The organism is Veillonella sp. VA139 (assembly GCF_003992005.1).
In the GTDB taxonomy this organism is placed as follows: domain Bacteria; phylum Bacillota; class Negativicutes; order Veillonellales; family Veillonellaceae; genus F0422.
This window is the reverse complement of record NZ_RQVL01000011.1, coordinates 1-57,671: the sequence shown is the minus strand read 5'-3', so window position 1 is coordinate 57,671 and position 57,671 is coordinate 1. Positions and strand designations below refer to the sequence as shown.

Annotated in this window: 50 protein-coding genes and 1 pseudogene (1 of these 51 running past the window's edge); 4 read left to right on the top strand and 47 right to left on the bottom strand. The window is 39.3% G+C overall.

Translation table 11 applies throughout. The features are described 5' to 3' along the window. The 21 genes from EO125_RS05380 to polA all read right to left on the bottom strand — a co-directional run. Window positions 1–111: the 5' end (the start) of an ANTAR domain-containing response regulator gene (locus tag EO125_RS05380; protein ID WP_127148011.1), read on the bottom strand. It extends 462 nt beyond the left edge of the window; only the first 111 of its 573 coding nucleotides appear in the window; its start codon is at window positions 109–111; its stop codon lies beyond the left edge, outside the window. Then, window positions 89–1,549 carry a sensor histidine kinase gene (locus tag EO125_RS05375; RefSeq protein ID WP_164726447.1) on the bottom strand — a complete coding sequence of 487 codons (1,461 nt, stop codon included), beginning with the start codon at window positions 1,547–1,549 and terminating at the stop codon, window positions 89–91. Before EO125_RS05375 ends, EO125_RS05380 begins: the two co-directional genes overlap by 23 nt. Next, on the bottom strand, window positions 1,542–2,582 hold the full coding sequence (tsaD, locus tag EO125_RS05370) for a tRNA (adenosine(37)-N6)-threonylcarbamoyltransferase complex transferase subunit TsaD (RefSeq protein ID WP_127148009.1): 1,041 nt from the start codon (window positions 2,580–2,582) through the stop codon (window positions 1,542–1,544). Before tsaD ends, EO125_RS05375 begins: the two co-directional genes overlap by 8 nt. Then, the gene (gene rimI / locus EO125_RS05365; protein ID WP_127148008.1) at window positions 2,579–3,031 is read right to left on the bottom strand and encodes a ribosomal protein S18-alanine N-acetyltransferase; all 453 of its coding nucleotides are present in this window, start codon (window positions 3,029–3,031) and stop codon (window positions 2,579–2,581) included. Before rimI ends, tsaD begins: the two co-directional genes overlap by 4 nt. Beyond that, on the bottom strand, window positions 3,031–3,819 hold the full coding sequence (tsaB, locus tag EO125_RS05360) for a tRNA (adenosine(37)-N6)-threonylcarbamoyltransferase complex dimerization subunit type 1 TsaB (RefSeq protein ID WP_164726446.1): 789 nt from the start codon (window positions 3,817–3,819) through the stop codon (window positions 3,031–3,033). The genes rimI and tsaB overlap by 1 nt, the downstream gene beginning before the upstream one ends. Next, window positions 3,816–4,289, bottom strand: coding sequence for a tRNA (adenosine(37)-N6)-threonylcarbamoyltransferase complex ATPase subunit type 1 TsaE (tsaE, locus tag EO125_RS05355; RefSeq protein WP_127148006.1), 474 nt, complete (start codon window positions 4,287–4,289; stop codon window positions 3,816–3,818). The genes tsaB and tsaE overlap by 4 nt, the downstream gene beginning before the upstream one ends. A 144-nt stretch (window positions 4,290–4,433) precedes the next feature. Continuing rightward, window positions 4,434–5,423, bottom strand: a complete 990-nt coding sequence (gene thiL / locus EO125_RS05350) for a thiamine-phosphate kinase (protein WP_127148005.1) — start codon at window positions 5,421–5,423, stop codon at window positions 4,434–4,436. Between the two features lie 213 nt (window positions 5,424–5,636). Then, entirely contained in the window at window positions 5,637–6,365 is a 729-nt protein-coding gene (locus EO125_RS05345) for an ABC transporter ATP-binding protein (protein ID WP_127148004.1), read from the bottom strand. Next, window positions 6,366–7,907, bottom strand: coding sequence for a glycine betaine ABC transporter substrate-binding protein (locus EO125_RS05340; protein ID WP_127148003.1), 1,542 nt, complete (start codon window positions 7,905–7,907; stop codon window positions 6,366–6,368). It abuts the gene before it with no gap. Between the two features lie 113 nt (window positions 7,908–8,020). Then, a complete protein-coding gene (locus EO125_RS05335) occupies window positions 8,021–8,575 on the bottom strand; it encodes a GerMN domain-containing protein (RefSeq protein WP_127148002.1) in 555 nt (184 codons plus the stop codon). 3 nt (window positions 8,576–8,578) lie between these two features. Beyond that, on the bottom strand, window positions 8,579–9,838 hold the full coding sequence (locus EO125_RS05330) for an N-acetylmuramoyl-L-alanine amidase (protein WP_127148001.1): 1,260 nt from the start codon (window positions 9,836–9,838) through the stop codon (window positions 8,579–8,581). A 376-nt stretch (window positions 9,839–10,214) separates the two neighbouring features. Continuing rightward, on the bottom strand, window positions 10,215–11,498 hold the full coding sequence (locus tag EO125_RS05325; protein ID WP_127148000.1) for an APC family permease: 1,284 nt from the start codon (window positions 11,496–11,498) through the stop codon (window positions 10,215–10,217). Window positions 11,499–11,682: 184 nt separating this feature from the next. Continuing rightward, a complete protein-coding gene (locus tag EO125_RS05320) occupies window positions 11,683–13,029 on the bottom strand; it encodes an anaerobic C4-dicarboxylate transporter (protein WP_127147999.1) in 1,347 nt (448 codons plus the stop codon). A gap of 134 nt (window positions 13,030–13,163) precedes the next feature. Further along, complete coding sequence (gene trxA, locus EO125_RS05315) at window positions 13,164–13,487, bottom strand: thioredoxin (RefSeq protein WP_009354160.1); 324 nt, start codon at window positions 13,485–13,487, stop codon at window positions 13,164–13,166. A gap of 12 nt (window positions 13,488–13,499) precedes the next feature. After that, on the bottom strand, window positions 13,500–13,871 hold the full coding sequence (locus EO125_RS05310; protein ID WP_127147998.1) for a CoA-binding protein: 372 nt from the start codon (window positions 13,869–13,871) through the stop codon (window positions 13,500–13,502). 24 nt (window positions 13,872–13,895) lie between these two features. Continuing rightward, the gene (gene gluQRS, locus EO125_RS05305; RefSeq protein ID WP_127147997.1) at window positions 13,896–14,822 is read right to left on the bottom strand and encodes a tRNA glutamyl-Q(34) synthetase GluQRS; all 927 of its coding nucleotides are present in this window, start codon (window positions 14,820–14,822) and stop codon (window positions 13,896–13,898) included. A 9-nt stretch (window positions 14,823–14,831) separates the two neighbouring features. Continuing rightward, window positions 14,832–16,844, bottom strand: a complete 2,013-nt coding sequence (locus EO125_RS05300; RefSeq protein WP_127147996.1) for an ABC-F family ATP-binding cassette domain-containing protein — start codon at window positions 16,842–16,844, stop codon at window positions 14,832–14,834. Between the two features lie 99 nt (window positions 16,845–16,943). Continuing rightward, window positions 16,944–17,588 carry a hypothetical protein gene (locus EO125_RS05295; protein ID WP_127147995.1) on the bottom strand — a complete coding sequence of 215 codons (645 nt, stop codon included), beginning with the start codon at window positions 17,586–17,588 and terminating at the stop codon, window positions 16,944–16,946. Between the two features lie 11 nt (window positions 17,589–17,599). After that, a complete protein-coding gene (locus tag EO125_RS05290; RefSeq protein ID WP_127147994.1) occupies window positions 17,600–18,163 on the bottom strand; it encodes a lytic transglycosylase domain-containing protein in 564 nt (187 codons plus the stop codon). Then, on the bottom strand, window positions 18,160–18,774 hold the full coding sequence (gene coaE / locus EO125_RS05285) for a dephospho-CoA kinase (RefSeq protein ID WP_127147993.1): 615 nt from the start codon (window positions 18,772–18,774) through the stop codon (window positions 18,160–18,162). Before coaE ends, EO125_RS05290 begins: the two co-directional genes overlap by 4 nt. A gap of 77 nt (window positions 18,775–18,851) precedes the next feature. Further along, window positions 18,852–21,467, bottom strand: coding sequence for a DNA polymerase I (gene polA / locus EO125_RS05280; protein WP_127147992.1), 2,616 nt, complete (start codon window positions 21,465–21,467; stop codon window positions 18,852–18,854). 210 nt (window positions 21,468–21,677) lie between these two features. Here polA and rpsT point away from each other — a divergent pair, with 210 nt between their 5' ends. Further along, a complete protein-coding gene (gene rpsT / locus EO125_RS05275) occupies window positions 21,678–21,938 on the top strand; it encodes a 30S ribosomal protein S20 (RefSeq protein ID WP_127147991.1) in 261 nt (86 codons plus the stop codon). Between the two features lie 60 nt (window positions 21,939–21,998). Here the strand turns inward: rpsT and EO125_RS05270 are convergent, their stop codons facing one another. The 19 genes and pseudogenes from EO125_RS05270 to EO125_RS05180 all read right to left on the bottom strand — a co-directional run bounded on the left by EO125_RS05270 (window position 21,999) and on the right by EO125_RS05180 (window position 43,617). Beyond that, the gene (locus EO125_RS05270; RefSeq protein WP_127147990.1) at window positions 21,999–22,535 is read right to left on the bottom strand and encodes an NYN domain-containing protein; all 537 of its coding nucleotides are present in this window, start codon (window positions 22,533–22,535) and stop codon (window positions 21,999–22,001) included. A 10-nt stretch (window positions 22,536–22,545) separates the two neighbouring features. Further along, window positions 22,546–23,265, bottom strand: coding sequence for a 23S rRNA (guanosine(2251)-2'-O)-methyltransferase RlmB (gene rlmB, locus EO125_RS05265; RefSeq protein ID WP_127147989.1), 720 nt, complete (start codon window positions 23,263–23,265; stop codon window positions 22,546–22,548). A gap of 279 nt (window positions 23,266–23,544) precedes the next feature. Then, window positions 23,545–25,800: pseudogene (locus EO125_RS05260) on the bottom strand (autotransporter outer membrane beta-barrel domain-containing protein). A 523-nt stretch (window positions 25,801–26,323) separates the two neighbouring features. Continuing rightward, a complete protein-coding gene (locus EO125_RS05255; RefSeq protein WP_164726444.1) occupies window positions 26,324–27,175 on the bottom strand; it encodes an Rpn family recombination-promoting nuclease/putative transposase in 852 nt (283 codons plus the stop codon). Between the two features lie 225 nt (window positions 27,176–27,400). Then, a complete protein-coding gene (locus EO125_RS05250; protein ID WP_127147987.1) occupies window positions 27,401–27,607 on the bottom strand; it encodes a hypothetical protein in 207 nt (68 codons plus the stop codon). Window positions 27,608–27,639: 32 nt separating this feature from the next. Continuing rightward, complete coding sequence (locus EO125_RS05245; protein WP_127147986.1) at window positions 27,640–29,241, bottom strand: type I restriction-modification system subunit M; 1,602 nt, start codon at window positions 29,239–29,241, stop codon at window positions 27,640–27,642. A 257-nt stretch (window positions 29,242–29,498) separates the two neighbouring features. Beyond that, window positions 29,499–30,743 carry a restriction endonuclease subunit S gene (locus EO125_RS05240; RefSeq protein WP_127147985.1) on the bottom strand — a complete coding sequence of 415 codons (1,245 nt, stop codon included), beginning with the start codon at window positions 30,741–30,743 and terminating at the stop codon, window positions 29,499–29,501. Between the two features lie 20 nt (window positions 30,744–30,763). Further along, window positions 30,764–34,003 carry a type I restriction endonuclease subunit R gene (locus EO125_RS05235; protein ID WP_127147984.1) on the bottom strand — a complete coding sequence of 1,080 codons (3,240 nt, stop codon included), beginning with the start codon at window positions 34,001–34,003 and terminating at the stop codon, window positions 30,764–30,766. Between the two features lie 3 nt (window positions 34,004–34,006). Beyond that, window positions 34,007–34,576, bottom strand: a complete 570-nt coding sequence (locus EO125_RS05230; RefSeq protein WP_127147983.1) for a restriction endonuclease subunit M — start codon at window positions 34,574–34,576, stop codon at window positions 34,007–34,009. 156 nt (window positions 34,577–34,732) lie between these two features. Beyond that, complete coding sequence (locus EO125_RS05225; protein ID WP_164726443.1) at window positions 34,733–35,659, bottom strand: HipA domain-containing protein; 927 nt, start codon at window positions 35,657–35,659, stop codon at window positions 34,733–34,735. After that, window positions 35,643–35,882: a hypothetical protein gene (locus EO125_RS05220; protein WP_127147981.1), complete on the bottom strand. Its 240-nt coding sequence runs from the start codon at window positions 35,880–35,882 to the stop codon at window positions 35,643–35,645. Before EO125_RS05220 ends, EO125_RS05225 begins: the two co-directional genes overlap by 17 nt. 48 nt (window positions 35,883–35,930) lie before the next feature. Further along, a complete protein-coding gene (locus tag EO125_RS05215; RefSeq protein ID WP_240630443.1) occupies window positions 35,931–36,665 on the bottom strand; it encodes a Fic family protein in 735 nt (244 codons plus the stop codon). A gap of 83 nt (window positions 36,666–36,748) precedes the next feature. Next, window positions 36,749–37,603 carry a hypothetical protein gene (locus tag EO125_RS05210; RefSeq protein ID WP_127147980.1) on the bottom strand — a complete coding sequence of 285 codons (855 nt, stop codon included), beginning with the start codon at window positions 37,601–37,603 and terminating at the stop codon, window positions 36,749–36,751. A 1-nt stretch (window position 37,604) separates the two neighbouring features. Continuing rightward, entirely contained in the window at window positions 37,605–38,000 is a 396-nt protein-coding gene (locus tag EO125_RS05205) for a hypothetical protein (RefSeq protein WP_127147979.1), read from the bottom strand. Window positions 38,001–38,125: 125 nt separating this feature from the next. Beyond that, window positions 38,126–40,255, bottom strand: coding sequence for a heavy metal translocating P-type ATPase (locus tag EO125_RS05200; RefSeq protein ID WP_127147978.1), 2,130 nt, complete (start codon window positions 40,253–40,255; stop codon window positions 38,126–38,128). A gap of 3 nt (window positions 40,256–40,258) precedes the next feature. Next, window positions 40,259–40,519 carry a DUF6110 family protein gene (locus tag EO125_RS05195; protein WP_127147977.1) on the bottom strand — a complete coding sequence of 87 codons (261 nt, stop codon included), beginning with the start codon at window positions 40,517–40,519 and terminating at the stop codon, window positions 40,259–40,261. Window positions 40,520–40,645: 126 nt separating this feature from the next. After that, window positions 40,646–40,834, bottom strand: a complete 189-nt coding sequence (locus EO125_RS09990) for a FeoB-associated Cys-rich membrane protein (RefSeq protein ID WP_127147976.1) — start codon at window positions 40,832–40,834, stop codon at window positions 40,646–40,648. A gap of 141 nt (window positions 40,835–40,975) precedes the next feature. After that, window positions 40,976–43,372, bottom strand: coding sequence for a ferrous iron transport protein B (feoB, locus tag EO125_RS05185; RefSeq protein ID WP_127147975.1), 2,397 nt, complete (start codon window positions 43,370–43,372; stop codon window positions 40,976–40,978). A gap of 14 nt (window positions 43,373–43,386) precedes the next feature. After that, the gene (locus EO125_RS05180) at window positions 43,387–43,617 is read right to left on the bottom strand and encodes a FeoA family protein (protein ID WP_127147974.1); all 231 of its coding nucleotides are present in this window, start codon (window positions 43,615–43,617) and stop codon (window positions 43,387–43,389) included. A gap of 458 nt (window positions 43,618–44,075) precedes the next feature. Here EO125_RS05180 and EO125_RS05175 point away from each other — a divergent pair, with 458 nt between their 5' ends. Next, complete coding sequence (locus EO125_RS05175; protein WP_127147973.1) at window positions 44,076–45,374, top strand: DEAD/DEAH box helicase; 1,299 nt, start codon at window positions 44,076–44,078, stop codon at window positions 45,372–45,374. A gap of 224 nt (window positions 45,375–45,598) precedes the next feature. Here EO125_RS05175 and EO125_RS05170 read toward each other — a convergent pair whose 3' ends face one another. After that, window positions 45,599–47,959: a DNA topoisomerase 3 gene (locus EO125_RS05170; protein WP_127147972.1), complete on the bottom strand. Its 2,361-nt coding sequence runs from the start codon at window positions 47,957–47,959 to the stop codon at window positions 45,599–45,601. 618 nt (window positions 47,960–48,577) lie between these two features. Here EO125_RS05170 and EO125_RS05165 point away from each other — a divergent pair. Then, entirely contained in the window at window positions 48,578–50,167 is a 1,590-nt protein-coding gene (locus EO125_RS05165; RefSeq protein WP_127147971.1) for a peptide chain release factor 3, read from the top strand. A 300-nt stretch (window positions 50,168–50,467) separates the two neighbouring features. Here the strand turns inward: EO125_RS05165 and EO125_RS05160 are convergent, their stop codons facing one another. Next, on the bottom strand, window positions 50,468–51,304 hold the full coding sequence (locus EO125_RS05160; RefSeq protein WP_127147970.1) for a polysaccharide deacetylase family protein: 837 nt from the start codon (window positions 51,302–51,304) through the stop codon (window positions 50,468–50,470). A gap of 302 nt (window positions 51,305–51,606) precedes the next feature. Between EO125_RS05160 and EO125_RS05155 the strand changes: the two genes are divergently transcribed. After that, window positions 51,607–51,921 carry a helix-turn-helix domain-containing protein gene (locus EO125_RS05155; protein ID WP_127147969.1) on the top strand — a complete coding sequence of 105 codons (315 nt, stop codon included), beginning with the start codon at window positions 51,607–51,609 and terminating at the stop codon, window positions 51,919–51,921. 15 nt (window positions 51,922–51,936) lie between these two features. Here the strand turns inward: EO125_RS05155 and dnaE are convergent, their stop codons facing one another. From dnaE to EO125_RS09835, 5 genes are all read right to left on the bottom strand, one after another. Beyond that, window positions 51,937–54,759 (bottom strand): DNA polymerase III subunit alpha, encoded by a 2,823-nt coding sequence (gene dnaE, locus EO125_RS05150; protein ID WP_240630442.1) that lies wholly within the window; start codon window positions 54,757–54,759, stop codon window positions 51,937–51,939. An 896-nt stretch (window positions 54,760–55,655) separates the two neighbouring features. Beyond that, window positions 55,656–55,883 (bottom strand): hypothetical protein, encoded by a 228-nt coding sequence (locus EO125_RS05145; RefSeq protein ID WP_127147968.1) that lies wholly within the window; start codon window positions 55,881–55,883, stop codon window positions 55,656–55,658. Window positions 55,884–56,049: 166 nt separating this feature from the next. Further along, entirely contained in the window at window positions 56,050–56,628 is a 579-nt protein-coding gene (locus tag EO125_RS05140; RefSeq protein ID WP_127147967.1) for a hypothetical protein, read from the bottom strand. Continuing rightward, window positions 56,594–57,109 carry an N-acetylmuramoyl-L-alanine amidase gene (locus EO125_RS05135; protein ID WP_127147966.1) on the bottom strand — a complete coding sequence of 172 codons (516 nt, stop codon included), beginning with the start codon at window positions 57,107–57,109 and terminating at the stop codon, window positions 56,594–56,596. The genes EO125_RS05140 and EO125_RS05135 overlap by 35 nt, the downstream gene beginning before the upstream one ends. A gap of 31 nt (window positions 57,110–57,140) precedes the next feature. Further along, on the bottom strand, window positions 57,141–57,671 hold a 531-nt coding region (locus tag EO125_RS09835; protein ID WP_164726442.1), incomplete at its 5' end, for a hypothetical protein.

The following is a 57,671-nucleotide window of genomic DNA, read 5'->3' as shown; positions in this document are numbered from 1 at the left end:
GGCTTCCACCCCATTAGCACCTTCCCCAACAACGGTATGGCCTTGGCTTTCTAATATATCTCGCAAGTCCATGCGAATCAGTGACTCATCATCGACTACTAAGACGCGCATACTCTTCTCCTTTATGAATCCAAATATCTACCATAGTCCCTGTTCCTTGGGATGTCCATGTAATCGTTCCCTCTAGTTCGTTCCGCACTAGGTTGTCGATAATTTGCAAGCCCAATTGCCGCTGTCTGGCACTTTCAAAATCATCTGGCAAACCACAGCCCGTATCTCGGATGGTAATGTGTAGCATATCACGTTGTCCGTCGTCCCTTACATCACGCACATCTACCTGCACATGACCTTCCGTTCTATCTTTGAAAGCATGTTTAAAAAGATTAGAAAAGAGCTCATTCATGACCAAGGACACATAGCTAGCCTTGTGGGATGACATAATGATATCTTCTCCTATGTATTCCATGTCGATGCGTTGATCAGAAGAGCCCAACCCTTGTCGCAACAAGCGCCATAATTCTTCGATAATACTACGCAACGCCACATAATCTTCATCAAAGTTTGACACGATTTCATGGACGAGAGCCATGCTTTCGATTCGATGGATACTATCTTGTAAGGCTTGTTTCACATCATCGGAGCCATTGCGACGGCTTTGCATGCGGAGTAAGCCTGCCACAGATTGCAAATTATTTTTCACACGATGATGTACTTCTTTAATGACAGAATTTTTTACTAGTAACTGTTGATCCCGTTTTCGAAGCTCCGTCTTATCTTGTAACACCAAAATACCACGTTTCCATCTGACTCCAAGAACAACGGGAATCATCACTTGTCGTAAAGCAATATCACCGTATAATTCTTCGTCAATCGTACCTAATCTATCTTCTAAAGCCTTTTTAATACGCCCTACTTTCAATGTGCTGCTATAGATTGATGTACCCTGTATGCGTCTGTCGATACCAAATATATCCCCTAATTTTTTCGCAGCACGGTTCGCATATAATATAGTTCCATCCTGTTCAAAGAAAATTATCCCATCTAATACGGAAATCCCTTCATATAACTCAGGTTGTTGTAGTTGTGGTACCAACATACCTTGAAACGTAGTCTGTGACACCATGGACATAAATTCATCATAACGATTGGAATACACTTCAGACACAGGATTAGTAAAGGCACAAGCACCGATGCACTTGCCCCCATTATCTACGATGGGATACACGTAAGCATGATATGATTCCGTTATGATACCAGTATCAGTCGGTTCCTCCCAGTCCATGAGACCTGCATAAGGTTTGCCACTACGTAACATCTCCTGCATAGGGTGGTTCATAGGCACTTCGTATTTCTGTACCATTCCTGTATGACCACTGTCCAGTGCGCCACTAAGTAAAAGGTGTCCGTCCTTAGCTTGCACTAAGAGGGACACCCCTTGTTCACTGATGGCTTTACCAAAGCTTAATCGCTGTGAAAATTGCAATAGTAAAGCCTGTTGTGTAGGATATAAATCTGTTTCTTTCTCTAGGATATCTTTCCAACTAGCCATGTTGGTTCCCTTTCCACAAATCACTGCCCAATGGAATGGACGGTTTTGCATTCAATGTGTAATTGCTGAATTTTCCAGATTGTGCCATATAGTATGCTCGACATCCAATCATGGCCGCATTGTCAGTAGCCAACATAGACCCTGCCGTGAGATACGTTAAGCCCTCTGCTTCACACATAGCTTGTAAATCTCGTTGCAACCCACTATTTGCCGATACACCACCCGCTAAGGCAATCTTCGTTTCTCCTAATGTATGAGCCGCTTCTTTCATTTTTTCTACTAATACGTCTGTAATGGCCTTCTGAAAGGAGGCTGCCACATCTTCATGACGGATAGATTCACCTTTTTGTTGTTTTCCATTGATGTAGTTAAGAACAGCTGACTTCAAACCACTGAAACTAAAGTCAAAATTTCCTTTTTCCAATAAAGGCCTTGGAAAATCGATAGCATCAGGATTACCTTCTTTCGCCAATGCATCAATATGTGGTCCCCCTGGGTAAGGATAGCCTAATACACGAGCAATTTTGTCGAAGGCTTCACCCGCCGCATCATCACGTGTTTGTCCTAGTACCTGAAAACTTTCATAATCTGTGACATGAACAATCATAGTATGACCACCAGATACCACTAAGCACAAGAATGGTGGCTCTAAATCAGGGTGCAACAGGAAGTTTGCAAAGATGTGCCCTTCCATATGATGAACACCTACTAAGGGAATATCTTTTGCAAAGGATAGAGCCTTCGCAGCTGATACACCTACCAAGAGAGCCCCTACTAAACCTGGCCCATAAGTGACACCAATATGATCTATGTCGTCTAATGTTACATTCGCATCTGTCAATGCTTGGTCGATAACTGGCATAATCTGTTCAATATGATGACGGGATGCTACTTCTGGCACCACACCGCCAAATTTTCTATGTATGGGAACTTGACTGGAAATCACATTAGAAATGACTGTTCTGCCATCTTGTAAGACCGCTGCCGATGTTTCATCACAGCTAGTTTCAATGGCTAGTGTGTAGATACTCATGTCAGTTCCTCCATTTCTTTCGTCATAATTAATCCATCTTCTACTGGATCTGAATAAAATTGTTTACGTACTCCTACTGCAGTAAAGCCAAGTCTACGATACATCGCTTGAGCTGCAATATTGGAGATACGCACTTCTAAAAAAATATGTTTCATACCTCGTTTATGGAGCATTTGCGTTAACTTACGAGTCATTTTAGCTCCATAACCTGCACGACGATATTCAGGATGAATAGCAATATTCGTAATCTGACCTTCATCCAAGACTAACCAAGATCCTGCATAGCCGATAATCTTACCTTCTTCAGATTCTGCCACAAGGTATAACTTATCTTCTACTTCTAAATCATCTAATAAAGCTTCCTTCGACCAAGGGGTTGAAAAACAGGCCAGTTCTATTTCGTAGATACCTTCAATATCACTTCGTAAGGCTTCTCGTAATGTGACCATTATCGCTCACCTGCTGCTTCACGAACTACCACTGTAGGCTCTATATAAGTACCTGTAGCTAACATGTCTTTATTTTTCTCATCCCAAACCACTTCTGCTTCCGATTTACGAATGTAGAATGGCTCAATAGACTGTGCATCAGGAATATTATTGCTCCCGAATTGTGGCAATGCCACTTGAATAGCATGAGATGCCCGTGGTCGTTGTTTTGATTCATGACCCAATACGAGTTTTATAGGGTCAATACGTCCTTCCTCTATGCCTAAGGCATATTCTTTTTCCAGACGTTTTAAACCATCTCCTACAATAACCACAGGACACTCTTCACATAATTTCACCAAGGATGTTAGCAATTCTGTCACTTGATGGACTTCCACAGAATCCACTGCATCCATAGTGGCACCATTCCATGCATATTGACGAGCATAGACTTGCTTTTTCTGTGCATCTACAACGGTACACACACGGTAATTAGAATACATAAACCCTTGTGCCAATACGTCCGTGGTAAGAACTCCTACCACAGGTACATTCCAGGCGTATGCCAACGCTTTCGCAGTCCCCAAACCAATACGCAATCCTGTAAAGGAGCCTGGCCCAATGGTAACAGCAATACCGGTAATATCAGATTTCTTCACTTTCCCCGTTGTCAGCACCATTTCGATATGTGGCACCAATTGTTCAGAATGAGTAAGGCCTGCCTGTACAATGAGTTCGCTTCGTATTTCTTTGTCATTTCCCACCGCCACGCTGGCAATGGCACTACTCGTTTCAATTCCCAAAATCATAGGTTCTCTCCTATGCATTGTAATGTTTCCTCTGAAAGTAAGTCCGTACGAACTGTAAACTGACGGAATCCATCATTAGCGACAGAAATCTCAATCCACACTGTCGTGTCTGGCAATTCATCCGTAAATTTACTAGCCCATTCCACAACGGACTTCGTTTCCTCTGTATATTCGTAAAAGCCAATGGTTTCCAACTCTTCTACCAAATCCATTCGATACAAATCAAAGTGATACAAATAGATTCCATCTACTTCATAGGTATTCATCAAAGCAAAGGTAGGGCTTGTCACTTCTTCTGTGACCCCAAAACCTTTCGCAATTCCTTGGGAAAAATGCGTTTTTCCTGCCCCTAATGTACCATCCAAAGCAATACAAATAGGGCTTTCATAATCTTTCATAAATCTCCCTAGACTGTGACCCAGAGCCAACGTTTCCTCTACGGAATGCGTTATATATTGTATGGTGTTCATAATATTCCTTTATATTCTATCTTTATTAATCCATATGTTGCATTTCTAACGAATCTATATCATGGTATAGGCACAATCACTATTATATTTTACCTTAATAACAGTTAAGCATTTTATGCATCTCGCCATAACTAAGCATATTGTCTATCTGCTAACTACTTCAGCCCTAGATAAATGATTATACCCTTTAGGTTCCACCGGTACCCACTGCCCATTCCGCTCTACCAAAACCAGTGCATGACCTGCTTTGACATGTCCAATGATGGTAAAGGTCTCGCTAGGCAAGCATTCTGCTTTCTCAGCAGGTATAGTTCCCACTAGCTGAAAGTCTTCGCCCCCAGTCCACATAGGCAGATAAGGGCTCATATGGTGACTTTCACAGTATGCATGCACCTCTGGATGGATAGGCAATTTCGATTCATCAATGTACATGGTCACCTGTGATGCTTTGGCTATCTCGTTGAGCTCGCTAGACAAGCCATCGCTGATATCGTTCATGGACTTGGCACCTAAGTCTCTTGCTATTATACCACATTCCACATGAGGAATGGGCCGTCGATGGACAGATTGACTCACCGGATAGTCCTCGCTGTCCTCTAGCAAACTGTGCAGTCCCACATAGGATAATCCTAAATAATTGGTGATGAATACCGCATCACCATCTTGAGCGCCACTGCGTAGGACAGATTGATTTGTTGGAACATCTCCAAACACTGTGGCTGAAATGACAAAAGGGCCTTCCGTTGACACCGTGTCGCCACCGATGATATTCACATCGTAGTCTGCACAAATGTTACGCAAACCATTGTAAACCGCTTCTACATAGGCCGTAGGTCTCCCCTTAGGCACTGCAATAGACACCACCATATGCCGTGGGGTTCCCCCCATCGCCGCTATGTCGCTTATGTTTGCTGCCCCCAATCGATAACCAACGTCGAAAGAGGTCGTGGTGCTTTCACTAAAGTGAATCCCTTCCACCATCATGTCCGTGCTGACCAGTTGATCCACATCAGGAGGCGTATCATACACAGCGCAATCATCACCGACGCCGACCTTTACGTATGTAGGATTGCTAATACTGTGTTGTGTTAACCTGTCGATAAGCGAAAATTCATCAAGCGGATCGTTATGCATCGTACCACCTCGTTTCATTACATAATAACAACCTAACGCATCTATGCCGACACGTTGCTAGAGCAAAACGATTTCAATTTAGCCATACATTTCTATATCACTTTCTCTATACATGTTGTCTATATTGTACCACACTAGGGGCTAAAGGATAGCAAAAATAAAAGGGACTCTGATAAGAGCCCCCTTCATTATGTTTCTACAAGTTCTTTCTCCCTACCTCGTCATCTCCACCAGCTGTTTCACGTACTCATTGCTGGGATGGTTCTTCACTTCTTCCGCCGTCCCGTATTGTTGTATTTTTCCTTCGTGCATGACAAGGATATGCGTGCCAAGCTTAAATGCTTCGTGCATGTCATGGGTGATGAACACAATGGTGCAGTCCGTTTGTTTGTGAATATTTTTCAAATCTTCTTGCAATTGATATCGTGTGATAGAGTCCACGGCTCCGAATGGTTCATCCATAAGCAATATCTTTGGAGAGTTAGCGTAGGCTCTGGCTATGCCCACTCGCTGTTGTTGTCCCCCAGACAATTCCTTGGGATACTTCCCCTTGCTATCCAATGGTAATCCCACCAGTGAAAGCATGCGATCCACGATAGCATCTACTACTTCTTTCGGTGTACCATCTAGTTTTGGCACATACCCAATATTATCTGCTACCGTCATATGTGGAAATAATCCATCCCCTTGAATGGCATAGCCAATCTTTCTGCGCAAAGAAATAATATCCTGATCGATGACACGAGTTCCAAAGATAGTAATATCCCCTTCATCTGGTACAATCAGTCCATTAATCATTTTTAACAGTGTCGTCTTCCCTGACCCCGACGTGCCTACAATACAAAGAAAGTCTCCTTCATTGATGGTAAGATTGAAATCTCTCACCACCCATTTACCTTGATAGGATTTTCCAATACCTTTATATTCAATACTCTGATTCATCTATTTCACCACCAATCCTTTAGATTGCAAAAATTCCTTCGCCACTTGTTTCGGGTCTTCCTTATCAATTTCTACCCTTTTGTTCAGCTGCGCCATAGTACTTTCATCTAAAACACCATCTAAACGATGCAATACAGTTTCTAGCTCAGGATGTTTCTGCAACGTTTCCTCACGAACGACCATGCCCGCCATGTAACTTGGGTAAAAGCTTCTATCATCCTCTAACACCACAACCCGTGGATCAGACAACTGACCATCTGTAGTGAATACCGTCATCACATCAATCTTTTTATCAAACAAAGCTTGGTATTTCAATCCATTGTCCATGTCCACTACGTCCTTAAAATGGTAGTTGTACGCATTGGCTAGCGCCTTATATCCATCTTCTCGTTCAAAGAAATCATACTCTGCTCCAAACTTTAGTTGCCCTGCATACTTCGCCAAATCAGTAAATGTGCGAATACCGTATTCCTTCGCTAGGTCTGCACGAATGCCAATGCTATAGGTATCATTAAAGCCGAACATCCCCTTCCACAAGAAGTGATACTTGTCCTTGTATTCCCCAGTCAACATAGAGAACTTGTCATTTTTGTACTCTTCCTTATGTTTCAACACGATTTGCCAAGATGTACCTGTGTACTCTGGATACATGTCAAAATCCCCTCGCACCATGCCAGGATGAATATTGGAAGTGCCACCACCTACACCGTGGGTATATGTAACTTTCAGATTCGTATCCGCCTCAATGAGAGTGCCTACGATTTCCGCCAAGATATATCCTTCCGACGTCGGTTTAGATGCAATATGAATGGTATCACTTTTACTATACTGTTGCATCCCCACAGCGCCTAAGATAAAAATCAACAAAGCACCCACTACATAGGCTACCTTACGATTCACTACTCTATGTATCTTGTGTTCTTCTACTAACTTACCTATGGCACTTAAGATGCCATCAACCACTAAGGCTAATCCTGCAATAAGGATACCACCAATCCAAATTAGCACTTCATTATTCGTAGTAATCCCACGATATATGGCCACACCTAGGCCACCAGCTCCTACAAAGGAGGCAATCCCCGCCAAGGCAATAGTCATTGTGACCATGTTCATGATGGCTCCGAAAATAACGGGAAATGCCAGTGGTAGCTGTATCTTCCACAAAATTTGTCGGTCTGTGCTCCCCATGGCACGGCTAGCCTCAATAATCTTCTGATCAATGGTGGAAATCCCCACATAGGTGCTGCGTACGATAGGCAACAGCCCATAGATAGTGAGGGCAATGATGGCCGTCGTATTCCCTACGCCTGTGAAAGAAATCAGAAATCCCAACAAAGCGATAGAGGGTATGGTGTAGGCAATATTCACCACAGATATAACAGAATTTGCTAGTTTCTGTTTCTGTGCGATACACACCCCAATGGCCAACCCCAGTATGGTGGCAATGACGACCGAAGTAAATGTGATTCCCATATGCTCCAATAATAAATGCAAATAAAATGGCCAATTTTTGCCTAACTCTTCTAATAGATTTTGTATCATCAAATCCTCCCTTTTTACAATATATGTATAGATTATTTTTTCATACTAAATCACCATGAATTTATGGTAAAAAATGTTGGAGGCTCTTAACTAAGAGACCCCCAACATACTACTTAATCTTTTACGATTTTGTCTTTCATTTTTTTCAATGGATGTGTTAAGTCAATATTACCGTAGGTCGGCAAGGTAACGCCTTTTACTTTCACGTAGACCTTATGGACCCCATCAAATTCCACCGCCGTATTAACGATGGCTGCGATGCGAAGTGTAGCTGTTAAGCCTGTTGCCCCCTGCAAAAAGTCATCATTCAATACCACAGTAACCGTACCATCATGCTTCGCCGTTTCTACCACTTTTGTACCTTTTGCAAAAACTGGATAATCAGCACGGCCATCTTGTTCAATCATTAAATTGATGGCATCTTTTACGGTTTTACGTTCTTTATCGATTGTAATCGATTGTGGCATAACACCTTTCCCATCTTGGCGCGGTACATAGACCACGATGTTTGTCATTTTGTCCAAGGCCTTCTTGTCTTCTGATGTAGCCGTTTGCGCTGTTGTTTGTTTTCCTAAATCTAGTTTTAAATCTTGGGAATTACAACCCGCCAAGGCTATAACACATACGCTCATGATAGCCACTAAGCCATAGCGTAATGATTGTTTCATGAATTAACCTCCAAAATATAGTTCCAATCCTTTTGCCAATTCTCTAGCAAAGGCTTTCTGTGTTTCTGATTCTTTTAAGTGTCCTTCTTCCTTAGGATTAGAAATAAAACCTAATTCTACCAAAATGGATGGCATCAAAGAATGACGTAGGACATATAAATTCCCTGGTTGAATCCCTCGGTCACCATTGAACCCGCTATGTTCCGCAATTTGCCCTTGCACAGCAGTTGCTAATTTTTTAGACTGATCAGATTCATCGAAATAATAGGTGGCAATACCTCCTACATTCGGATTCGAGAAGGAGTTAATGTGAATACTAATAAATGCATCAGCTTGGTTGCCATTCGCTACATTCACACGTGCTTGCAATTCATCTACACCACTCGCATGTGGTCCATACACATCTACGTCTGTAGTACGAGTTAAAATGACTTTAGCACCCTTTGCTTCTAGGATGGACTTTAAATATTCAGCAATAGGCAATGTCACTTGCTTTTCTTGTAAACCCGTTGGTCCAATGGCTCCTGGATCACTCCCACCATGACCAGGGTCGAGGACAATTACCTTACCCTTTATACCACCTGTTGTTCGGTAATTCACGACTTGCGGTTTCGGTTTTTCTGGCACTGTCGGTAATACCACTGGCTGTTTCGGTGTTGCTTTAGCTGGCTTCGCTGATTTTGCAACAGATTTCGCTGCCCCTTTGTCAGCCGCTTTTTGTGCCGGTTTTGCCTCGGTCACTCTCGTAGGTGTCGCTTTCGCCTCAGCTACCCTGGCTGGTGCTTTCTCAGCCACTGGGGTTGCTGGCTTTTTACCATAATAATTATCTCGTGGGGCTACTCCTTTTTTCTGAATATCCACCACCATCCGATATGGTTTGTTATTTACAGTGTCTTTTTTTAAGGTAAATACTTTCAAATCTTCCACATCAATGGCCTTCGGTGTTTCAATTTTCACCACCGTGTCCGATCCTTGCTGTGAAAGTGTAGCACTTTTCGCAATACCATCATCCATCACGATCGACGTAGGCACCCCAGTAAGAGTGGCATTTTTCAATACCAATGTGGTGGATGTGCCACTAGCACTAATAGATGCCGTTGCATGAACAGGACTAGACAAACTAAAGACCATTCTCACGAAAGGAATTGGCGCATCATTTCTCGTCACCCAATGAAGATCTGTCACATTGGCAGCCCTTGAGGCTCCAAACAGAACTGGTAACACCAATACTAACATACCCAATAGGGCAAATAACTTACGCAAATATCTCACTCCAATCTATGTTGCACTGGATAGTTTTCCTTTAGACAGTACCTTAATTATACCACATTTACCTAGTCCATATATGAAAAATCAGTGAAAATTATTCTTTTTTCTAATATCATCTAAAATCAAAGAAATCCCTTATCATTTTTTGTAAGTATCCTCTCTTATCATCTCCTAATAACGTAAGTTCACAATTATACAAAAAACATAAGCAGGTTTTATGTATCCATCAAAACTGATAACATTACCTGCTTATATTTCTTACTTTTATATACATTAGTTATGTAAAGTGGCTCAAATATTCATAACCTAGTTTTAGCCCTCTACTATTAGTAACCTGTATATATCTTATTAGGGTTACCATGTTAGACGACTAAGCCGCTTGTTTTTCGTTGCGGTTCATAATGTAGTACAATACAGCACCTACTACTAAACCACCAAGTCCCCAGAATACTTTTTCCAAGGAAGATTGTGTTAACAACCAGATACTAACTACAACTGCTAATACTGGAATGACTGGTCCCAATGGTACACGGAATGTTCTCGCCATATCTGGGCGTTTGTTTCTGAATACAATTACTGCCAAGCATGTAGGCAAGTATTGAGCAAAACGAGATACTACGGAAATAGCTGCCAATTTTTCGAAACTACCAGTCCAAGATAATGCCACTGCAAATACTACAGTAACGATGATAGCTACATAAGGAGCATCTTTTTTATTACGTTTAGACACTACTTTAGGAATTAATCCATCATCCGCCATAGCTACGCCAGAACGTGGTGCTAAGAAAGAAGAAGCTACATTAATACCACCGATAGAAATCAATGTACCAGCTGTAACGATAGCTTTTGCTAAAGGTCCCATGAATACGAACGCCGCATCTGCCACTGGAGTTTTAGATGTAACAAGGGAATCACCCATGATACCAATACAAATCGCTTGGATCAAGATATACACAATGGATACTAGCGTTAACACAAGAATAATCGCTTTCGGTACATTGCGTTCAGGGTTTTCCATATCCTCTGCTGCTACCGCAATGGATTCAAATCCTGTGAAAGCGTAGAAAATGATCAATGCTGCAGCACCAAAACTTGCTTGAGTCATATCTGGTACAGATTCCATTGGCGCGAAGTTAACGCCTTTCACATAGAAAATACCTACGAGGATGAAGAAAATCAATGGCAATAATTTACCGATGGTTACGATATTGTTGATGATTTTAGAAATCTTAACACCCATGATATTCATGATGCCAAGTACCACGATGATCAATGTAGCGATGACATTTTTACCCATCTCTGTACTAGCTGGTTCCCAAACGGCACCAAGTGCTGTGGCAAACCCTACTGCCATAGCAGACCATGCAATCGTTGCAATAGCCCATTTCATAAAACCAACTTCAAAGCCTACGAAGTTACCAAATGCTTCTTTGGCATACACATAAGGACCACCGTTCTTATTGAACATGCCGCCCATTTCAGCGAAACATAAGGCAATAGACATAACCAATAGAGCATCAAATACGATAACCCATAAACTGTTCACCCCTACCAAGGCAGCGGCTTTACCAGGAAGCAAGAAAATCCCGGTTCCAATGATTGCGTTGACCCCTAGAAGTATGATACTCAAAAGGCCCAATTTGTTAGTTGACATAGTACTTCTCCTTATACGCTTGTGCTTACTCAACTAATACTAAACAGATGCTATATACTAGCAAGGGTAACTAAACAATATAGATTCATACAATTTAGTTACCCTCGTAAAATTATAGCATTACTAGATTACCATTGCCAATAGCTATTGAATTTTAGATATTCTATTCTCAATCTATATCCCATTAAAACATAGCATGAGCGATAAAATAGCCAACTACACAGCTTGTAAATACCCCGATAATACCAGGAATAATAAAGCTATGATTAATAACAAATTTACCAATTCGTGTTGTACCAGAACGGTCAAAACCAATACATGCTAAGTCAGATGGATACGTTGGCAATACAAAGTACGCATAACATGCTGGTACAAAAGATAATACAATCAATGGATCCACACCTACACTCAAGCCCATTGGTACAACGATAGCAAGTGCTGCTGCTTGGGAATTAACCAATTTAGAAATGATAAATAATACAAGTGCATAGGTCCATGGATGCTCTACTACCACAGTAGATAAAGTCGTTTTAAATTGTGGAATATAGGCCCCGAAATAGGTTTCTGCCATCCACGCTACACCGTATACAGACACAACGGCAATCATACCAGATTTGAAGACAGAACCACTTGTTACATCGCTCACTTTTACCTTACATACAAGAAGAATTAAGGATGCCATCACAAGCATAGCAATTTGAATAGTCGGAGTCATGGATAATGGTTTCCATACACCTTTTGCATTAGGAACTAATGGCAATAATTGGTTAGGGAAACTACCAAATAAGGCGATAACTAAAATACCGAGTAAGAAAATAATCGTTGCCCAGTATGCTGTGCGAGGTAGTTCCTTCACAATACTAGCTTCTTTATTTTCTTCATAGATATAAGCCCGTTGTTCAGGATCTTGAATACGTGCTTGGAAATCTGGATCGTTCGCCAATTCCTTACCACGACGCATACTCCAGACACCAGCTACGATAACACCTACAAAGGTAGCTGGAATCGTAATGGATAAAATCGTTACCACACTAGCTGGAAAGTTGACTGCCCCCAACATAGCTACTACAGATACAACCGCAACGGATGCTGGGGACGCACATATCCCCATTTGAGACGCTACAGATGCTACCGCCATTGGGCGTTCTGGACGAATCCCTTCTTTGATAGAAATATCATAGATGATTGGGAACATCGTATATACTACGTGACCTGTTCCGCATAACACAGTTAAGAACCATGTTGTGATTGGCGCTAATATAGTAATTTGTTTTGGATTGCTACGAAGAAATTTCTCTGCGTATACAAGCATAACATCCAAACCTTTGGATGCTTGTAAGAAACCAGAACATGTGACTACTGCCATAATCGTTAGCATTACATCAATTGGTGGTTTACCTGGTACAAGACCAATTACGAATACGTAAATAGCAAGACCAATGCCCGATACAGCAGCTAATCCTAAGCCACCATGTCTGACACCAACAATTAAGCAAGCTAAAAGGAGGATAAATCCTAATAAAATAATCATACAATACTCAATCCTTTCTACTAAAAAAAATCACTTGCCATACTCATTATACGGCAAGTGACAGTATAAAAACAGTGAGAAAAGTGGGTCATAGCCTATGAAAGTTAGTTATGGTTCCCTACAGTCCCTATGTATTATAGATGAGCTTCTACAGCTGCTTTTAATTCTTCTAATGGAATAAAACCGATTTTACGATCTACGATTTCACCATTTTTGAAGATAGCAAATGTAGGAAGGATTTCAATTTTGAAGAATTGTGCCAATTCAGGTTGTTCGTCAGTGTTTACTTTTGTTAATGTCACTTTGTCACCCAATGCAGCTGCCAATTCATCATATACTGGCATCATGCGAACACAGTATCCACACCATGGTGCCCAGAAATCTACAACAGTTACTTTATCATTTGTTGCTACTACTTCTTTAAAATTTGCAGATGTTACATCAATAATTGCGCTCATGTAAGCCTCCTATTAGATTTGAATCAATACACAATCTTGAATCACTTCAAGACCTAATTCAGTTGCCTTTTTCACTACTGCCGGTTTATCCGCACCTGGTTGTAGCCAAACGGTCTTAATCCCTAACTCTTTACAACTATCTAAGGCTTCTAATCCAATTTTTTCTGGCACTACAAAGTCAACCACAGTAGGGACTACCGGCAACTCATGTAAACTTGGATAGCATTGTATGCCATCAATAGATGTAATATTAGGGTTCACTGGATACACTGTATATCCTTTATTCACAAGATGTTTGAAAATCTTATATCCGAACTTATCGGTTCTTGTTGTGGCGCCTAAGACGGCCCACGTTTTTTCTTTGATCGCTGTTTCCATTGACATGCGCATCACCTCATTACTGTACTATCATACCATAATATCGAAATTTGTCAATTTAATTGTATCTTGTTCTAATAGGTTTTTTAGAATGTCAATTGTGAGTAACTCTGAAAGTGTGACTTTCCTGCAAATTGGTAGGTCTCCCGTTGTGAGTAGTCCCGTTTCTAATGCAAACCATGCCCACAGTCTCTCTGGTGTAGCCCCTTGGTTCTGCAGATCACGTATGGTGATACTTTGTTGCCGTTTAGACAGTCGATACCCTTCTGCATCCACTAGCATAGGGGCATGACCATATTGTAATTTAGGAAATCCAAATGTCTGACCTAACGCAATTTGATGACCCGTCACAGGTAATAAATCATTGCCTCGAATGACTTCTGTGACCCCCATCTCATAATCATCAATGACCACTGCCAAATGATAGGCAATCATTCCATCCCAACGTTTTAACACAATATCATCACTACAAGATTGGATTTCATAATCTACCGCTCCTCGATATACATCCTGAAAGGACCCTCTTATATTCTCCATATGAAAGCGCCAAGAAGGAGGTCTTTCACCTATAGTCGGCTCATGGGTTAAACAATATCCATCGTACACATGATGGGCTTCACCTTGATGAGGAGCGCTACTGATTTCCTGTAAACGAGCTCGATTACAATAACATGGATATAACCGTTTTTGGCTACGCAATTCTTGTAAATATTGCTCATATAGATCCAATCGTTGGGATTGATACGTAGGTGCTTCGTCCCAAGTAAAACCAAGCCAAGATAAATCTTCTAATATATGGTCTGCATAGATTGGTTTAGACCGTTGTGTATCTACATCTTCTATGCGCACTATATATTCACCATCTTGGCGGCGTGCAGACCAATAGGACAAAAATGCTACCCACAAATTTCCTACATGCATATGTCCTGTAGGGCTGGGTGCAAAACGACCTTTCATAGAAACCTCCTAAGCCTCTTCACTAAGGTGTTCCCACCGTTCATAGAGGGTCTCTAACTGTGATGTTGTATTGGCCAACTCTTGAGATAATCGTTCATATTCTGAAATATCTCCTTGTATAGATGGGGCCTGTAGCTGTACCGTATACATTTTAACAGTCGCCTCATACCGTGCAATATCTGACTCTACTTTAGCTAATTCCTTTTCTAGCATGAAAGAATTCGTTTTCTTTTTAGGGGCTGTCACTGCTTCTGAATGGCTAGTATGTTGTTCCTCTGTTATAGCAACCTCTGATGTACCAGTATGTATATCAGCATTAGAATCAGTACTCACTGCTGTATCTCCAGCATTGTTAACCTTTCCTGCTGTATTGCTGGACATATTGTTGCACTTCATCTGCTCCGCTTCTAATCGTTGGGCTGCTAACACAGACCGTTCCAACAGTTTTTCTTTATAATACGAATAATTACCATGGAACTCTTCAATGCCACCATTATCTAAGACCACAATGCGTTTAGCCACTGCATCTAACAAATACCGGTCATGGGAGATGATTAACAAAGTTCCTTCAAACTGTTGTAAGGCTTGTTCCACTGTTTCTCGTGTAGGGATATCTAAATGATTTGTCGGTTCGTCAAGGATTAAGAAGTTACGACCTTCTAAAAATAACTGTAATAAGGCTACCCTTGCCCGTTCTCCCCCTGATAAATCGCCTACTAATTTGAACACATCATCCCCTCTAAATTGAAAGGCTCCTAATACGCTGCGGGCAGATTCTTCTGACATATCATAAGGAGCCATAATCTCTTGTAACACAGACCAAGTAGGATGTAACTCTTCATGTTCTTGCGAGAAATAGCCTGTCTGCACACGATTTCCAGTGGTAATCGATCCATCCAGTGTATTAAGTTCCCCCATAATTGTTTTTACAAGAGTCGATTTTCCAGCTCCATTCGCACCAATTAATCCTACCACATCTCCTCGACGTAGCGTTGTTGTAATATGTGTAGCCACTGGATGTTCTACATCATATCCAATAGACACATCTTCCACCATCAACACTCGGTCTGCACTCATTTCTGGTTTAGGAAAGGTAAAAGCGAACTCTCTATCTTGGTCTGGTGCCTCTAATCGCTCAAGTCTATCTAACTGTGATTGACGACCACGAGCCATTTTAGATTTTATGCCCGCTCGATATTTGTCAATATATTCTTCCGTTTTACGAATGTGTTCCTGTTGTTTTTCATAGGCACGTTGGTACGCCACTCGTTGCTGTTCTCGTTGTTTCAAGAACTGGCTATAATTACCTTTATAGGTATGCACTTTATGATGAGATAATTCCACCACTTCTGTGGCCACTTGATTTAAGAAATATCGGTCATGGCTGATGATGACAATACCACCTTTGTAGGATTTTAAATATCCCTCTAACCACTCTAACATGGGCATATCTAGATGGTTCGTAGGCTCGTCAAGAAATAAAAAGTCAGGTCGGCGCACCAAGGCTTTCGCCAAGTTAATACGCGTTTTTTGTCCCCCCGAAAATTCACTAGCTTTCTTCTTTAAATCTTCGTCACTAAATCCTAAACCATAAGCAATACGTTGGCTTTGTTTTTCATAATCATATCCACCAAGCCATTCCAATCGCTCTTGTAAATAGGATAAACGACGCAAGTCCTGTTCTGTGGCATTTCGATGTTCTAATTCTGTCGTTAACGCTTGTAACTGGGATTCTAAGTGCTGTACATCAGCCCAAGCCGTTTGAATTTCTTCTTCTAAACTAGCATCACCTAAATTGACATCTTGTTGTAAATAGCCAATGGTGATACTACTGTCTTTCACAATGATCCCCGCATCATGTTCTTCTATGCCAAGTATGCATTTCATCAACGTCGATTTACCAGCCCCATTCGGGCCAACTAAAGCGAGACGTTCTCCTTGTCGTATGGTAAAAGATACATTAGAAAAGATTTCTCGTACCCCAAAGGATTTTCCTAGTTTTTCTATTCGAATCTGTTCCAAAATACTTCCCCTATCCTATGTCTGTTCACTATACAAAAGTATTACTATTACATACTACCTAAAAATGTACCATTTATCTTAGTAAATAATATAGGCAGGTTATAAACTAAGTAATACTTCTTGCAAATGATTCGTCAAAGCTTGCTCAAATTTATCTATCGTGGTCGCATCCAAGTCATGTGTAATTCCTGGATACCCTTGTTGTCTAGTTTCACCAAAAAATTCATCTCGGAATGTATTATAAAATAAGACGACTCCTGTTTCCTCATTATCTTTGATATAGGTACCAATAATATAAGAACCATTAATCATATCTAATGCTGTATGCGGCGTCACATCTAAATGATACCCTTCGACTATTTGTGGTAATACCTCTCCATAATTCCACTGGGGTATACCCTTTTTCTTATATTCGTACACAAATCCCTTTTGAGGCTCCATGAATCGTGTCATTATAGATGCTTTATAATTGGCTTTTAAGTTCTCCAAAAATGGTGTTAAAGACTCTCGTATGAAAGCAATATCTACAAACTCTACTAAAGGCACTGTAATACGCACCATATAATCCCCTACTTCTGTATCATAGAGAACTGACCAACGCCAATTTTTGTCATTTGTATAATAAAAGAGACTATATACAGTAGATGATATGGCTTGTTGTTCCACCACTAAGTGAAAGTCTCCAATGGTGGGTTCTAACCATGATAAATCGAGGGTTTCACATTCTTTTATGATTGCATCCATGGATTCGTTCCTTATCGTAATTGACTATATAATGATTGATACTGTGCTTCATGTGCCATCACGCGTTTCACGTAATCTTTTGTTTCTGGAAATGGAATTTTGTCTACATCATCAAAATTATCATCCCAACCATAGGTCTGCATCCATTCCTCCACATGACCACGTCCTGCATTATAGGCTGCTAAGGCTAAAATTTCATTACCTTTGAACTCTTCTAATAAATATGATAAATACCAAGTCCCTAATTGTATGTTCGTGTTCGGTTCTTTAATGTCTTGGTCGGACAGGCTAGACTGATTTAATTGTTCTCCAATCCAGTGCGCTGTTTCAGGCATCAACTGCATCAATCCAATGGCTCCTGGTAAAGATTTTGCATTTGTATCAAATTTACTCTCCGTATAGATAACAGCCGCAACCATAGATGGTCGTACATGGTAGGTAGATGCATTTTTCATTACTGCGCTTTCATACACTAACGGATACGCATACTGTCTGGCTAAATAGGGTTGTCCATATTGCACATAGTAGGCCGTAAGAACAACGATTAACCAAGCAAATGCTGTGGATACCCTCATAGTTCCTCCTTCTGAAAGTGAATTTTCGCTGTTTTCCATAATTTACGTAATTGTTTTTCTAATTGTTTCATAGTCCCAGAATTATCTATGACCACTGTACTTAAATCACGTTTTTCCTCTAAACTCATTTGACTATGGATTCGGTCTAGCGCTTCTTGTTCAGAGTAAGAGTTTCGTTTCATCAAACGTTCTAGTTGTGTCACAGGGTTTACGTACACAAGCCAAATTTCATCCATCTGTGTATGCCAATCTGTTTCGAACATCAATGGTATATCATAGATAACAGCCTGTTTTCCCTTTGCTTCCCATTCTTCTGTCAATTCTTGTATACGATGTCTAATATGGGGTTGCAATATAGAATTGATGGTCTCCAATGCTTTGGAATCTGAAAATACAAGACTACCAATATAAGCACGATGTAATGTGCCGTCTTCTAGCACTGTATTAGGTCCAAAAGCCTGTACCAATTCTTGCAAACCTGGTGTTCCTGGCTCAACAACTTCTCTAGCCACTACATCTGCATCAATATAGGGAACACCTTTTTTTTGTAACCATCGTAACACTGTACTTTTACCAGACGCAATGCCTCCTGTGAGTCCGATTTTATACATATTTACACCCCACATTTGATTCTACTCATACTTAACTATTTTTACACAAACGATAGCATCGAAATTATAAAATTCTATTATTTTACATCTGCCCAGTTCTGTGCACTGTGCACATCTACCTGCAATGGCACTCGTAATGTTACTACTTGTTCCATACAATTACGCAACAGAGTTTCTACTTGCGCTTGTTCCGATTCTACTACTTCTAGCACTAGTTCATCATGTACCTGTAATAAAATACGGGATTGTAAGCCTTGCTCTTCTAGCGCTTGTTCTACTTGGTTCATGGCTAACTTAATAATGTCTGCCGCTGTCCCTTGAATTGGTGTATTCATAGCTGTACGCTCCGCAAAGGATCTACGGCTAAAGTTACGGTTATTAATATCAGGTAATGGGCGAACACGGCCAAACATAGTGCGTACAGTTCCAGTTTCATGGGCTTCTTGCACCATGCGGTCCATATAGAACTTAATTTGTGGATAGCGACTGAAATATAACTCAATATATTCTTTTGCTTCTGCTCTTGTAATACCTAAGTCACGAGACAAGCCAAAGTCACTAATACCATAAATAATACCGAAGTTAATAGCCTTTGCATGAGAACGCTCCAGTGGCGTTACCTCTTCTAAGGATTTCCCTAATACTTCTGCCGCTGTAAAACGGTGAATATCTTCACCATTTTGGAAGGCCTGAATTAAGGCTGGATCCTCTGATAAATGCGCCAAAATACGCAATTCAATTTGTGAATAATCGGCGCTGACGAACATATCAAAACCATCGTTTGGCTTGAATAAGGCACGGATTTCACGACCTTTTTCACTGCGTACTGGAATATTTTGCAAATTTGGATCCGAGCTACTCAAACGACCTGTGGCTGTTACCATTTGATTAAAAGAAGTATGAATCCGGTTAGTATGAGGATTCACAAGTCCTTCAAATCCCTCTAAGTAAGTGGATACCAATTTTACCACTGAACGATAGGCCAAGATTTGCGCCACAATTTCATGGTCATTTCTGAGCATATCTAGGACTTCCGCATCTGTAGAATAGCCTGTTTTCGTTTTCTTGATCACAGGCAGTTGCAACTTTTCAAATAAAATGACACCCAATTGTTTCGGCGAATTAATGTTGAAAGATTCCCCTGCTAAAGCATAAATTTTTTCTTGTAATTCTGAAACTTCTACTTTAAAGCGTTCCAATGTAGTGTGTAATTGGTCTACATCCATGTAAATACCATTTTTTTCTAGTACACATAGAGTACGTAATAATGGCAATTCAATATCTCTATATAGATCCCACACACCGGCTGTTTGCATCTCTTCCATAGCTTTCTCATGCATATGGTATAAAGCTTGTGCTTGTAAAGCCCACTCTGTTTCATTTTCCGTAGCAGGAATGGCAGGTTGTCCAAATCGTTCACATAAATAGGTCATACCATAGTTTGCTCGTGTAGGATCGAGTAAATACGCCATTAATGTGACATCTTTGATATGAACAGTATCTTCTTTCATAATAGAAATACGACCTGTTGTTTCAGTACCTAACACTTCAAATAACAATTTTGCATTATCTGTAACAAGTTCCTTGGCCCCTTCAAAGACTGTTTCTAAATGTGCTACATCTACAAATCCATTCACAACTAATTGGGTTTCCCCATTATATAGATATAAGGCTTCTATCGTCCTAAATGGATGTGTTCCTGCCTCTTTTAGAACAACGCTGATTATTTTATTTTCATAAAATTCTCGTGGTACTTCTGTAACATGAGTTAATTCAATTTCTTCTGCTGGTGAAGCTAAGAATTGATCGAATAATGTCCCTTCTTCTGAAACACCCATAGCCTTTAATAGTCTTGGTGTTACTGCGTGAAAGCCCAACTTTTCAAATAAAGGTGTCACTTCGCCACGATGTACAACAGGAACAAATTGCTCTAGTGTATACGGCATTTCCATATCTGTTTTGATGGTAGCTAGTTGATGGGAGATGAACGCTAAGTCTTTATTGTCTACTAATCGTTCTTTCAATTTTCCCTTTTGTTCCTCAATATGCTCATACACACCTTCTAATGTACCATATTGATTCAACAATTTAAGTGCTGTTTTCTCACCAACACCAGGCACCCCTGGGATATTATCAGAAGAATCTCCCATAAGAGATTTCATTTCAATAACCATTTGAGGACCATACCCATAGAGTTCTTCCATATTAGCCATCGTCACATGAAGCATGTCCGTGATGCCCTTTTTCGTTAAAAACACACTGGTATACTCATCGACTAATTGCAAATTATCTCTATCGCCAGTAATAATATGAACTGAAAGGTCTGAAGAGCCCCATTTTTTACTTAAAGAACCAATGATATCATCGCCTTCAAATCCTTCTTCTTCAATGACAATAATCCCTAAGGATTCCAAGACTTCGCGAATTAAACTAAATTGTGGTCGCAACTCATCAGGCGCACTTTGACGAGTTCCTTTATAGTCTTCGTAAATATCCATACGGAATGTTTGTTTACCTTTATCAAATGCCACTGCAATGTAATCGGGATTGATTTCTTCATAGAGCTTTGATAACATAGTTAAAAAACCATATACCGCATTCGTAGGAACTCCTAATGCATTTTGTAATGGTGGTAGTGCAAAAAATGCACGATATAATAAACTGCTGCCATCTATAATCATTAATTTTTTCATCGATATATCTCCTATTTACTGATGTATGTATTTTTCATTATATCATATTTCCCCTGACTACGTGGGAATAAAATCTACACATACAACTAATAAACCCTAGGTACATACAGTACTTTCACAAGAGAACCTACAAAAAAAAGTTGCAAAACTATCACCCCTATGATATACTACTTTAGTAATAATACAGTACATCACAAGGAGGTGACTCAATTGCCAAATATTAAATCCAGTATTAGAAGCGTAAAGACGGATGCTGAACGTCGTGCGAAAAACTCTGCTGTAAAATCTCAAATTCGTACAGCTACTCGTAAGACTGTAGAAGCTGTTCAAGCAGGCGCTGTAGAAGAAGCTAAAAATGCACTAGTTCATGCTACAAGCGTAATTGATAAAGCAGCCTCCAAAGGCGTTCTTCATAAAAATACTGCAGCTCGCAAAAAATCCAACTTAGCGGCTAAAGTAAATGCTCTATAATGAACTCTAAAAGAGGGTTAACAAGGAGAAATGTAGTTTCTCTTAGTTAACCCTCTTTTTTTATAGCTCCCCTCGTCTCATACGTTCTAATTTTTCAGCCACATCTCCATCAATATGGGCCCCTAGTTCATTGCGTTGTAATGTCATGGCATCTCGTCTATGATGCCCCGTATAGCGTTTACGCTCATCTTGCTTTGCCAGTTCCATTTGATGACGCAATTCACGGGCAGATATACGAAGACCTCCAAACCCTAGAATTTGACTTTGCTCTTCCCCATCGCTTGTGACTACATAGATTGTCTTATATTGACCCTTTTTACTAAATACTTCACGCTCAATATACGCATCTGCCGTTTCATGAGTGCCTGTAAAAACCTCGATGAAATCCCCAGAAATTCTCTGTTCATCAGCTGTGAAAGGAGCATGCTTTCCATCAAAAACAAGAATAATCTTATAGCCCTTATAACTACCATAATTGAGCAAACGATGACGAAGTTCCAACCGCGCATGCTCTAAAGACTCTTTACTAAGAGATTTCAAATCTTGCCAGTCAAAAATAACATTATACCCATCTACAATTAAAATATCTTTTTTCATAGTATACCTATTATCGTTGACGTCTCGCTTCATATAAAAGAATGGCTGCTGCCACAGAGGCATTCAAAGAGTTAATAGTACCAAACATGGGAATCGTTACTAATACATCACACAACTCTTTCGTCAAACGACTTAAACCTTTTCCCTCATTGCCAATGACCAACACAATAGGACCCGTCATGTTCACATCATACATCACAGTTCCATCCATATGAGCACCCATCACCCAGAATCCTTGCGCTTTCAATTGCTCAATCGTCTGCGCTACATTGCCAATTTGCACCAATGGAATCGATTCCACAGCCCCTGCAGATGTTTTACTTACAGTGGCATTAATAGGCGCATTATGACGTTTAGGAATTAGCACCGCCGTAGCACCTACACACTCAGCCGTACGAATGATAGCACCCATATTATGAGGATCTTCCACACCATCCGTTACAATTAACAACGGATGTTCTTCCGTACATGCCAGCAACACATCTTGCAATTCTTGGAACTTCACCGCATTCACCAAGGCTACCACACCTTGATTCGGCACATCACTAGGATATTTCTGTAAATCCCGTTCCTTCACACGACGAACCTCTATGCCCTTAGACTTTGCCAAACCCAATATCTCTGAAAGCGAGCCACCTTGCTTACCTTCCGCCACTAAAATACGATGAATCCCACGATCTGATTTTAGCGCCTCACGCACAGCATTACGACCCACAATAAACGTATCCATGAAAACCTCAAACCTTCCTAACAGCACTACTGCCTATATTTACTACGCTATTACTATACATAATAGCTATGTCATATCATTACAATCTATAAAAACTAGTCGCACTAGTATTAAATTATTATACCATACATACTAGACAGGGAGGTAGAAATACAAGCATCTATATTACAAAATCAAAAGCGATACAACTGGGGGAAACCTATTGTATCGCTTATTCTTAAAAGTAAGATTTTTAACTATATTACATTTTGTTACAGTCCCTATTAGTGCAAGATTTACTTAGAAGTTATAACGTACTCCCGCATCAACACGCCATGTATTGTCTATAGTAGCACCAAAGTTTTTAGTGAATGTACCATATACATATGTACTTGGACGAACGCTCCAGGATCCTCCAATTTCAGCATCAAGCCATGTATCTTTCAAATCAAGTTCTGTATGCACTGTTGGATTACCTGGTGCTGAATATCTTGTATTCACCTTACCAGAGAATTCATGAGCCAATGTGAGTTTCGCAAAGATATTGGATGTTTGTGTTTCTCTGCCAATGCCAAAGCCCAATCGACCTACAGCAGAATTAACAGCGTCCGCTTTCACATGCATAGAGCCACCACCAACAACATTAGCATCATAGGACACGCCATTCAAACGACCTACAATGAATTCTACACTAGGATCCATGTAGACACCATTTTGTTTCTTAATACGTTTACCGTACTCAGCACTGAAAGAGGTACCAAATGTATGATAATCCCCATTCAATTGATGTCCCCCTAGTGAGTGAAGTTTGTAAGTATTGGACAAGCGACTTCCACGAGCGATGATATCTAAGTAACGTCCATCATCATGTTGTTTTGTACCATATAACCCAATACCAGCGATTTTGCTGTCTCCGTTGCCAACGGCATAGGAGTTGCTAGACGTACTGTAATCTAAGACGCCACCAAAAATCCAATCATTGGATACCTTATGATCATAACCAACTTGTACACCATTATATGTCATATGAGTATCGGCACCATTTGTCATGTTAGATTTGCCACCGATGTATTTAGCCCATACACCTTGGTTCGTATTAGTCAAACGAAGATCCCCTAAACGACGTTGTAAATCGTTCGTAGTATTGTGCCAAGCTATCGCTGTAGATGTAAGAGCAGATTTCGTACCACTTACCAAGGAAGATTCACTAGCATGTGTGACAGTCGCAGTATCAGCAACAACAAGATTACCGTGTGCATCAAATGCATTTGCACCAAGTTCAGTCATAGCAGCCGGTCTTGTAATACCTTCATTAACTTGAACAGCTGCAGCTAGTTTCGTATCATTTCCCGTATATTGTAATTTAGTGGCTAAGGATTTCATTTCTTCAAGATAACTTGCATCGTCAGTCAAATTCTTAGCACTATCACCTTGTATAGTGATGTGACTATGATCAGCAGCATGTTGGATGATGATTTGGCCATTGCCCGCTTCGCTGGCTGGCACACCTGTTTTATAATCAGCATTTACAAAACCACTATAGTTTTGAATCGTAATAGGGCGAGCATCGATAGGATGAATTATGCCTGCTGCAGTTGGATTTGTACCACCTACAAGATTACGAACTTTACTGCCTTTATATAAGTATGCTACATTATCTCCTGATGGACGTGGTTTTTTTGGTGTAGGTCGATCCTTACCAATCCATTCATTATTCCAAGTAGCACCATTTTGTAAATAGATATCGGCACCAGAATTATGTGGATTATTATTACTTTCAGCATATTCATTTAACACAGCACCAGTAAGACTAGAATTAGAGGTTGTAAAAGCGAGTCCGATATTTGCTGGCGCTTCATTAGGATTTGGATTATCACCATAATCTTTATTAATTAACCCTACATTACCAACAGCCACCAAATCTTTCGTACCTGGGTGTTTACCATCGGTACCTGCATTCACATAGACATCGCCCTCTTATGCCACAACAGAATAGATATCTGACGTTGTAACAGGATGCGTTATAATACGACCACCGCCATCAACGATAATATGGCCTCGGTGATTAGCTTGTAATCCTACTCCCACAGCGTCAATATCTACATTGCCTTTCACATGAATATTGCTATCACCATAGTCTCTGTTAGGATTATCATTATGATGTGGCACCTTACCACCAAGACCAGCATAGACAGCACTCATATAATAATGTCCCAATTCTCTTTTATCTGCTGGTGCATCATTTTGTAATCGTACAATAAGATCTTTATCTATGGTCAATTGAGATCCGAATCCAATAAAAATCCCTGCTACATTTTTACTTTTACTTTTACCGTTCTCCATTTCCATCAAGCTTTTACCATGTACATTGACGGTCAACGTGTCTTCTATATGCTTAACCTCAGGTTCCATTTGCTTTTGAGAGCCCATCGATAAACCAATTAAGTTTTCTGCTTTATCACTATACTTAGTAATATCTGTAGCCATTGTGGAATAAGACATTCCTGTTACTACTAATGCAGCCATCACTGCTGATACATGACGTGTAATTTTCATGCTTACCTCTTTTCTATACGATGCTTATAGTCCTCTTACCAAATTATATAGAATCTATAGCACCTTAAAAACACAGAAAAACCCCCTTAGTCCAACTAAGGAGGTCTTTTATTCACTTACACACTCGGTAAGTACTAGAAATACTAATTATTACTCAGGAGAAATAAGGAAACATAATTTCTTATTCATAAGAGTCCCTAAATCAATAATATGTATCAATAAACTTACTATATTATACATCGTTATTTGTATTTCGTACATACTCATATGTACATAAATAAGTTATTATGCATACTTTGTATACTAAAGCATTACTATGATAATTAGTTATAATTGATAAACTTATCGTAAAACTTTCATACCGATATAATAAAGGCATAGAGAACTGGTTAAATACATCTAAAACTGACAAACACCAAGAAAACATAAGATTTTACAAATCTAATTTTCTTGGTGTTTTTTCTTGTAGGATTTATAACTATAGAAACAGAAGAGTCTAATTCTTAATATTTATAATATAACATCACATTAAAGCATGCTCTTTCGCAATAGCTTTTACTTCTTCTACAGTAAAGTTAGTAACCTCAGCAATCATTTCTAAGGACAATTTCTTACGTAACATCTGAATTGCGACTTGAGATTTGCCACGAGATTCCCCCTTGGCCAAGCCTTCGGCTAGACCTTCTGCGCGTCCTTCTGCCCGACCCTCGGCTACACCTTCTTTCCAGTATGTATAATGATCCATTGATAGCATTGAATATTCCTCCCTCCAAGCCTCACAATGTTTTGCTTCATCTACGGCATTTTCAATATCTCGTAGTAACTCATCCGATGCAGTTTGACCATCCACATAATCCAGAAACCTTTGTAACGGTTTTGAAATATCATCCATTTTACCCTTCGTACTTAAAAATAATTTTGTAGCCCCATCATTCAACAGGATATCATGTTCTTCCATGCAAATATTCCTAAACGTATACTTATGGCGATCTCCACTAAACACCGAAAAAGTGCAAATAAAAATAATATACGAATCATTTAGGCTCATATACTTCTGGCCTTTTTGCAAGTGATACATATCTAAAATACTTTGGTAAAAGCGCGTGCGCTTTACCAGTTCTTCCATATCCTTGCTGGTTTGCATTTCGATATTGAATACAGTTCCTCTGTCATCATTCACATACACATCTAAACGAACACTTTTCGTTTCCAAACTCACATCCAGAGTTTTCTCCTCCTGAATGTAAACAATATCCTTGATAGAAATATCCAGCAACCGTTCCAACACAGCCTTACAAATCGGTTTCTTTAACATGACCTTTTGAAAGATAAAATTGTCCTGAATGGTCAGTTCATCGAATGATTTAATACGCATACAATGCCTCACTTTCATTCTTACCAAAATTATACCACAATTAGACTCTAGGTAGATACACCTTTACTATCTAACGTTACACTTCTATTTAAGAACAATTTACCCTTTAAAATTTCCTACCAATATTACACACTCTTAACAGTAAGTACTTACACAGCAAAAAGCGATACGGCTAATCAATATTAGCCATATCGCTCTTATTTTCTATATGTATATGTATATGTTTTACATCAATGCATGCTCTCTCGCAATAGCCGTTACTTCTTCTACCGTAAAGTTGGTAACCTCGGCAATCATTTCTAAGGATAATTGCTTACGTAACATCTGAACCACAACTTCAGCTTTACCTTCAGTTTTACCTTCGGCTAGACCTTCTGCCCGTCCCTCGGCCACGCCTTCTTTCCAATATGTATAATGATCCATTGATAGCATTGAATATTCCTCCCTCCAAGCCTCACAATGCTCTACAGTTTCACTCCCAACAGTGCCAACTGTTCTGCAATTTCTTTTTCCAACGCCGCAATGTCACGGTTATCTTGTTCAATCATACGATTAATTTCGTCAAGATCCAGTTCTTCCTCTTCTTCAAAGGTATCCACGTAACGAGGGATATTCAAGTTATAATCGTTCTCCTTAATTTCCTCTAGGCTTGCCACATGTGCGTACTTCTCTACATCCACACGGTTGCGGTAAGTATCGATAATCTTAGCAATATTTTCTTCACTCAAGTTATTTTGGTTTTTCCCTTTTTCAAACTCGTTGCTGGCATCGATAAACAACACATCACGGTTCGTGCGATTCTTTTTAAACACTAAAATCGTGGTAGGAATGCTCGTGCCATAGAACAAGTTCGCTGGCAATCCAATGACTGCATCCAAGTAATTTTTCTCGATGATAGTCTCCCGGATTTTACCTTCTGCAGCACCACGGAATAGTACACCATGTGGCAATACGATGGCCATCGTTCCTTCTGTATTCAAATGGTACAAGCTATGCAAGATGAAAGCATAATCTGCTTTAGACGCCGGCGCCAACTTGCCATAATCACTGAAACGAGGGTCTTTCAATTTACTTTCATTATTGTCCCATTTCGCAGAATACGGAGGATTAGCCACCACCGCATCAAAGGATCGCGGACGATCAATGCCATCGTGGTCCACCCCATCTGGCCAATCACTTTCAAGGGTGTCCGCATTGTGCAAATTCATATTGTTATAGGTCACGCCGTGCATCATGAGGTTCATGCGCGCCAAGTTGTACGTCACCGTGTTCAGCTCTTGCCCGTAAAAACTCACCGCTCCTTGACGGGAACCATCAGGAATCTCGTTGCGCACCGTAAGCAGCAAGGAACCAGAACCCATGGTCGGGTCATAGACTGTGAAAGTATCTTCTCGGTTCTCCAAATTCGCTGTTACCAATTTTGCCAAAATGATACTGACCTCGTGAGGCGTGTAGAACTCGCCACCTTTTTTACCTGCATTGGCTGCAAACTTGCCAATTAAATATTCATAAATTTCGCCTAGAATATCTTTACCGCTTTCATCCTTGTACTCGATTTCATCGATTTTAGACACTACCGCATTGAGCGTTTTCGTACGTCCTGCTGTGGTAGAACCCAAACCAGAATCGCCTAAGTTGATGTAGTTAAAAATCCCTCTGAAATCTGCAGACGCCTCTTGATTAATTTCTGCATTGGCATTAAAGTTTTCAAAGATGCGTTGGTAATCCCCAGGGACGACCGTGCCATTATGAATGCTTTCCGTTAAAGACACCCAAGTATCTTCCGGATTAATAGCATACCCCAAAGAACCTGCAATATCCATCAGGCAATCTTCCAAGCCCTCTTGCTCCACAATCTCCTTATACAGTTCGTTCACAGATTTCCCTTCAGAAGGATCGACCAAACCACTATCCACCAAGTATTCTTCTTGATGAGTGGACAAATATTTATAGAATAAGAAGGGTAGAATATAATCTTTGAAAGAACTTGCGTCCATTGTGCCACGTAAATCGTTGGCAATCGCCCATAATTGGCTAGAAATCGTTTGCGCTTTTACATTTGCCATAAAAATCTCCTTTGTTATATCTCTCTTGTATCTGTTTTTGTATATTGTATTTTTTTGTAAAAGTATTTGAAAGTAAGCAGAATACCTTATCATCTGAAAGTAAGTCTAACTGCCTTACAGTCTGAAACTATCTGTATATAGCTAGTGAAAGTGCAGAAAGCATACATCTGTTATCATTCTCGAATCGTGACATACTATCTCTGTAGTCATCTGTTCGAGTTGGATAGATGAAAGTGTATACTGCCTATCTACTTATACTAGACAAACATCTGTTGAAGAAGAGCCTTCTTCTGTAGTTGTAAGTGTTCTAGCTTACGCTGATGAAGGGTGATGAGGTTATCGAACTTTTCGAAAAACACTCCTATCTGATTTTGCTCATTTATATCTTTAGAGATACAAATATCAAAATCATTTATATCTCGTGACGATATATTAGGTTGTGCTCCAGCAACCAAAACAGAATCTAGCTGTTTTTCAAATAGTTTAGATTTAACAAATGCACCTATAAATTTATAACTCCATTGATCATTTGGTTCAAAATATCCTACCCGCTGATTTTGGTAAAACTTTTGGTTTTCTTCACAGTGTAATATACCTACTTTACCTGTTGTTGCACCAGACATTGCAATAAGTATAGATTTATCTTTTACTAGAAAATTTTCTTCCATTTGCTCTTCATAATAATACGCAAATTCTCCCCCAATAATTCCATCTGATAAAATATTTGAAATTCTTATTATTGGTACACCTGTTTTCAAAAACTTATCACTTTTAAATGCATATCCTCCTCTTAAGGATGCAACCTCCCCCAACTTACGCTGTTCCCAAGCATCCGTAAACCCTGGGAAACGAAGTTCTGGAAATTGTTCGCCATTTTTCGGAAACAATTTTTGCAGTAATGCTTTTTTCTTCAATTTTAAGTTTTCTAACTTACGCTGATGAAGGGTGATGAGGTTATCGAACTTTTCGAAAAACACTCCTATCTGATTTTGCTCATTTATATCTTTAGAGATACAAATATCAAAATCATTTATATCTCGTGACGATATATTAGGTTGTGCTCCAGCAACCAAAACAGAATCTAGCTGTTTTTCAAATAGTTTAGATTTAACAAATGCACCTATAAATTTATAACTCCATTGATCATTTGGTTCAAAATATCCTACCCGCTGATTTTGGTAAAACTTTTGGTTTTCTTCACAGTGTAATATACCTACTTTACCTGTTGTTGCACCAGACATTGCAATAAGTATAGATTTATCTTTTACTAGAAAATTTTCTTCCATTTGCTCTTCATAATAATACGCAAATTCTCCCCCAATAATTCCATCTGATAAAATATTTGAAATTCTTATTATTGGTACACCTGTTTTCAAAAACTTATCACTTTTAAATGCATATCCTCCTCTTAAGGATGCAACCTCCCCCAACTTACGCTGTTCCCAATCTTCCGTAAACCCAGGGAATCTGAGTTTCGGTACTTTACGTTTTGTTTCACTCATTGTGACACCTCTCTTTTTTCTTATGACTCACTCACATAGTGGTCCGCAAATGCATACAAAGCATCTACCATATCATTACCATATTTAACCTTACTCATAGCCACAATTTCCGGATCTTGTGCTTTCATCTTGTATTCGTTACGGGCATCTTTTTTCAACTGCGTAATTCGCCCTGTATCATCAAAGTCCTTTTTACCATATACATGGTTCGCAAATAGTGTTAGCAATTCTTCGCTACGAATGCAATCGACGATGCCCCACTTTTGGCGGAACTCAAAGATTTCATCTTTCACAATCATGGTGTTCGCCTCTTGGATGATATCCTTGCTGTCATTTAATTTCACCGGATACACAATATCGCTACCTTGTGGCGGATATTCCCCTGTATAGATAGCCTCTGCGGCCTTGTTGATTTGTTTCGCATATTGACGGTCTTCCAACGCCATGGCAAAGTCTTGAATCCGTGTACGGTACGCATCTGCATCATCCATACGTTCCTCGTGGACAGCATTCATCAATTCTTCCACTAGTTCTGTCAAATAATCGTAGTTCACTTTTACGTCTTTCACGTGAGTCATACGCAATTCAATTTGCGCCACTGGGACATCGTACTTCTCTGCCATGCGCTCTTTCAAATCATTGTAGAGGGCCGTGGTCAACACTTCTTCTTGCTCCACCGTCATGCCTACCATGGCCACCAAATCTTCTGGTTTATCGTAGTCGAAACCGATGGTTTCCCCATCTAGTTGCTCCGCATCATATTGTTTCAGCTTGGACATACCAGAGCTATATTTACGCATAAGGTCAAACATTTCCTCTTGCTTCGCTTCGCTAGGTGGCACTTCTGTAAACGTATCCGTCAAATCCGCTAATCGGTTCACCACATGTTGTACTTCTGCTAATTGGTCTTTAAATTTTTTTGCTAATACGCCGTCTTTTTCCAAACCACCATCGTCATCCACTGGTCCCAATGTGCCCTGCACATTTGCTGATGCACGGTTCGCATAGATACGCAAAGCCTCGTTCATCAACTTTTCGTTTTGCACAGGCCAGCGATAGTTCACAATTCGCCCCCACGGTTTGCTATGAGTATCAGCGATACGATTCGTTCTCGAGTAGGCCTGAATGAGCAACGCTCCTTTCAGTGTGCGGTCCACATACAAGGTATTCATCTGTGGCGCATCGAATCCCGTTAAGAGCTGATCCACTACGATGACAATATCCAAATATTGACCATCTCTAGCAGTACGATTCAAGCGTGTCGTCAAATCTTGGGTATACCCCAACACATCATCGAGTCCAAAATTCGTGCCAAATAGCTTGTTATAATGATTCATCGCCCGTAGCAACCCATTGTTCGTATCTAGTTGGGTATCACTATTATTCGTACTAGCACTGAAAGTGACCCCCACTTTCAAGGTAAACTCGCCCCGTGCTGCTCGCTCTTGGTTCACTCTTTCAAATTCATCAAAGTACATCATCGCCATGGGCGTACTCGGACGGTTGCCCCCTACATGGGTAGTGAGCATCGCATTGTACTTGCCCTCCACAGAACGATTTTTCCAATGTTTAAAGATATCTTCCACCACCAAACTGACATGGTCTTTGTTATTATCGTAAAAACTTGGCTCGATCATGTCGTCCATGTCATCTGGTGTGAGGTTGTTAATACGATACTGTATATCTGCCTCTGACCATTTCGGGTGAGTATGGCGATAGAACATAGGCAAATAATGTTCTTTCATATTCACTTCGTCAATGGTGGTCTCAAAGTCTACTTTAAAGCCTAGTACATTTTTGTCTGCAATGGCTTCTCGTATCGTATACCAATGAAGTAATTCGCCAAACACTTCTCTTGTTTTAGTGGTGTTTTTCCCTGCTACTTCATCAAACATCGGCGTTCCTGTATAGCCAACCCAAGCAGCACCTTTAAATACTTTTTGCAACTCCTCAAAGCTGTCGCCGCCCGTAGAGCGATGGGCTTCATCGACGATGAATACAAAATTTTTCTTCGGCAATGTAAAGTCTTTCCGTTGGATTAACTTCGTCAATTTTTGTACGGACGTCACGATAATACCGTTACCTTTTTCGTTGAGTTTACGTTTCAGTGCATTTGTATTTTCTGTGCCACCTACTGCATCAAACTGTCTACCATCTACATCGATAGTACCCTCTGGGTCATAGGCCTTGTAGTTTTCTTCTGTTTGCTTTGTCAACGCAATGCGGTCCACCACGAACACCACTTTATCTACATGAGGCATACGGCTGGCAAGCCACGCCGTTTTAAAGCTAGTAATAGTTTTACCAGATCCTGTGGTATGCCAAATGTAACCCAATTTGTTGATAGGCAATGTAAAGTCTGCTTGTTTCAATTGGTTCAACACTGCTTTGGTAGCATACACTTGGTAAGGTCGCATGACTTTTAACATTTGCTTATTCTTCGTACCATCTAAGATGGTAAATTGCGTAGACATTTGGTGCGCCATGGGAATGCTGAGGAATAAATCGGAGAATACTTTCCAATCGGTTACGACCTTGTTGTTTTCCGGATTTTGCCATTGAAAAGAAAAGTCCTTGTTGAACATCTCCGCCGTCGTATTTGCCATGTATTTAATTTGCGTAGGAGTCATGCCCACCAAAATTTGAACAGTAGAGAAAATATCGCTGTACTGCCGTTCTTCAATGTATTGATGCATTTGGTTTAATGCCTCATTGGCAGCATGTCCAGAAGCTTTTTCCTCAATTTGGATAACCGGTAATCCGTTAATTAAGAGTGTTGTGTCAAAACGTCGTTCTGGTCGTCCTGCAATCTTAGGAGCTCGTTGTATTTGTGTTACCACTTGGTACACCGTATTGCCTGCGCCAATTTGTTTTTGGTCAAATACAGTAAGATATACATGGCGTCCATCATCTAAATCCACTTCTACTTGGGATACTCCATTCACACCATACAAAAACTGCCCCGCTAGATACGGTGTATATAACTCGTTAATCACTTTTTGGACTTGTTTAAATTCTGTATCGCTCAAAGGCTTATCCAATTTATCTTGGTTTAATTGATACAAAATACGACGAAAGTTATCCCACAATGCTTCTGTAGTCTTAATATGAGGTTCATACTTCCATAATTTACTTTTATAGACCCCACGAGGTCCATATTGAGCTTGTCCTTCTTTCACATCTTGTGTGAATGAAATAGCGCCTGTCGTCAATTGCTCCACTAATTGTCGTTCAAATTCCATTTCATTAACTTTTGTCATGTTTTACACCCCCTGTAATTGTGCCACTCGCAATGTATACATATTATGTGCCACACGTTGTTGTAAAGAACGTACTCGTAATTCCTTGTAATACACATCGCCGATGATTCGTTGTACTTCTATTGGTGGCAACTTCGGTAGTTCTATGTCTTTCAAAAGTTTTAAACTGTAGCGAATGACTTGACTACCTTGCAAATTTTGTTGAAACTGGCGTTTGATACTTGGATGTTCATTGATAAGGAACATCATATATTTCAAATCAATTTGTTTAGAAGTAGGCACCATGCGCACATAGTTCTGTGTGAAAATGTATCCTTCATGGTCTTTGCCAACAATCGTCGCTTCCCCAGAGATGGCACTAAATAGCAAGTCTCCTTCTTCTAGTAGATCCCCGGTGAAAGTCGTTTTAATTTGTTTCCGATCTTGTCGTTCACCAGGCACACCATGTATATCTTCGTATAGCTCATTTTGACCATACAATGTATATGTTTTTGCCTCTCCTGTGACATCTTCGTCTAAGCGATATTGTGATACCCCCGTATTGCTATGAAATAAGTCTTTGATACATACCATAGAAACCATCTCCTTTTCTCTAATTTTGCATTTAAAAAAATTACCATTATTAACTTATGACCTAAGTATACACGGTAATTCTAAAAAAAGCAAGTTTATTTATTTGTAATTTTTAAAAATTATTTTTTGTAACTTTTCCCTTTATTTCCCCTTACCTCATCTACCTTCTCTTTGATTAATGTCCTTTTGGTATTTTAGTTCATTTTTTAATGCTTTTTGAATAATCAATCTATTTCTGTTATCCAATAATTGAGTGTAAAATTCTTTTTCTATATGACTTATATAAGGAATCTCTCTAATTATTGCATGAACGATTTCACTGTTATATTTTGGTGCTATTCGTTTAATTGCTTCTGCTATATCGTTTGAACACTCATAATTATTTTTTCTATTATCAACCAATATATGGTAATAATTCATTCTAACATTGTTAAATTTAAATACAGAAACAGGATCGTTTTTAGAAATTCTATTAAACTCGCTAGAATCATCAAGAAACTTCTTTTTCTCGTCTTCACTTAAAATTGAATATAAACTAGCCCCACAATCATATATTGGTGACATTCGTCTTATATTAGTTTCTTCATTAAATATATAACCCCAATTATTATGATGTCTATCTATATTTCCAATTAATGCATCTGCAACAAACATATCCCAAAAGTATCGTTCCATCTCATCAGGTTTTACAACATCTTGTGCTTTAATAAATTGTAATGTTTTTTCTAAGGATACGCCTTTATTATCGCTATTAATATGGTTTACCTTATTTTGTAATTCTAAGAATGAGCCTAAACTTTCTTCCTTTGACAAGAAATCTTTACATGCAACAACTAAATCATTATTATATGTGCAAAGAAATACATCTTGAACATCTAATCCAATAGATTTAATGACTTTACATGAAATATACTCTGTAACACAAGAGTTAGCGTAGCTTGTATCTCTGTTATTTTGTCTAACTCTTTCAGGTAATTTCAATAAGTAGTATTCACCATTATCTCGTACAGAATATTTTTTACCTGCACCACCATAAGAACGGTAACTTATTTCAATTCCATCTATATTAGAAAAATTCTCCATTGAGATTCCCCCAGTAATATTCATTTCTTAATTCATCAGCTTCTTCTTGACTAATAACTCGATCGCACCAAACCGAATTGATGACACTATAGATATTCATAATTTGCATTTTAAACTCAATTCTATTATTCATAGTTCGATCCTTTAAATATGTTTCTTTGGCTGTATTTAAAGCAGCAATTTCTTCTCGTAGGAAACGATAACCCTCTGAATTTGTTTTCATAGTACCCTCTTTTCTATGAGCACGTTTGATGATGATAAACTACCCCTCTCATCTAGCACTACTTTGCAACTCTAGTTCAGCATTGTTAATAATCTTCATTCTCGCATTTTCATCTTTTGACAATTGTATTCCCATATCTGTTAATCCTTTTATATCTAAGTCAGATAATACATTCATATATAGTTGTCTATCACTTTTATTAATAATAATAGGAGCAATCCCTTGTTGCAGACAAGAATGAACAATTAAGGCCCGCCCAGTTCTTCCATTGCCATCAGAAAAAGGATGTATTCGCTCAAATCGCAAATGCTGCTTCATAATAGCCTCTATTTTCTCTTCCACAGTATTAGATATATTTAGCCTATATTCTAAGGTATCACACCAGTTTTTTAATTCTACTGGCACTAAATAAGGTTCTGTAGTTGTAAAATCAGCCCCCATAATTATATTATGAATCGTTTTAAATTCTCCTGCATCTTCTCTAATATCTTGTAATAAATAACTATGAGTATCTTTTATTAGTTCAATTGTAATTTCCTTGGGATAATTAGCTGTTAAAAATCCCATATATTTCTTATAGTTTTTGACTTCATAAAATTCACGTTCATTCATCGCTTTAGGGATGATACCATCTAATAAAATACATTTAGCTTCATACTGTGTCAGTGTATTCCCTTCAATAGCGGTACTATGGTGAGCCATTCTAACTAGCATATCATCTACATAACTATATGAAAGTTTCAAGCTAATCATCCCCTTAATTAACGAAAATTCTATACTCATATTATATTTCCCTCTATTGTATTAGAAGTTTCTACAATCGTAATAGTTTTCTCAGATTATATTAGAATTTTTACAACCCCTCATTAGATAGTTGTATCTTTTTTTGATAACCATAGTTTTTCAATACCCAATCCAATAGCCACACTTAAAGCAATGGCGCAGATTTCAAATATGGACGGTGTAATATATACTAATGGGCTACCTGTGAAAGCTGGCAATGCTTTCCCTGCCCAGACTTTCACAATGTCTGGAATGTAGCCACCGAATAGGATATGTGCATTGGTTGCAACCCACCATACTGCCATAACTACGATAGCAGTCACACGAGGCCACAATGCTGTGCGACGTGGGTATAAGTATAGGACCATACTTCCGATAGTGGTCAGCATCATGAACATTAGCCCAATAGATAGGCTAGCAACTAACCCTATGATGCTCTGTTGGTCTAACGACGCTTGAACAATGGGATTATTAAGATTTAGATATAGAACATCCCCTAAAAATAGCATTGGCAATGGCAAAGCATAGGTAGAAATATTTAGCACTGTATCAATAAAGTAATGACGTTCTTTACGTGTCATCCAGCAATCTAATAGTTTCGCTGTACCGATCATGAGTGCTACCACAACTAACATAGTCAATACCCAGACTAGCATGATGTAGATTGGTTCTTTTGGCAAGGTAAAGGGCAACACGCCATTGCCAAAGAAAAAGAACAAATTCCACCACAGCCAAGAATATGTGTAATGACCTTTTCCTAAATGAAAGTCAAATTGTCCTGCCAGTCTTGGCACCGCTTTCAGGGCTAGAGGTATCCCCAAGGAGGCAATGACAAACATAATAATGCTAGACGTGTCGAACTGCCCTAAGCTAAACACCAAGCTTAGCGGAATAATCCAGAGCATGGACCAACTATAAAACTTTATATAACTTCTCATATTACACCTCTGTATTCTTTCCACCTGCTAATGCCAACACTAATGACAAGGTTACTTGGCAATACATGATGATGGCAAACACCACATCACGACCGATAGTCGATAGGTTCCACAACCAAGATGAATCTAAATTGTTGAACACCAAGAATGTACCACCTTGTACTAAAGCCCAAGCTAATACGTACACACAAATCGGTACTCTGCGAGCCTTAGGGCCAAATCCACTTTCGCTAGAACGTAAGTAAAAAATAGGAATAAATAGGGATAATACTCCATAGCTCACCCCTGCCACCATGGCGCTCATTCCCGTATGAATCGTATAGGCCCCGAGGGGAATTAATATAAAAAATATACTCATATACATCGTGCGTTGCACTACATCTTGTATGGTTGACATATAATTTCCTTTCTATACCAAAACTATCTCTCCCTATAGTATAACAAACATCCGCCATCTTATAAATACATATACAGTTTCAATTTTACAAACAAAAAAGCATCCTTACGGATGCTTTTTGTGTGTTATGCCACAACTGCTTCTACTTCGATGCAGTCATCGTTTGTTGTTTTTGGTTTTTCTAATAATGGAGTCATGCTATACATACCCACGCCTAGTGTGAACAAGTTGTGAATCCATGCAGTAGAGCTAGGAGGCATTACGCCTAATACGCCCAATCCTACAAGGCCACCATTCACGCCAACGATGGAGTTATAGTTAATTTTAATACGATCCATTAATTTCATGGAAATGCGACGTAAGTCAACGATAGCAGTTAAGTTATCACTGGACACTGTAACATTGGCAATTTTTTGTGCAATTGGTGCACCTTCATTCATACCAATACCTACGTGTGCTTCAGATAATGCCAAGGAGTCGTTGATACCATCCCCTACCATCATTACTGTGTAGCCTTCTTCTTTTGCTTTACGAACGTAATCAGCTTTGTCAGTTGGCATAACTTCTGCATGAACTTCGTCAATACCAATTTCCGCTGCTACGCGCTCTGCATTTTTACGGCTATCACCAGTCATCATAACGATTTTTTTGATACCTAAGTTATGAAGATCGCGGATGACATCTTTTGCTTCTTCACGCACTGGGTCTTTAATGCAGATAACTGCAGACAATACGTTGGAGATAGCTAAGTATAAATAAGAACAACCTTCTGGAAGGTTTTCAAATTTTGCCTCTTCTCCAGCTGGAATCGTCGTTTTTTCATCCTCAAAAATGAAGTGATGGCTACCGATGCGCACTTTGCGGTTACCCACTTTGGATGCAATACCATGTGCCACAACGTATTCTACTTTGGAGTGCATTTCTTTATGTGGCAAATGATGTTCTTGTGCTGCGGACACAACTGCTTTCGCCATGGAATGAGGGAAATGCTCTTCCAAGCAAGCCGCTAATGTCAACATTTCTTCTGCATCATTACCATTGAAAGGAATGATTTCTTGGAATACAGGTTCTGCTTTTGTCAACGTACCTGTTTTATCGAAGACGATCATATCTGCTTCTGCAATACGTTCTAAGAATTTACCACCTTTTACAGTAATACCACGGTTAGACGCTTCTTGCATAGCGGATAATACTGCCAATGGAATGGACAATTTCAACGCGCAGGAGAAGTCTACCATAACGAAAGATAAGGCTTTCATTAAATTTCGAGTTAAAGCAAAAGTAGCAAACGCACCTAAGAAGCTGACTGGTACTAATTTATCTGCCATGCGATATGCTTTTTGTTCCATACCAGATTTCATTTGTTCAGATTCTTCGATTAAGTTTACGATTTGTTCAAAACGAGTGTGTTTGCATGTAGTACGTACTTCGAAGGAGCATTGGCCTTCTTCTACGACAGTACCAGCATATACAGATGTACCTGCATCACGACGAACTGGTTCAGGTTCCCCAGTCATAGAGCTTTCGTTCACAAGAACTACGCCGTCCACAACTTGGCCGTCCAATGGCACCACTTCACCTTGACGAACCACTACGATGTCACCCACTTGTACATCACCGATTGGTTTGCTTACTTCTACGCCGTCTACAAGAACCCAAACTTTGTCTACGTTCAAGGACATGCTTTCAGCAAGATTAAGGACGGATTTACGCAATGTCCATTCTTCCAAGATTTCGCCGATGCCTAATAAGTACATCACAGCGCCCGCTGTGGAATAATCTTTTTGCAACAATGCCGCACCGATAGCTACGCCATCTAATACTTCTACGGTCAATTTGCGTTTCCACAACGTTTTGATCGCTGTACCGATGAACTTGATACCATCAAACCAGGACCATGCCGCTGCGATAGGTGCTGGTAAAACGATTTTTTTGCCGATATAAAGCAATGTTTTATCGATCATTTCTTCTTTATAACGCTTGTTCACAAGGCGAGGTGAAAGTTCATGCAATGCAGGTGCATTGGCTAAATCCAAATCGTTAAGTCCGAATAAAGCCGCTTTCACAGCACTTTCATCACCAGTATGTTGGATGATGACATCCCCAGAACGAGTATAGAAGTTCGCTTTGGTAATGGCTTCACAGGCCATCAATGTATCTTCCATATATTGAGCCTGTGCGTCATTAAACTTACGTCCCTCAATACGTACATGAAGACGACGGGACAAGCGTTGCAACATTTTAAATTGCATCATGAATTATTTACCTTCTGTTAACACTTCTTCGTCACGAGTTTCGTTGATTTCTTGTGCTTCAGCCAAGATGCTGCCAGTGGAAGCTTGTAATTTTTCAGTTGTTTTTAAGATGCTGTCTTTTGCACGAAGGCCAGCTGCTACTACATTAGCATATACTTTGCGAGCGTCTTTGGAAGTTAACACTTTTACACCTACTGTGCCTAAAGCTAAACCAGCTGCGAATACATTAGCGTCTCTTAAAGTTTCTTTTTTTACGTTGAACATTGTTAGTTCCTTTCTGTGAACTCTGTCACATTAATACATGATAATATAATACAATTAAAAATTATAAAGATAAGAGGGGGCCGTGTTATCGAGTCCCCTCTTACCAAACTTATGGTATCGAATTAGTTACTTTTCAGCTTGTTCTTCGTGACTACCACAGCCACAGCCGCACCCTGATTCGGATTCAGAAGAGGAACCACATCCTCCGCCGCATCCGCCGCCACAACCGCCTGCGCTTGTTGCGCTTTTATATACTCGGTATGCAACATAGAGAACAGCTAGTAAACCAATTGCGTATACAATAACACTATCCATAGTATACACTATCTCCTTCTCATTTTCAAGTACTTTATAAAAATTATTTTGCGAATGCAACAAACTGCATAATATCAATGAATTTTTGAAATAAAATTTTTCTCAATCTCAATTATATTGTTTGTTTACTATCAATATTGATTAGCCCAATCCCAAGGCACGACCAATATGAACTGCGATGTACGCACCTACCCAAGCTAAGATACTAGTGTAAGCAAATACGGCACCGAACCATTTCCAGGAGTCAGTTTCACGTTTTAATACAGCCATAGTCGCCAAGCATGGTAAATATAGCAAGGCGAATACCATCAAGCCTAAACCGATGGCCGGTGTGAAGTCTGGATCAGTAGACAAGAATTCTTCCAAGGATTTAGAATCTGCATCACTTGCTTCGATCGCGTAAATAGTACCTAATGTACTTACCATTACTTCTTTCGCTGCTACCGCGGCTATTACGGCAATATTCACACGCCAGTTAAATCCAAGCGGTTCCATCACAGGTTGAATAAAACGTCCTAATTCAGCTGCATAGGATTGTTCAATTTTTTCTTTACCTTGTTGAAGATCTATTTCTTTGATTTCATCTTCTTCTGCTTTATGGTTTACATATAAAGCCCAAGCCACTGGATATAACTCTTCAGCTTTTAATTCTTCAAAGTATGCTGGCTCTTCTACAGCTTCTACTTCAGCTGCTTCAGCACCATCTTGTGTTGTATCTTCTGCTGTAGCTTCTTCTGCAGCTGGAGGGTCATCTTTATGCTCTTCGTCTAGGGCAAGCATTTGACCTAAGATATCATTCGCATCTGCTTGTTGTTCTTCTGTTACCAACATAGCATTCACTAAAATATCATCTGCCATCTGAGCATGTGTCATTGTCACTTGTTCGCGAGCTGCATCATAGTCTTGAGAGTATTCTACGTCTTGTGGGAAAGAAGTTAAGAACCAAATAAGAATAGACGCTGCCAAGATGAATGTACCTGCTTTTTTAAGGTACATTACGGAACGTTCCCACATATGAATACCTACGGAACGAAGTGTTGGCATATGGTATGGAGGCATTTCCATTACGAATGGTTCTGCTTCACCTTTAAATACATACGTACGAAGTACTTTTGCAGTTACAACAGCTACGACGATACCCAATGTATAGATACCTAACAAGATCGTTGGTGCATCTTCTGGTGGGAAGAATGCTGATGCTAATAATGTATATACTGGTAAACGAGCACTACAACTCATAAATGGAGATACTAAGATCGTAATCATACGGTCTCTTGGGTTGTCAAGGATACGAGCACCCATGATGGATGGCACGTTACAACCAAAGCCCAATAACATAGGGATGAAAGATTTACCATGTAAACCTACACCACGCATCACACGGTCGATAACGAATGCCGCACGAGCCATGTAACCAGTATCTTCTAAGAAGGAAATAGAAACGAATAATAGAACGATGTGAGGGATAAAGCTAATAACAGCCCCTACACCACCGATGATACCGTCATTCAACAAGGATTTTAACAATCCATCTTCTAAATTAGCTCCGATGAAATCTGTTAATAATTTGAAAGCACTGTCCAACCATCCTTTAGGATATTCTGCTATGTTGATAACTAAGTAGAACATAACCCACATGATGCATAAGAAGATAGGAATCCCTAACCAACGATTCGTTAAGATTTTATCGATGTTGTCGGATTTTGTATCTTTATGTTCAGGCACTACTTCTAGTACGCCGTTGAATACGTCTACTGCAAAACGGTGACGATATTCTTGGAATACGATATCCATATCAACAGATTTGTTCAATTCTGTGCGCAATGCTTCTGCTTTGCTAAGCACCACACCAGATTTGTCTAATTCTTGTACTTTTTCTAAGATATCTGTATCTTGTTCTAATAACTTGATAGCTACCCAGCGATGTGGATAACGACCAGTGTCAAGTTTCGCTACTTCCGCTTCTAATTCTGCAATAGCTGGCTCTAATACTTCACCATAGTTAACGCGAACATTAGGGATTTTACGTTCTTTAGATACTTTCACAATGCCACGTAGTGCATCTTCTGTACCTTTATTAACACGGCCGATAGTTTCTACTACTGTGGAACCTGTTAATTCTTCTAATTTTTTATTATTGAACTTTAAACCCATTTCTTTTGCCACGTCTACCATGTTCAAAACAAGTAGCAATGGTTGTTCTAGTTCAATTAATTGTGCTGTTAAGTACAGGTTACGTTCTAGATTGGACGCATCCACTACATTGGCAATCAATTCTGGGTTTTCATTGATGATAACGTTACGTGCTGCCAATTCATCGAGAGAACGTGCTGTTAAGGAATACGTACCTGGTAAGTCGATGATTTCAATGTCATGACCATCGATTTTCGTTTCCCCAACTTTTTTCTCTACTGTAACACCTGCGTAGTTACCTACGTGTTGACGGGATCCCGTCATATTGTTAAAAATACTTGTTTTACCACAGTTAGGGTTACCCGCTAAAGCAACCTGAATCTTGGTATGTGTGTTGTCTGCCATCTTAGCAATTCTCCTTATTGGACTTCAATATCAATCATTTGTGCTTCACTTACGCGTAGTGACAACTCGAAGTTTTTCACTTTGATTTCCACTGGGTCTGCCAATGGCGCATACTTCATAACGCGCACTGCTGTGCCTGGTACAACACCCATGTCCACCAAGCGATGCTTGATGTTGCCAAATCCATTGATAGCTACAACAGTACCAACTTCACCTGGCTTCATCTCGGATAGTTTCTTAACCATAGTACACCTCCTACATATAAAACATAACAACCAAACCTATCATATATAGATATATGAATAACATTTACATTATAGCATATTATAAAAAATTATCAATAAAGAATCTCATTTTATTTTCATCTTTTCGTAAAATTATAAATCTATTTTTATCAAGTGTCACACTTAATGAATACATTATTCTATAGGCATATACTCTGTATACCTTTTTGTTATTATCAATTTCGTTATACAAATAATAATTATATATAAACTATATGTTTCTCATTATCTATTCTCTAAACCTTATATTTTATAGCATATGCTGTGGCTTACTTCTCTTAACTGGTCCCCATTTACTTACAACTAGACCATCTATTTCATAGTATTACTTTCCTATGTGAAAGAACTTTCACAGGCCCACCTATGTGGAAGTTATGATATAATAAAATCATTAAGTCATTTAGAAACGGAGATATATTATGAAATCATTTCAATCCTTAGGCATCGTACATGAACTCATACAAGCATTACAAAAGGTGGGGGTGAAAGAACCGACACCGATTCAAGAAAAATCCATCCCCTTTATATTCAAAGGGCAAGATGTCATCGCCAAAGCTCAGACAGGAACCGGGAAAACCTTGGCGTTCTTATTGCCATTATTGCAACGCATCCACGTAGATGTACAACAGGAGCAAGCCCTCATTATCGCCCCTACTCGTGAGCTTATCCAACAAATTGCAGAGGAAGCACGCCACTTAGGTGCCATTCTGGGTGTCGATGTGTTACCTCTCATCGGTGGCAGAACCATCGAGGGCCAATTGAAAAAGCTAGGTCGCCGTCCTCATGTCATCATCGGTACACCTGGTCGATTGCTAGATCACGTTAATCGTGGTACTTTACACTTGAACTCCATCCGCCGTGTTGTATTGGACGAAGCGGACCAAATGCTTCATATGGGATTCTTACCAGATATAGAAAAGCTTATTAGTGGCACTGATGGTAAACGTCAATTATTAATGTTCTCTGCCACCATCCCTGATAAGATTCGTAATTTGGCAAAAGCCTACATGCAAAAACCGATGTCCGTCACTGTCCAAGGAGAAAACATTACACTCGACACCATCGAACAAAAAGTATACATGATGGAAGAGCAAGACAAAGTAAACCGTCTTGTAGCAATGTTAGAAGCAGACAATCCATATCTAGCTATCGTATTCTGTAATACAAAAGAAGGGGCCATTAAATTGGCTTACGATTTAGCTCGTAAAGGTGTGGAGCTTGGGGAAATTCATGGTGACATGACACAAGGTCGACGTACACAAGTGTTGAAAGAATTTGCTAAAGGTAACCCACCCATCCTGGTGGCTACCGATATTGCCGCTCGCGGTATCGACATAGAAGGGGTTAGCCATGTATACAACTTCGATGTACCCCATGACATGGATTACTACATCCATCGTATTGGTCGTACAGGTCGTGCTGGCTCCACTGGTGTTGCCGTAACCTTTGCTACGCCAGCTGAAGAAATTTGGGTACGCCGCATCGAACGATCCATCCAAGCTACACTAACGAAATATACAAAGGATGGTCAAGTCAAAACAAAGGGGTCTGGCTTAGCACCTAAAAAGGAAACTGCTAACAAGAAACCAAAAATTAAAAGTACCTACCAAGCGACGAAAGCAAAAGCGCATAAAGCTCGTGGTCATAAAGGTGCTAACACACGAGTACGCCGTGCAAAATCTAGTGGATCTAGTGGACGTAGTCGAGGTAAGCGATAAACTTCTAATGCGGGAGGACGGATTTTCTAAGAAATAGGTCCCTTGCTTAACAGCATATTTTTAAAAGGCTATCACTAAACTGCCCCAATAGAAGGACAGTAACAAGCTACAAATAAAATAGAGGAAAGTTGACAGAAATATATCAACTTTCCTCTATTTTTATTTTCTATTCAGTAAAAGGGTGTCCCTTGTATTGATATACCCACTATGCCAAATACATGTAGTTACTTACGATTCGCATAAATCGCAGGTTTCCCATCTACATCTGCACAACTTGTGCGACAAGCTTGACCTTCACTACATTTCCACACTGGTTCAGGCTGTGATTCATACTGTACAAGGTATCCTTTTTTACATCGTGGGCATGTATATTCCTTATGCGTATCATCCAATACTTTTCCATCCAACACTGGTGGCGGAGGTATTATCTCTTCCCTCGGTCTTTGTGGAATCACCACGTTAGACATTGATGACGTATTTCCCTTGGTAGCTCTTGAGGCACTTGCTCCTGACAGATTTTCCTTAGAAGATGATACGTTTTCCGTATATTTGCATGTTGGAAACCCAGAACATCCATAAAACTCTCCAAACTTTCCTTTCCGTAGGAGCAATTCCCCTGTTTTGCATTTAGGACAGGAACGACCTGTTGATTGTGCCATAGAAGGGGGTCGTTTGGCACCGCTTCCTTTTCCGCCTGACTCTGGCATGGCCACCTTAGGTGTATTCCCCACCCGCTGTTTAACATCCTCAATCAGTTGTACAACGAATTTTGTTTGGTCTTCTAAAAACACATCGATTTTTTCAGTTCCTTCGCTCATTTTTGCTAAGCGCTCTTCCCACTGTGCCGTCGCATCAGGGTACAGCAAGGAATCTGGCAATGCATCTACCAAGGCATAGGCAGACTCTGTAGGAATTAAAGTTTTCTTTTTTCCCTCTTCTTTGAGGAAAGGGTTTTTCTTATTATGGATTAAATCTTCAATAATCGTAGCCCGTGTGGCCTCTGTGCCGATACCCGACACATCTTTTAATTGTTTTTTTAACTCTTCATCTTTTACATATTTGTGAATTTCCTTCATTGCCTGCACCAAAGTTGCAGAAGTAAAACGGCTTGGCGGCTTTGTTTTCCGTTGATCCACCTTGCTATCATTCGCCGTTACAGTATCCCCTTTACGTACAGGCGGCAAGGACTTTTCTTCATCTTCTTGGTTTTCTTGTGATTCTTCCGTAGATTTCACCTTTTTATATAATGCTTTCCATCCCAAATCGATAACGACACGTCCCGTTGTGGTAAACAGTTCCTCTTGGTGAGTTACTTCGATGCGAGTATGCTCATACACATGCTCTGGGTAAAATTGTGCTATATAGGCTTGAGCGATGAGGAAATAAATATGTTGCTCCCCTTTTGATAAGGTATGTAATGGGCACCGTACAGTGGTTGGAATAATGGCATGATGGGCTGTCACCTTACTGTCATTCCAGGCCCGGCTTTTAATGGTTGGATTACTATCCTTTGCCCATGTAGCTAATTCCTTATGGCCCATATTGACCAAGTTCGACAGGATTGCTTTCCCATCTGAAAGTTGGTTCACTGGCAAATATTCACAGTCTGAACGGGGATAGGATGTATATTTTTTCTCATATAGTTTCTGTGCGATGTCCAATACTTCCTGTGGCGTATAGTTATATAATTTACCAGCCACAATTTGTAGTGATGATAAGGAAAAAGGTAGCCGTTGTCCTTCTTTTTTCTTTTTCTTTTCCACTAAAGAAACTGTACCTTCTGGTGATTGCATCAAACGGTCACGCAAATCATTGAGAATAGTCTGATCTAGCATATGCCCATCAGGGTCTAATCCTTGTTGCGTATCATTCGGTTTCCAAGTCGCCCAAAAATCCCCTTTTTCATGACCATATTGTACCTGCAACACGTAATATTCTACAGGCACAAAGTTTTGTAGCTCTCGCTCTCTCCGTACTACCAATGCCAAGGTTGGGGTTTTTACGCGACCAATCGGAAAGGTCACTTTGTTTCCTAAATGCTGTTGCTCTAACGTATAGGCCCGAGATAAATTCATACCCATCAACCAATCCGCACGAGATCGCGCTAAGGCGGAATCTTTTAAAGGTTGGTATTTCTTATTATCCTGCATATGTTCCAAGGCGTAATGCATAGATTTTTCATCTAGCGCATTGAGTAGAATACGCTCGACTGGTTTGGTGTTACCCAAATAATCGAGCATTTCATCAATTAACAATTGCCCTTCTCTATCCGGGTCACCTGCATTGACAATGGTCGTCGCTTTTTTGATTAAACCACTAATAACCTTAAACTGCTTCGCACTGGATGACTTTACTTTTAATTTCCAAGATGTGGGCAAAATTGGCAAAGATTCAAATCTCCAAAATTTATATTTTTCATCATAATCACCTGGCTCTACTTGTTCTAGCATATGACCGAAGGCCCAAGTTATGACATCATCGCCTTGTACGATATACCCATCATGTCGCTTAGCACTTTGTGGGTTCGGTAACACTTGGCTTAACTCTCGCCCTACACTAGGCTTTTCCGCAATAAATAAACGCATATGCCCCCTCTTCCTATCTACTACTGTTTATAACTATGTATTACTAATTACTATTTTGAACGATATTATACAAGTGTCCAGTTTCTACTTTCACTATAAGAGCATTCACCTGTAGTATATTTAATAAATTTATATTAATCATGAGACCTGAACCTTCTTTCTCTAATTATTACTCTACTACTTACATCTTAAAGAAGTTTAGTTCTTTTTTTCAAGATTAACAAAACATGTTTACACAAATTATTTTACACTGTCTTTAGTATACTACGATTCCACCCAATAATTAAACTGTAAGCACTATTTTATTACAACCCTTTCAGACTCATTTAGATCTCCGCATATCATATCTTATGCAATCCAGATATAGTGTCATCACCTTTTTAAACCACAACACTTTTTACAAAGATACTTCTCCAACAATCTTTCATACTCCTCTAAAATTTCCTATGAGTGCTACTTTTACCTAGATTGTTAGAATCCCATGGACAAGTCAGTCATAGCTGTAAACCACATTTCTCAACTTTCATCATCCTATCCTATACAGAGAGGGCTCAAATAGTATATAATTTTATGGATATAAAAGTATATACCATACACATGTATTAATAGAGGTGAATTATGACATTTTTAGAAGAAGTAACTCGGCGCCGCACGTTCGCCATCATTTCTCACCCAGATGCGGGTAAGACAACATTGACGGAAAAACTATTGCTATACGGTGGTGCTATCCATTTAGCAGGATCTGTTAAATCTAGAAAAACTCAAAAGTATGCCGTATCTGACTGGATGGAAATTGAAAAGCAACGTGGTATCTCCGTGACGAGTTCTGTCTTACAATTTGATTATGACGGTCATCGTGTGAACATCCTGGATACCCCTGGTCACCAAGACTTCTCTGAAGATACATACCGTACCTTAATGGCAGCGGATAGCGCTGTCATGTTGATCGACGTGGCAAAAGGTGTGGAAGCACAAACGAAAAAATTATTCGCCGTTTGTAAAGAACGTGGTATTCCTATCTTTACTTTCGTCAACAAAATTGACCACTTCGGTCGCAATCCATTCGATTTGATGGAAGAAATTGAAAACTCTCTCGGCATTCGTGCAGTTCCTATGAACTGGCCTGTGGGCATCAACGGCGAATACCAAGGTGTGTACGACCGAGAAACGAATACTGTAGAATTATTTGAGAAAGATGAATCCCATGGTCAGAAGAAACTGGCTTCCACCAAAGGTGATGTACACGATCCAGCATTTCGTGACCTATTAGGAGAAGAAGTGCACCAATCCTTAATCGATGATATCGAACTGCTCGATGTGGCTGGTGATGCTTTCGATTTAGACAAAGTAAAAGCTGGTGAGTTGACACCGATGTTCTTCGGGTCTGCTATGACGAACTTCGGTGTGAAACCATTCCTTGAAAAATTCTTGGAACTCGCTCCTATGCCAGCCCCACGTGTAGCTCGTGAAGAAACGGTAGAACCCACATCAGAAGACTTCTCTGCATTCGTATTTAAAATCCAAGCGAACATGAATCCAAATCACCATGACCGTATTGTATTCATGCGTATTTGTTCTGGTAAGTTTGAAAAAGGCATGAACGTACTTCACCAACAATCTGGCAAAACTTTACGTTTGTCGCAACCGCAACAATTCTTGGCCACAGAACGGACCATCATTGATGAAGCCTATCCAGGAGACATTATCGGTGTCTTCGATGCAGGTACTATGGGCGTAGGTGATAGCTTATGTGCATCCAATCACAAAGTAACCTTCAGCGACTTCCCTGTGTTCCCACCAGAATTTTTTGCTCGTGTCACACCAAAAGATTCCATGAAACGGAAACAATTCTTGAAAGGTATGACGCAACTAGCACAAGAAGGGGCTGTACAAATCTTTGAACCGCTCTACTCCATGGATTCTTTCGTGGTCGGTGCCGTAGGTATGCTTCAATTTGAAGTACTACAATACCGTTTGAAACACGAATACGGTGTTGATCTTGTGAATAATTCCTTACCATACGGTGTAGCTCGCTGGATCGATGGCGAGGTCGATGTGAACAGTCTAAAAGGAATGGACAATGCCATGATTGTAAAAGACAATCGTGGACGCCTTGTAGTTCTTATCTCCAACGAATGGCAAATGGGTTGGGTGGTAGAACGAAATCCAGATGTGACATTTTTGCATGCTCCCAAATTAGAGGCATAACATATTCTATACTTTGAGATATAAGTAACTAAAGTTTAGTCATACTATCTGCAATACACAGAGAAATACTATGCATTGTTCCTAAATAAAAATTATCGGCATATAGGCGTTTGGTTACGCTTATGTACCGCAAAATACTATGGATTATTCCTAAAAAATGGGATTGTAACAAAATAGTTTCCAATAAAAAGAGGAAAGTTGATTAAAAAGTATCAACTTTCCTCTTTTTCTATTGGCTCACCAAAAGGAATCTACTACCTTTAAGACCTATCTTATGCTATGTTAATGATATAACATCCCCTAAAACAATGGTTCTAAATCTGCTAAGCCTTTCAGATTCCATTCTAGTAATTTATCATGGATGCGCCACATAAAAGCATTTTCCCACGGATAATGTAATCGAACCCAGAAGTTTTCAAATGGTGTATCGTTAAAGAATACCGCTTGTCGTGGCAAGTTATATAAATCTTGTCCTGGCTCAACATTTCCAGCTTGCACTGTAAAAGCCATACGATACCCACTTTCTTCTGCCATCATATCTATATCTTTATTGGAAAACCCACCTGGATATGCAATATAACGAACAGGGTGTTTCATACGATCTTCTAACACCGCTTTCGATCTAATCAATTCATCACGTGCTTGGTCCAAAGACATCTTGGTTAAATCTTTATGATTCACTGTATGACTTTGGATATCGATGCCATTCGCTTGCATTTCTTTTAATTGTTCTACATTCACAAAACGACTTTCACCAAATGCACTAGTAATCATGAACAAAGTGGCTTTCATATTGTATTCTTTTAAAATAGGAAATGCATGTTTATAGTTATCAATATAACCATCATCAAATGTAATCAGCACGGGCTTATCCGGTAATTCCGTTCCCTTTGTTACATAATCGTACAATTCATCCATAGTAATTGTATGATATCCCTCATCATGGAGATATTGCATTTGTTTCTTGAACTCTTCTGGAGGCACCACCAAAGAGTGGCGAATCCCTGTATCAACACGATGATAATTTAAAACCGGCACGCCTACAGCCTTATAGTCCCAAGATCTCTGGTACTGTATCCCAAAGTATAAACCGATAGCTACAATAAGCCCCACTATTCCTATAATAATTCGTTTCACATTAACCTCGCATGTAAGTAACTTTACCTAATGATTGTATATATACAGAACGATATAAATCTACCTTCACTATAGTACCATAATTATATATAAAAATACAGAAAAAGCTGTAAAGTAAGCCATTTCTAGGCTTACCTACCCATTAACAAACACCAAATAAACCACACAAATCCAATCAAAACACAAGAAAACGATTAGTATTGCAGTATAAAATGCAGTAAATTACAGTACTTTATATTATCTTAATTCGTTGATAATTTAACTTGTACATGATATAATGTTATTAAGAAAGGAGTATTCTTATGGAAACAATAGGAGAAAGAGTCAAACGATTAAGAATCAAGGCTGGATTAACTCAACAAGAATTGTCAGACAAGCTAGGCGGTGTTAGCCTAACAGTTATCTCTCGCATAGAAAACGGGATAACTAAAGACATGAGAATGCCAACTGCACAGAAATTAGCAAAGGCACTGGGAGCAACACCAGAATATATATTATACGGAAGTGATTTAGCACAAATGTATCCTATAGATGTAGCTAACTATATCTTGGACCCCAAAAATTCGGGAACAATAAAGGCTTTCGTTTATACAAAACTAGCAGAAGAATCACAATAAAAAAGAGGGTAGCGATTATGCTACCCTTTTTGCTTGTATAAAGTCTTGTATGATTGTTCCATTCAATCTAACGATATACACATTTCCTTTTTCTAATTTTGAGAAGTCACCATCAAAGATGACCCATTCTTGTACTCCTTTTCTAGTCATAGCTTTTACAAAAGCCATGGGCTTGCCTTTTCGTGTTTTGTGTGCTTTAACGTTTACAATCATAGAGGAGAAATTTACTATCTCATCCGCTATTCCTGTATCGTAATCGGCAAACACGTCTGTAAAGGAATATCCTAGAACACCAAATTCCATTTGAGAATCTGTTTCACATTCTTCTCCAGAATATTGAAACTCTCCTTTTGACTTTCGTTTATCTTTAAGCCAATCTATATACTCCAGTAATTCGCATCTAGTTTTATCGGTATATTTATCTAATGCACCAGATTTAACTAGATTTTTTAATACAGTTTTATTGAGTTTGATATTATCTTCTAAGAAGGTCAATGCATCGTTTCCGTTTGGGATAACGCTATTACCTGTTCCAGATATAGAGTTAAAACCTAATAGTATATTTTTACCATGCGTTTTGCACTCGTGAGAGCTATGAGCTATACTTGGCGGATATACCTTGATGCCAATCTCTTTGCAATGGTCTATGTATGTTGCAAACTTAGCTTTATCTCCCACCGTGGAATCAAGTAACGATGCCATAAACTCTGCTGGATAATTAGCTTTCAACCAAGCTGTTCTCCATGAGGTAATACCATAAGCGGCACTATGACCTCTGTTAAAACCATACGATGCGAATGTAACGATTTCATCACAAATGCGTCTCATCGTATCTTGTCCTATCCCATTTTTAATTCCAGCCTGTACCATTTCATCAATGATAGGTTGCATTTCCTCTACAATCTTACGACCAATAACACGGCGAATATTATCTGCTTTTCCGTATGTGTATCCACATAGTGATTGTGCTATTTGCATGATTTGCTCTTGGTATAAGATAACACCTTCTGTATCCATTAGTATTGGTACTAACTTAGGATGTAGATAAGTTATTTTTTCTTTCCCCTGCCTTCTAGCTTCAAAGGTTTTATCCATTCCCGCATCAAGTACACCAGGTCTACCAATAGCCACTGTATCAATAAGGTCTTCTACCTTGTTGGTATTAATGGCTTGGACGATTTCTGTCATAGTTTTTGATTCGATTTGAAAACAACCAGCTGTATGCCCTGCTCTTAACATGTCGCCAGTCTTCTTGTCTTTCATGTCGATGTTAGAAAGATTAATTTCTTCTGGTATTCGGTTAAGAGTATTTTGGATAATATCTAATGCTTCAAGCCCAAGTATATCCAACTTCATGATTCCTTGTTTTTCTAGCAAGTGAAAGTCTTGAGCCGCTACAATCGCATCCTTAGTCTTTTCTATAGCACACCAATTAGTTACATCCTCTGGAAATACAACCACTGCTGATGCATGCTTTCCGTATGTGGATATATGCCCCATAAACTTTTTAGATAATGTTCTTAGCTTTTCGTCGTGTACTTCATCAACACTATTAATGTTTTTAGATATAGTATCTACATCAGAAGGTGCGTATCCCAAGGCTTGCCCCGCTCTTTGTACAGCAGATTTATCAGAAATGTATCCAATGGTTCGTATTTGATACACTTCCCCGTACTTCTGACGGATATATTCTATAACCTCTTCACGTCTTGAGGAAGCCACATCCACATCAATATCTGCTAATGTAACCCTTTCTGGATTTGCAAACCGTTCTAGGATAAGGTTATATTTTACTGGGTCCACATCTGTAATGTCAGATAGGTATGCTATTAAGCTACCACCAACAGAACCCCGACCTATACCAGTAGGAATATTCTCTCCTTTACAGAATCGTAACATATCATGAATAATGCACATATAATTAATGTATTTACATTGTTCAAGGACATTAAATTCATGCATAGCTCGTTCTTTATACTCTTCTTTATTTGGTAATTGAGCAATACCCTTTGTATGCCATCCAATGTTGCATTGGTCTTTTAGGTATCTCATAGGGTCCCTAGTATCAAATACTGGGTAGTGTTCCTCTCCTAGAGGAATTTCTACATTGCATTTATTAATAATCTCATCTACACAAAGTAAAGATTGTGTCAAATCTTTACCTTTAAAGAAAGAAATCATTTCTTCTTTACTCATCATGTGATAGTCGCCAGAACTATAATATTCGTCTTGGTCTCCTAAACCTAGCCACATCCGATGTGTTTCACAATCTTCTTTCCAAACATAATGACTATCGTCAGTTACTACAACTTTTGTATTTGTTTGTTCTGCCAATACGAATACTTTATCGTTATATATATATTGTTCTGGAAAGTCATGTGGCTGAACCTCAAGGTAAAAGTCTTCTCCAAAGATAGATTTCATTTCCTTAATCATCTCTAATGGTTCTTCTACAGCTAGGATTCCTGCTATACATGCAGTTGTACAAATAATACCTTCATGGTATTTCCTCAAAGCCTCGAATCCAATTCTAGGTTTTTTGTAGAAGTGTTCTGTTCCATATGTAGCTAGTTTCATGATATTTCTATAACCAACAAGGTTTTTAGCTAGTAGAATGATATGGTAAGTGGTGCCACCTTTAATTTCTGGTTCAAAGCAGAAGTACCCCTCGTAACCTAGGACTGGTTTCAACCCATTCTTTTTGCACTTTAAATAGAACTCCATTAAGCCAGTAGTAGTTCCATGCTCTGTCATTGCTAAAGCAGTATAGCCTAACTCCTTAGCTCTAGTAATTTTATCATCTAGTTTTGCGAATCCGTCAAAAAAGGGAAAAATCACTGTGCGTATGTAAGCTACAAAAATCCATCCCTACATCACCTCTCTTTTTTTATTAACTATATACTTCAAGCCGAAGGCTTGAACAATGACTAACGTCATTGCGTTTATTATTACTTTAAAACTATTATCTAATTTAGATAAACTACGTTAGATAAATTAGCAATTACGTCGAAAAGTGTTATGTCAAGTATTAATCAACGAGGAACAACTTTCTTCGTAATTGGTTGTTATGTTTAAAGTTTTATAATCTATTTGAGCGTTAGCGAATGCGAACCAGCTTGCTGGTGAGTATACCTAACCTCATACGCTACGCTTCTGAGTAACTACTTCGTAGTTAAATTATTTATATTATTTGTATTTGAATTACCTTCATTTGGGTACACCTACCCCCTAGGCGTAAAATATGGTTACTAAAATTACACCTTGGGATAGTCTCATACGGTCAAGTCTCGTCTCGAATGTCTCATTTCTGAAGTAGACTAATCCCCCTCTTACTATCCAGAATCGTAAGAAAACATGCCATGTCAATTCATTCAATCTATAATAGACAACAAATCAAGCCCCTCTCCCCTCACTCATATTTTTAGGCATGACAAATAAAAGTATGCCACTAAACTTAGAGTCCCAGCGGGAGTCTTACTAGTGTCGTGTCCTGAACTCAAGGTTTCACGGGGATTTCTTCTTTACGCAGGGCATCCCACACCGCATTTCTTAGTCGGTGCCGTCCGACACGGATATTGAGGTGGGTTAATCTGGCTTAATCACCACCTCTCCGCTCCAATATTTAGCGATTGGTCGCTTCAAATATCTTACTGTTATTTGATACAGTGTCCTCTAGTTTTAACGCACGGTAACAGTTCTACGTCATGGTACTAGCCCCATTTGTAATCTTTATGTTATACTGAAAGCACAAAGTCTTTACACTTTTTAAGTGTCTCAGCTTTTCTAAATCCATTCTTAATTGGGCACCAAGCCTGCCATAAGTTTGCAGATAATTTTGCATGAGCACATTGAATACATCTAGCTTCTGTTTGTGCTTCTTTTTCGTATCTGCGAGCTAACCTTGTCTTTTTCTTTCTGATAGATGGATAATCTCTTAGAATCTCTTTTGTTACTTCGTCCATTCTTATCTCTCCTTTACTTACTAGTTAACTTCAAGGTTAAAATATTAAGCCTTTTTAGGCTCAATGACATTATAACATAACTCGCAAGTTAATGCAAGTGTATTAACTATGCATTTCGTGTATTTATAAAACATGAAAAAAGAGGGTGGAAATCCACCCTTCTTTCTTATTCAGTTGTAACTTTTAGTAAGTCATATCTAATATAGAACTCTGGTTCTTTGTCTTTTAAATCGTATACAGCACCATATCTAAACTTACCGTTTTGTTTTTCCACTCCTATGCCATAATGAAATTCATTTAGCCTAGCATGTGTATCAGCATATACAGTAAGTTTATTTTTATTTGGAACCTTTACATCGAATACAACCTCAGATGTTTGTGTCAATACAACCTTCCCATCTTCAAACTTTCTCGATTCATTTTGTAAAAGTTTAAAGTCTTGTTTTTCTCCATTAACTTTTACTACCACCTTTGGTTGGTGCACGGTAGCCTCGAAGTCAGTATCTTCTCGAACACCATTAATAACTTCCTTTTCTACGTATCCGACAGTTGTATTTGTCTTAGATACTTGATTTAAGGTAGCTGTGTGGCTCATAGAGGTGCCTGTAGGTATATCCTCGATAGTTTGGTTATGGGAATAAAAATAAGCCCATATAGTGGCTATAATCGCAATAGCTATAATCACTAATACAGGCGGAGTCATCTTCTCCTTAATAGCGTGCCAAGTACCAATTAGCTTTCCCACGAATAATATCTCCTCCATTACCTTCTTCTTGTGGAAGTTTTAGCAAATCCCAACGCATATCTGGGTCATCATCATGAATTCCATATCCATCAATATCTGCCCATTCTGCATGTGTTTTTACTCTATCTACAGTTGGTTCCCATCCCTTACTCTTACAGATAGCAGCCACAACTTGTGCCATAACTTCCACTTGCTTGTTAGTTGGGGGGTACGTTCCAAAATCAACTCTACCGTCTTTCCAGACCGAAGCATCGGCACAGCACGCCAAAGAAATACCAATGTTGCTAGTATTCCTATGCCAAGTATGACTACAACGTACGTCAAGATTATCGTAATCAGAGTAGATAGTACCATCTCCAAGGATGTTAATATGATAGTGTTCAGAAGTTGCTCCATAACCAGATGCCTCCCAATGCAATGTAATACTTTCAGCATTGGATACACTAGCCATATACTGAATATCATTTAATGTATAGTTCATAAATTCCTCCTAATAAAAAGAGGAAGACCCATTATAGGTCCTCCTCAAATTCTTCAAATGCTTGAGCTGTCTTTTTACTTTCTGTTTGTTTGTTCTTAGGCATATTTGATAATGCTTTTTGTGTTTTTGTTTTTGCTAAATTTTCTTTTGCTCTTCTAATGTCAGCCCCCTTAATACCCGCTTCATGTAACTCTTTATTCGTAACTGATTTAGGGTCATCAAGATATTTATTAAGTAGTTTTTGTTTTTTATTTTTTTCTTCTGTTTCTTTGTCTTTTAAAATACTAGATGTATCATACTCTACAGAATCAGATACAGGTCTAAAACCAAGACCTTTTGCAACCCTTTCTCCTGTACTATAGCTTCTTCCATCTACGTCTTTGTTCCAGTCTCGTTTACGACCTGTTAATGCTTGGTAATAGTTTGCATATGCTGGAGATAACTCTTTAGCAATATTGCTCATAATATTATTAGCACCTTCATGGTCACGGAATGCTTTGTAGACATTTTGTATAGTAGAAATAGTTGGTCCTTGGAATCCGTTTGTTGGAACTAAATCACC

Coding starts and splice junctions, on each gene's coding strand:
- EO125_RS05220 (WP_127147981.1), bottom strand. CDS start 35,882: ATGAAAACAAATTCAGAGGGTTATCGTTTCCTACGAGAAGAAATTGCT.
- rimI (WP_127148008.1), bottom strand. CDS start 3,031: ATGGTCACATTACGAGAAGCCTTACGAAGTGATATTGAAGGTATCTAC.
- EO125_RS05240 (WP_127147985.1), bottom strand. CDS start 30,743: ATGAGTGAAACAAAACGTAAAGTACCGAAACTCAGATTCCCTGGGTTT.
- EO125_RS05210 (WP_127147980.1), bottom strand. CDS start 37,603: ATGAGAAGTTATATAAAGTTTTATAGTTGGTCCATGCTCTGGATTATT.
- EO125_RS05295 (WP_127147995.1), bottom strand. CDS start 17,588: ATGGATGCAATCATAAAAGAATGTGAAACCCTCGATTTATCATGGTTA.
- EO125_RS09990 (WP_127147976.1), bottom strand. CDS start 40,834: ATGGATAGTGTTATTGTATACGCAATTGGTTTACTAGCTGTTCTCTAT.
- EO125_RS05335 (WP_127148002.1), bottom strand. CDS start 8,575: ATGAAACAATCATTACGCTATGGCTTAGTGGCTATCATGAGCGTATGT.
- EO125_RS05165 (WP_127147971.1), top strand. CDS start 48,578: ATGACATTTTTAGAAGAAGTAACTCGGCGCCGCACGTTCGCCATCATT.
- gluQRS (WP_127147997.1), bottom strand. CDS start 14,822: ATGAAAGGTCGTTTTGCACCCAGCCCTACAGGACATATGCATGTAGGA.
- coaE (WP_127147993.1), bottom strand. CDS start 18,774: ATGTATAAAATCGGACTCACAGGAGGCATTGCGTCTGGTAAAAGTACA.
- EO125_RS05320 (WP_127147999.1), bottom strand. CDS start 13,029: ATGATTATTTTATTAGGATTTATCCTCCTTTTAGCTTGCTTAATTGTT.
- EO125_RS05340 (WP_127148003.1), bottom strand. CDS start 7,907: ATGATACAAAATCTATTAGAAGAGTTAGGCAAAAATTGGCCATTTTAT.
- EO125_RS05195 (WP_127147977.1), bottom strand. CDS start 40,519: ATGTTCAACGTAAAAAAAGAAACTTTAAGAGACGCTAATGTATTCGCA.
- EO125_RS05175 (WP_127147973.1), top strand. CDS start 44,076: ATGAAATCATTTCAATCCTTAGGCATCGTACATGAACTCATACAAGCA.
- EO125_RS05200 (WP_127147978.1), bottom strand. CDS start 40,255: ATGATGCAATTTAAAATGTTGCAACGCTTGTCCCGTCGTCTTCATGTA.
- EO125_RS05345 (WP_127148004.1), bottom strand. CDS start 6,365: ATGAATCAGAGTATTGAATATAAAGGTATTGGAAAATCCTATCAAGGT.
- EO125_RS05325 (WP_127148000.1), bottom strand. CDS start 11,498: ATGTCAACTAACAAATTGGGCCTTTTGAGTATCATACTTCTAGGGGTC.
- EO125_RS05155 (WP_127147969.1), top strand. CDS start 51,607: ATGGAAACAATAGGAGAAAGAGTCAAACGATTAAGAATCAAGGCTGGA.
- EO125_RS05375 (WP_164726447.1), bottom strand. CDS start 1,549: ATGGCTAGTTGGAAAGATATCCTAGAGAAAGAAACAGATTTATATCCT.
- EO125_RS05205 (WP_127147979.1), bottom strand. CDS start 38,000: ATGTCAACCATACAAGATGTAGTGCAACGCACGATGTATATGAGTATA.
- EO125_RS05135 (WP_127147966.1), bottom strand. CDS start 57,109: ATGAACTATACATTAAATGATATTCAGTATATGGCTAGTGTATCCAAT.
- EO125_RS05250 (WP_127147987.1), bottom strand. CDS start 27,607: ATGCTATCAATGGATCATTATACATATTGGAAAGAAGGCGTGGCCGAG.
- EO125_RS05310 (WP_127147998.1), bottom strand. CDS start 13,871: ATGTCAATGGAAACAGCGATCAAAGAAAAAACGTGGGCCGTCTTAGGC.
- feoB (WP_127147975.1), bottom strand. CDS start 43,372: ATGGCAGACAACACACATACCAAGATTCAGGTTGCTTTAGCGGGTAAC.
- EO125_RS05245 (WP_127147986.1), bottom strand. CDS start 29,241: ATGGCAAATGTAAAAGCGCAAACGATTTCTAGCCAATTATGGGCGATT.
- polA (WP_127147992.1), bottom strand. CDS start 21,467: ATGAAAAAATTAATGATTATAGATGGCAGCAGTTTATTATATCGTGCA.
- tsaD (WP_127148009.1), bottom strand. CDS start 2,582: ATGAGTATCTACACACTAGCCATTGAAACTAGCTGTGATGAAACATCG.
- EO125_RS05235 (WP_127147984.1), bottom strand. CDS start 34,003: ATGACAAAAGTTAATGAAATGGAATTTGAACGACAATTAGTGGAGCAA.
- EO125_RS05145 (WP_127147968.1), bottom strand. CDS start 55,883: ATGGACGAAGTAACAAAAGAGATTCTAAGAGATTATCCATCTATCAGA.
- EO125_RS05215 (WP_240630443.1), bottom strand. CDS start 36,665: ATGAGTATAGAATTTTCGTTAATTAAGGGGATGATTAGCTTGAAACTT.
- EO125_RS05180 (WP_127147974.1), bottom strand. CDS start 43,617: ATGGTTAAGAAACTATCCGAGATGAAGCCAGGTGAAGTTGGTACTGTT.
- EO125_RS05290 (WP_127147994.1), bottom strand. CDS start 18,163: ATGAGGGTATCCACAGCATTTGCTTGGTTAATCGTTGTTCTTACGGCC.
- EO125_RS05270 (WP_127147990.1), bottom strand. CDS start 22,535: ATGAAAAAAGATATTTTAATTGTAGATGGGTATAATGTTATTTTTGAC.
- EO125_RS05170 (WP_127147972.1), bottom strand. CDS start 47,959: ATGCGTTTATTTATTGCGGAAAAGCCTAGTGTAGGGCGAGAGTTAAGC.
- trxA (WP_009354160.1), bottom strand. CDS start 13,487: ATGAGCGCAATTATTGATGTAACATCTGCAAATTTTAAAGAAGTAGTA.
- EO125_RS05230 (WP_127147983.1), bottom strand. CDS start 34,576: ATGGTATGTATCAAAGACTTATTTCATAGCAATACGGGGGTATCACAA.
- tsaB (WP_164726446.1), bottom strand. CDS start 3,819: ATGATTTTGGGAATTGAAACGAGTAGTGCCATTGCCAGCGTGGCGGTG.
- EO125_RS05225 (WP_164726443.1), bottom strand. CDS start 35,659: ATGGAGAATTTTTCTAATATAGATGGAATTGAAATAAGTTACCGTTCT.
- tsaE (WP_127148006.1), bottom strand. CDS start 4,289: ATGAACACCATACAATATATAACGCATTCCGTAGAGGAAACGTTGGCT.
- thiL (WP_127148005.1), bottom strand. CDS start 5,423: ATGCATAACGATCCGCTTGATGAATTTTCGCTTATCGACAGGTTAACA.
- EO125_RS05255 (WP_164726444.1), bottom strand. CDS start 27,175: ATGCGTATTAAATCATTCGATGAACTGACCATTCAGGACAATTTTATC.
- rlmB (WP_127147989.1), bottom strand. CDS start 23,265: ATGGATACGTTTATTGTGGGTCGTAATGCTGTGCGTGAGGCGCTAAAA.